This window comes from Candidatus Eremiobacteraceae bacterium, from assembly GCA_035314825.1.
Classification (GTDB): Bacteria; Vulcanimicrobiota; Vulcanimicrobiia; order Eremiobacterales; family Eremiobacteraceae; genus JAFAHD01.
In genome coordinates this window covers 1-57,281 of record DATFYX010000020.1, presented here as the reverse complement: position 1 = coordinate 57,281, position 57,281 = coordinate 1, and the positions used below count along the sequence as shown (strand labels likewise).

Sequence of the window (57,281 nt, the reverse complement as noted above, 5' to 3'; positions counted from 1 at the left end):
CCTGTGGTTCGTGCTGCTGACGACCTTCGTCACTGTGCCGGCCGTGTGGGCGGCGTTCGCATATCGCGATGCCGCGCGGCTGCGCGGCTATCTCTCGCTGCTGCTGCTGTTCGAATGGACGCTGCTGGGCTTGTTCACCGCCGACGACCTGCTGCTGTTCTACATCTACTGGGACCTGATGCTCATCCCGGTGTTCCTCGCGCTGGTCGGGTTCGCGGGCACGCCCCAGGCCCGGCGCGCGGCCTGGACCTATCTCATCTACAATCTTGCCGGCGGCCTCGTGCTGCTGGCCGGCGTCATCGGCTTGGTGCTGCAGACGCACACCTTCGAGGTGCTCGGCCACGGCTATCATCTCTCGCCCGAGTTGGCGCGCTGGCTGTTCGCCGCCTTCGCGCTGGCCTTCTTGATCAAGACGCCCGTCTTCCCGCTGCACGCCTGGATGCCGCCGACCTATACCCAATCGCCCCCGTCGCTCGTCGCGATGGTGTCGGGCGTGCAGAGCAAAGCGGGCCTGTATGCGTTCATCGTTTTCGCGATGCCGCTGTTCCCGGAGGCGGCGCACTACTTCGCCCCCGCGATGCTGGTCATCGCGGTATGCAGCATCCTCTACGGCGCGCTGCTCGCGATCGCGGAGACCAACGCGAAGACGCTGGTCGCATACTCATCGCTGTCGCACCTCGGATTTGTGCTGCTGGCGCTGTTCGCGTTCAACTTCACGTCGCTGCCGGCCAGTATCCTGATGATCGTCAGCCACGGCATCATCGCCGCGGCGCTATTCACGCTGCTCGGATTCATCGAGGACCGCGTCGGCACGAACGATCTCGGTGCGTACGGCGGCTTGGCCGCCGGCGCTCCGCGGCTGGCGGTGTTCATGCTGATCGCGGCGATGGCGGCGCTAGGCCTTCCAGGGCTGTCGGGCTTTGCGGGTGAGTTCTTGATCCTGATCGGCGCGTGGCAGACGCAGCCGGTGTATACGTCGCTGGCGCTCATCGCCGTCGTGCTAGCCGCAGTCTACGCCCTGCGCCTATTCCAAGGCGCGATGCACGGCCCGTTGCGCGAGCCCGCCGGCGTCGGGCCGATCGCCGATCTTCGGCCGCGCGAGTTCTGGCTTGTCGTGCCGCTGCTGGCCGCGATCTTCTTCCTCGGCATCTGGCCCGCGTGGCTCAACGATCGCATCCCGCTGCCGTCGCAAGCGGCAAGTTCACACGCCGCAACGGTCGAGCGCTCATGACGTTCCAAGGCGTCAACTTCGACTTCGCCATCCTCGGCCCGATCCTGGCGCTGGTGGTCGCGGGCCTGCTCGTGCTGCTGGTCGATCTGGTCACGCGCAGCGTCGCGCGCGGCGTGCTCTACGGCATCGGTTTTGCCGGCTGTGCGGCGGCGTTCGCCTGCATGATCCCGCTGTACGGCCGCAGCGTGACGACGGTGAACGGCGCGTTCGCGACCGATCGCTTTTCGTGGGGTTTTTCGGCGATCCTCATCGGCACGCTGGCGGTCACGCTGTTGCTGTCGTCGCTGCGCAACGCCGACGATGGCGGCAGCCCCGGATCGTACGCGGCGCTGCTCATCTTCTGCACGATCGGCGGCTTGATCATGGCGGGCGCCACCACGCTGATCGGCATCTTCTTGGGACTCGAAGAGCTGTCGCTCGCGCTCTACGTGCTGGCCGGCAGCGGCTACCCGCGCCCGGCCTCAGAGGAGGCCGCGCTCAAGTACGTCTTGCTCGGGTCGCTCGCGTCGGGCTTCCTCATCTACGGTTCGGCGCTGCTGTACGGATCCGCGGGCAGCGTCTCGATCGCCGCGCTCGCGGCCTCCGCAGCGAGCCTGACGCCGTTGTTCCTCACCGGTTTCGCGCTGCTGCTCGTCGGGCTGGCCTTCAAGCTTGCGCTGTCGCCGTTCCATCTGTGGACGCCCGACGTCTACGAGGGCTCGCCCATCGCGATCACCGCATTCATGACGGTGGCCGTCAAGGCCGCCACGTTCGCCGTGCTCGCGCGCTTCGTCTATACCGCGTTCGGACACGACAGCGTCGCGCTCGTGCCGTTGTGGATATTGGCGATCGCGTCGATGCTCGTCGGCAGCTTCGGTGCGCTGCGCCAGCGCAACCTCAAGCGGCTGCTGGCCTACTCGAGCATCTCGCAAGCCGGCTTCATGGTCGTGGCGCTCGCGGGCGTGGGCGAGTACGGCCTCTCGTCGCTGTTGTTCTATCTCGTCGCCTACGCGCTCATGAACCTCGGCGCGTTCGCGGTCATCGCGATGTTGGGCGACGGCGATGAGGCCTACGCCGACATCGACGCCTATCGCGCGCTGTTCTATCGCCGCCCATGGGTCGCCGTCGCGTTCACGTTGTTCTTGTTCTCGCTTGCCGGCATTCCGGGCACCGCCGGCTTCTTCGGAAAGGTGCTGCTGCTCGAACAAGGCTTCGGCGCCGGTCCATGGGGCGTGGCGCTGGGCTGCGCGCTCATCGCCGGCTCGATCGTGTCGATCTACGCCTATTTCAAGGTGATCTGGCTGATGTTCGTGCCGCAAGAGGGCGAACAGCCCGTCACCGCCGGCAACTCGCCGCTTTCGTGGATCCCCATCGGACTGGGCGTCGCGGGCGTCATCGCGCTCGGCGTCATTCCGCAGCTCTTCGTCTCGCTCGTCTCCGCCGCGCCCTAGGGCGGGCCCGCCGTCGAGACCGTCAGCCCGTCGGGCCGCAGATACTTGCGCGCCGCGTCCTGGATCTGCGCCGGCGTGATCGCGCCATAGATCTGCGGCAGGCGCGCCGAGTAGTCCAGGCCCAGTCCGAGCAGCTCCTCGCGCAACAGCTCGTCCGCAAGTCCTTGATCGCTGACCTCACCGGTGATGACGGCGTCCGCCGCGAGGCGGCGGAATTGCGCGAGTTCATCCTCGCTCAGCGGTTCGTTCTGCAGCGCGCGCATCTGTACGATCGCCTCCGCGATCGCTTTGTCCACGTCGCGCGGGTCGGCGCCGAAGCTCATGCTCCACGGACCACCGCCGGCCGGACTGTCCGAGAAGCGCGAGCCGATGTCGTACACGTAGCCGTCGACGTCGCGCACTTGATGCAAGAGCTTGGAGACGAACGACCCGCCGCCAAGGACGAAATTCATGAGCTGGGCGGCCGCCAGATCGGGCGCGTTCCGCGCGATGCCCGGCGCTCCCGCGTTGACCTCCACCTGTGACGTGCCGTTGACGATCGTGTTCACGCGCCGCAGTGCCGCCGGCGCCGTCGCTCCAGGCAGCTGCAGGTCGGTCGCCACGACGCGCTGCCACGACCCGAAGAGCCGCTCGACCTGCGCGCGCACGGAGGCGGTGTCGACGTCGCCCGCCACGACGATGACGGTGACGTTCGGCCCGTAGTGCGCGCGGTACGCGTTTTGCACGTCGGACCGCCGCACGGCTGCGAGCCCCTGCGGCGTCCCCGTGCTTGGGCGTGACCAGGGATTGGACGGCGGATACAGCTCGCGATACAAGCGGTCGCGCGCGACGATCGCCGGGTCGTCGCGCGCACTGCGCCGATCGTCGATCAGCTGCGCCTTGGCGTCGGAGAAATCTTGCGGATCGAATCTGGGATGCTGCAGGACGTCGGCCATCAGCTCCATGGTCGCAGGTTCGTCCGACGCCAGGGTCTGAGCCGACAGCCCGGCGCCCGCGAGCGTCATCGAGGTGCTGACCGTTTCACCGAGCGCATCGAACGCGTCTTGCAGCTGGTCGTAGCTCTTGCGCGTCGTGCCGCGCAGCAGCATCTCTTGCGTCAGCGCTGCGAGGCCGCTGTGCGATGGCGGATCGAACGCGCTGCCGGCCTGCGTGAAGGTCTCGATGACGGCGCTCGGGTTGACGTGGTTCTCCGCGACGATGAGCGTGAGCCCGTTGGGCAGCACGAAGCGCGCGGGCGATCGCGTCTGCGGTGCGGTCTGGTCCTCGGCGACGTAGCCATCGAACGCGCCTGCAGCGGTCTGCGAACGGTGCGGCCAGCGCCTTGCAAATGTTTCACGCCCGTGCGGCGGCGCCCACGACGCGTGCGGCGAACGCGCAGTGTACGTGCCGATCGTGACGTTGTCCGGCGTGAGGTAGGCGCGCGCGGCCTGCTCGACCTGCGCTGCGGTCACGGCCTCCGTCCGTGCGACGAAGCGCCCGTCGTTGCGCCAATCGCCGGTCCACGCCTGCCAGCGCGCCAGCCATTGCGCGAGCGCTTCGACGCCGTCGTGCTCGAAGACGTACGATGCGACCACTTGCTTTTTCGCCCGGCGCAGCTCGGCGTCGCCGACCGGGTGCTGCGCGAGCTTGCGCAGTTCGCGCTCGATGACGGCGCGCGCGTCGTCGGGCCCTACGCCCTGCACCAGCGTCGCCGTAATGGTGTAAAGGTATGGATCGTACGCCTGGTTCGGTTCGGTCACGAGGTCGGTGGCGTATCCGTCATCGACCAGCGACTGATACAATCGCGACGATTGTCCCCCGGCGAGCACGGCGTCGAGCACCTGCAGGACGTAGCTCTCGTCGCTGTAGGTCCCCGGCACGTGATAGGCCATCTCGAGCCGGTCCGAGGAACCGACCCCGACGACATTGACGCGCCGCACGCCGTGCTGCGCCGGCTCGACGATCCGCTCCAACTGCGCGACCGGCCGCTGCGCGACGCCGTCAAAGTACGAGTGCACGAGCGCGAGCGCGGCATCCGGATCGACGTCGCCGGCGATGACGAGCACCGCGTTCTGCGGCGCGTAATGGCGCACGTAGAAATCGTACACGAGGTCGCGGTGCGCGGCGAACGAAGCGACGACGTCTTTCCAACCGATCGTCGGCCAATGATACTGATGCGCTTGCATCGCCGCCGCTTCCACTTGTTCGTCGAGCAGCTCCGACGGGTTGTTGTCGGCGTTCTCGAGCTCGGCCAGCACGACGACGTTCTCCGCCGCCAGCTGCTTGGGATCGAACGCGGCGTTGACCATGCGGTCGGCCTCGACCTCGAGCGCGCTCGCCAGCTCGTCCTTGTGGAACGACTCGTAGTAGTAGGTCGAGTCTTGATCCGTGTTCGCGTTGTTGTCGTAGAAGCGCCGGTCGATGTCGCCCGGCTTGAGCAGATCGGTCGTGCCTTTGAACATCATGTGCTCGACTTGATGCGCGACGCCGGTGGTCCACGGCGTCTCGTCGCGCGATCCGGCTTTGTACAGCACGCCCACGGTGACGACCGGCGCGGCGTGGATCGGCGCCACGACGACGGTCAATCCGTCCGCCAGTGTCGTCGTCACCGCATTGATATCGGCGCGCGCCCACGACGGCGATGTCGCGACGAGTAGCGCAGCGCAGACGGCGAGCAAGCGGACGGGCATGGAGCTCTTTTTCAAAGGAAAGCCCGGCGAATCATTGGAACAGCCGGACCGTCCGCCGTAGACGAGTCGCACGGTCCTATGGGTCTGGCCGGGTGGTTGCATTGAAGAGTCATTTCACGAGCGGCATTTTGACGTTGCTGCGCCGCAGCGGCCCGATCGCCGCGATGCTGCTCGCGTCGGCGCTCGCGCCTGCCCTGGCCGCTCCGCCGCCGGTCGGCATCGTGACGCCCAACGCGAGCGTCGCGCTCGCCGGCCAGCCGATCTCCATCACCGTCAACGTCCAAGGCCCCGGCCCCATCAACCAGCCGACCATCCTGGATTTCGGCGACGGCTCTCCGCCGCTGGCCCTGAACCCGCCATATCCCAAAGTGGCCAGCCACGCCTACGCGAACCCGGGCACGTATCAGCTCAAGCTGACGATCATCGGTTTTGTGAACCCGATCGGCACCGCCACCGTGACGATCCTCAATCCGGCCAGCTTCTCGCTGACGGCCACGCCGACGAGCGTCATCGCGGGCCAAGCGGTCAACTTCACGGCAGTCACCGGCGCATCCATCCCCGGCGCGTTCGTCGATTTCGGCGACGGCACATCGGCGCCGGCGCCCGCTCCGTACAACCAGCTCGTCCACCGCTATCAAACGCCCGCGTTCTACACCGCGCGGCTGGGCATCGTCGGCCAGGGCGTGAGCTTCGCGCAGACGCAGGTGTCGGTCAGCGCAAACTCGGTCAACGTGCCGGTCGGCCAAATCTACTCGTCCTTCTTGGTCGGTTCGCCGGTGCTCGCAGGCGCTGACACGGCCATCGCACTGACCTATCGGATCTTCACTCCCTTTGTCATCGGATCGAGCGGGGTGAGCCCGCTGCAGGCGATCGTCGAGCTCACCGACAGCAAGGGCGACGTCATCCAGCGCAGCGACCCGTACGCCCTGCCTTTCACGCAGCAAAACGTCAACGCGCCGCAGACGGTGATGATCCCGTACACCGTTCCTGCGGACGCCGGCGGAGACTACCTCATCCGCGTCTACGTGCGCGTGAATACCGGCGGCACGGTCGCGGTCGCGCGCGCGCAACCGCTGCAGATCATCGGTGGGCCGGATCCGGCCCCGAAGATCACCAATGGTTTTCATGCCAGCGGCGCCGTGTTGAGCAGTTCTGGCACCAACCGCGGCGGGTATGGGGTAAATATGGGCTTGACCACCGCGCTGCAATGGTCGACCGAAGAGCTGCTGCTCACCGGAACGTTCGACCCGGTCTCCAAGAAGATCGATCCTGTGGTCACCTTCGAGTCGGCGACGCCCGCGCCCGTCACGGCGCCGGCTGCGACCTCGGCGCCGGACGCCACGACGTCGCAGGTCGACAGCGGGCACGTGCCCGCGCCGCCGACGAATGGGTCGCCATCCGCGCAGAGCACGCCGTCCGCGCCCTCGCCGGAGCCGGGCAATCAGAAAACGCCGGAGCCGGCCGCGTCGGTACCGCCCAGCCTTCCGACTCCGACGCCGTCGGCGACGCAACCGCCCAAGGCCCAAGAAGCAGACAGCGCCGCCGGCGGTTTTACGAATTCCGCTGCTCCGGCGAGCCCCGTTCCGGCGCCGAGCAGTGCGCCGCCGACCGGGCCGAGCAACTCGACCGGTTCAGCCGCAGAGCAAGCCGGTCCCGCGGTCACGCCAGCGCCTGCCCCGGCGCCCGCTCCAGCGTCGGCACCGGGTGCGGTTGCGCCCGCGTCGCCGACGTTGACCTACAAGGACGTCGTCGGCCGCACCGATGCGGCCATGCCGGCGGTGATCGGCAGCAAGGAGACGTTGCGCGGCATCGACGCCTCGTACGCGCTGCAGTCCGGCTGGACGTTCCACGGCGGCGGCGGTTACTTCCAGCTCCCCAGCAACACCACGACCGAGCGCACGGGCGAGCTGCTCGACGTGATCAGGGCATGGGACTCGGGCGCCGACTCGTTCAGGGTGGCGTTCTCGCGCAATCAGGACGACGTCAACAAGTTCGTGCAGACCGGCACGACCGGGCCGCTGGACGTCACCGCGGGCGTCTTCGAATACGCGCAGCAGCTGACGCCGCATATCAGGGCGCTGCTCACAGGCGGACGCTCGAACACGCAACCCGAGACCGATGGCATGCCCGCCTACGACGACACCGTCGATCAGGCCGACGTCGTGTATAACGTCGGCGCGACGACGTTCGACATGCAGTATCACAATGCGGGCCCGCAGTTCGGCACGTTGAGCGGCGCGTCGGCGCTGTCCGATCGCGCGGGCGGCGGCGCCACGCTCAATCTCACGACTTCGCCGATCTCCACGCTCGCGCTCGTGTACAACAACGACCTGGTCCGATCGGTCTTCTCGCGCACGACCAACACGAACGCGACGTTCAATATCGTTCCGCCCAAGTGGCCGGGTGTCACGGTCGGACTGGAGCGCGACACCGCCCTTGCCCCGGGTTCCGACGCGCTCACCAAGACGCTGAACTTCGGCATATCGAAGACCGGCGTCTCCAGCGTCACGATCTCGGGCATCTTGGCGGCCGTCAGCGATTCGCTCGCGCCCGAGGCCTACTCGACGACGCGCACCGGCGTGGTCACGTACCAGTACGCCAACGGAGCGCACACGTTCGGCGCGGGTCTCAACGCGACCGACACGACGAGCGCAGCTTCGACCGGCACGGTGACCGAGTCGCTCAACTATGGATTTTCGTTCGGAGGGCACGCGCCGCCGAATCCGAACGGCCTGCCGCTACCGCCATCGCGCAGTTTCGAGACCAAGTTCGTGCTCAGCAACGTCAACCTGCGCGCGCTCACCAGCGGCGGGCACACGGCGACGCTCACCGGCCTGCTTTCATGGCATGTCACCCCGCAGCTCGCGCCCGGTGTCGAATTCAACTATCAACGTCATTACGACAACGATCCGATACTCGACTCCGAAACGTCGTTCGCGCGTTTCCGGCTCGACGTCAATATCTAGGCGCACCGCCGCGGCGGCGCGGTTGGTTGCGGTGCTCGCCGCCGCAAGCGTGCTTGGCGTCGCTTGCGCGCATGGCGCACCGCGAAGCATAACGTCGCCGCTGCCGCTCGTGACCGGTGCGTATCCGCAATACGGCCATGCGCCGGACTTCTCGTGGGTCGCCGGCAAGCTCGCGCCGCGGCCCGACGGCTGCGTCTATCTCGAATTCGATCCGCACCATGCGCCGCCATGGGATGGCCGCATCGCGTTGATCGCTCCGCCGGAATTGCTCGCGCGGTTTCCGAGCGGCGATATGGTGGTGGCGCGCGGCAGCCTAAGCGGCGCGCCGCGCGGCGAATGTGCCGGCGCGGCGCTGGATGTCACGGGAATCGGCGAGCACTAGCGGCGCGCGGCCGCATTGCCGGTCAGGTCGAGGTGTGGTGGCGGTGGTGTCTGCCGCTCGGCGTCGCGGTCTCGACAGGCGTCGGCGTCGCAGCAGGCATCGCGTTGGGCTGCGACCCCATGTGCGTGTGTCGCGCGCCGGCCGGGTGATCGCCCTGCGCCACGGCGTCGGCACGGCACATGTACATCCCGTTCTTGCTCTTGCCGTACCACGGATCGCCGGGATCATGGAATGCCTTGGTGTGCATATTCACCCACACGATGTCCGAACTCGCGCACTTCAGCCCTGCAGGGATCTTGGCGGCCACCGCGAGCGGCAATGCATTTTGCTCGCCTTGGATGACGCTGGTCGGCGTCGGAGCCGCAGTGCTCGACGTATTGCTGTTCGACGAGCCGCCCCCGCCGCAGCCGGCCAATACCGCCGCCGCTGCGATCGATGCGACCAAGGTCACGGGCTTCCAGTGCTGCATATCCGGTTCTCCTCATGTCCCGAAGCGCAACCGTGCGAGGGCGCACGCTTGCTTACGCCGAAGATACTAGTGTAACCGACACTTTCCCCTGCGAGTAGCGTTACCCTCGGAGGTCGGGACCCCTATATTGAAACGATCCATCGGCGTCTTCGCCGCGTGTGTTTTCTTCGCTGCCGGCAGCGGCGCGTTGGCGGATGAGACGTCGCTGACGGGCGGCAACACCGCCGCGGCACCGGTCAACGAGCAGGCCGCCATCCACCGCGTCGGCGATGCATTCGACTACACCGTGCGCGGCAGCATGACGCAGGCCATCCTCGCAAACGATGCTGTCGGCAAACTCATCGACCAGCCGGGCATGCCCACCGCCCTCGACGGGCGCGAGCACATCTCGATCAAACAGATCTCCGAGCAAGGGATCACGCTGCATCGCTCGGGCCTCATCGTCGCCGTCGTGTCCAATCGTTCGGAGAAGAGCTCGGGCAAAGGCTGGACGCTGGTGCGCGACGACGGCTCGATCGCCAAAGACACCGGCAACCTCGGCGGCGTCTTCTTGCTGCCGCTGCCGTTCTTGGGCGAGCGGTCGGTCAACGCCGGCTCGGATCTTGCGGTCGGCGCCACGTGGTCGGACAAGCTGGGCACCAAGATGTACGGTATGACGGCGCGGCCGGCGATGGACTTCGAGATCACGGGGCAGCGGCTGCTCCTCGGGATCAGCGTCTACGAGCTTGAAGCGACCGGCACCGCACCGATGAAAGAACCGGTCGTCTCCAACACGGGTGAGGCGCTCGGGTACGCGACCGGTACGGCGCACATCACGGTCCAAGGCGAATACGACCCGATCAACCATCGCATGATCTCGATGGAGGTCGACCTCACCGACACGTTGCGCATCTCCGGCCCCGGCAAGCATAAGGGGACGGTCGACGATCACCAGCACTACGTCGTCGAGCTCGATCCGTCATCGCTCGCCGTCGGTTCCGGGCAGGCGGACGCGACGACTCCGACCGTCGAGGCGCCCCTCACCCACTAGGCTCTACGGTTTCGGCGCCTGCTTGGCCGCGAGCGCTTGCTTGCGCGCCTCTGAATGGCTGTAGCCGTAGACCGCGTAGAACACCAAGCCGACCAGCAGCCAGACGCCGAAGCGCGCCCAGACGATCCAGTCGGTGCCGTAGAAGATCAGGACGAGCGATAGGATCACGCCGATCGCCGGAAACACCGGCACGAACGGCGCGACGAAGCGCCTCGGGCGGTCGGGCTGCGTGTAGCGCAAGATGATCACGCCGATGCACACGCAGATGAATGCCGTCAGCGTTCCGATGTTCACGAAATCGAGCAAGGTGTTCAGGTCGAACATCGCCGCCAGCACGCCGACGACGACGCTCATGATCATGGTCATCAGCGCGGGCGTGCGGAACACCGGGTGGATCTTTGCGACCCCCTTGGGCAGCAGCCCGTCGCGCGCCATCACATAGAAGATGCGCGCCTGGCCGATGAACGCCGTGAGGATGATCGACACCGCGCCGATGATGGCGCCGTACTCCAACACCCAGGCATAGCGTCCCAGACCCACCGACACCCACGCGCTCGAAAGCGGCGTGTTCTCGCTCACCGCCGAGGCCGGCACCATGCCGGTCAGCGCCATCGCGACCGCGACATAGAATAGCGCTCCCAGGCCGAGCGATCCGAGGATCGCCAGCGGCATGTCGCGCTGCGGATCCTTGGCTTCTTCCGCGGTCGTGGTGATCGCGTCGAAGCCGATGAACGCGAAGAACACGATGAACGCGGCGCCGAGGATGCCGTGCACCCCGTGCGGAGCGAACGGGTGCATGTTGGCCGGATGGAAGAACGGGATCGCGGCGAGCACGAACAGCACCAGCACGCCCATCTTCAGCACGACGAGCACCGAGTTGGTGCCCGCCGACTCGCGGATGCCGACCGCCACCAGCGCGCCGACCGCCACGCACGACAAGAACGCGAAGACGTCGAAGAACGTGTGCTGGGACGGCGAATAGAACGCGGTCGCCCAGAGCGGCAGATGGACGTTGTAGCCGGCCAAGAACTGCTGCAGGTTGCCGGACAGGATGTTCGCGTCCGGCGCAGCCGACAGCGCATATTCAAGGATCAGGTTCCAACCGATGATCCATGCGACGATCTCGCCCAGCGTCGCATAGGTATACGTGTACGCGCTGCCCGCGACGGGCACCATCGACGCGATTTCGGCGTACGCGAAGGCGGCGAACATGCACGCCAGGCCGGCCAAGAGGAACGCGATGACGACCGATGGCCCCGCAAAGGAGTGCACGCCGGGACCGATCGACGCGAAGATGCCGCCACCCACCATGCTCCCCAGCCCGAATGCGATGAGCGCCCACGGGCCGAGCGCGCGCCGCAGCCGCGGCCCCTCGATCTCCTCGGTCTCTTTGTTGAGCGCGTCGATCGAACGGGTGACGAACAGGCCCATCACGTGCTCCCTTTGCGCGGCGCGTCCGGATCTTCCGGCGCGCCGAGCGAGAGCCGCATCAGCGCCTTGGCGATGCGGCGCAGGTCGGATGCGGCGATGCGCTTCGGGGGCGGCGAGCCCGCTTCGAGCGCGCTGACGCGCCGCTCGAGATCCACGAGATGCTCGCCCAGCGCAGCGACGAGGTCTGCCAGCCGGTCGCGCGCGTCAGGCATTCGCGTCCTTAGCCGACAGGATCGGCTCGCCGGTCAGCGGCCAACGGATGCCGACCAGCGGGTCCTTCCAGCTGAGCACGCGTTCGTGCGCCGGGTCGAAGTGCGCGGTCATCTTGTAATGCACCACGCTGTCGTCGAGCGCCAAGAAACCGTGCGCGAAGCCGCGCGGCACGTAGAGCTGGTGATGGTTGGTCGCGCTCAGTTCGAAGCCTTGCCAGCGCCGAAAGGTCGGCGACTCCTCGCGCACGTCCACGATGACGTCGAAGATGCGGCCGGCCAGGCATTGGACGAGCTTGGCCATGCGCATGTCGTAGTGCATCCCGCGCAGCACGTGGCGGCGCGATTGCGACACGCTGTCCTGGAGCCACTCGTCGCGCATGCCGAGCGCAGCGTATTTGTCGCGGGCATAGGTCTCTTTGAAGAAGCCCCGATCGTCTTTGAAGACGTCGGGGACGAAGATGCGGGCCTCCGGAAAGTCCGTCTCGATGACCTGTATCATGCATTTCCGAGCGAGCGCGAAGCCGGGGACGCGTCTGTAAACCGCGCCCGTCCCGATGCGAGGTCGCTTCCCCCGGCGTCCCGCAGCATCCTCCGCGTTCTTAACCGGACGATAAGGCGCTTTGCGTATGCTGTGCTCATCAGGAGGCGCTGTGACGCATCATCATTTGTTCGCGCGTGCGCTCGCCATACTCGGCGCTCTCGGGCTGAGCCTCGCGCCGGCCATCGCATTGCCCGCGCAGGGCGGACCTGCGCCGCTGCCAGCCACGAATGCGGCGCGCTTGGCGCTCCTGCGCCAGAAGATCCGTTACGTCTTCGTCATCTATCAAGAGAACCGTTCGTTCGATTCGTATTTTGGCACGTTCCCAGGCGCCGACGGCTTCTACTCGGGACTGCCGCGCGAGATCCCCGGCTTCTCGCAGCCGCTGGTCAATACCGATGGAACGACGTCACAGATCTCGCCCTTCCGCATCGGACCGGCCGAATACGCCGCGGATACCGATGACGTCGACCATTCGCACGCGCGCACGATCGCGAAGATGGATATCGTCGACGGCGTGCCGCGCATGGACCGCTTCGCGTTGACCGAAGAGCTCAAATACACGCCCTCGGGAAACCCGACGCTGCAAGCCAAGCAGTTCGGCGAGCTCGCCATGGCGTACGAGGATTGCGACACGGTTCCGTTCTTGTGGCAGTACGCCAAGCGCTTCGCGCTCTACGATCACATCTTCGAATCGATCAGCGGGCCGTCGACGCCGGGCAACCTCGTGATCATCGCGGGCCAGGCCGGCATCACGCAGTGGCTGCAGCATCCGGAAGAGGGCTTCACCGCCGACGGCAACACCGGTCCGGGCGTGCCGGTTGTCAACGACGCCGACCCGTTCTGGGGATCGCCGTCCGACCATAGCGCGAATCCGATGCCGGTCAACCCCAAGGACTTCCCGGGTTATGAGACCCAGTACAACCTCACGTTTGCCGGCTTGCCGATCACGCTCGCCGGCCGGTCCATCACGAGCGTCGCCGGCGCCGACACGAACGCGGCCGGTGACCTGCGCGATATCGGTGACGACATCACCATGCTCGGCCGGAGCGGCGTTGCGAGCTCGGTGCCGTGGGGCTGGTACGAGGAAGGCTACACGACCGAGCCGTCGGATGACGCCGCCGGTCCGACTGACGCGATGGGCAGGCACGCATCCTACATCACCCACCACAACGGTCCGCAATACTTCGGCTACGTCGCCAACAACAGCCACATGCGCGCGCGCCTTCATGGACTTGACGACTTCTTCGTCGCGCTGCAAAAAAAGTCGCTGCCGCGCGAGGGCGGCGTGTTCTACGTCAAGGGCGGCTATCGCAATATCATGGGGATGCACCCCGCGAATCCGGATCCGGCGGTGCAGAAGAGTTTCCTCGGCGACGACGACCACCCGGCGTATTCGGACGCGCAGATCAGCGAGGCGATGGTCGCCAAAATCGTCAATCTCATCGCGCGCAGCCCGTACTGGAAACAAAGCGCGATCATCATCACTTGGGACGACTCGGAAGGCGACTACGACCACGTGCGGCCGCCGATCCAATACGCGTTGCCCGGCGAAGCGTGGGTGAGCGAAGGTCCGCGCGTGCCGCTCATCTTGATCTCGCCCTACGCGCGCCGGGGCGGCATCGTGCACGAGTTCGGCGATCAGTCCTCGGTCGTCAAGCTGGTGGACGACGTCTTTGGACTCACGCCGCTTTCCTCACTGCCTGATGAGGCTCGAGCGCGTGCGCTCGGGCTGGCCCGCTATGGCCTGGACACGCTTGGCCCTGAGGATGATCCCGGCAACGCGATCACCGACCTGCTCACCGGATTCGACGACGGCCGGCTGTCAGGAAGGACGCCGGCGCTGCCCGCGTCGGATGCGGTGATCCCGGACGATACGGTCAATGCGCTGCCGCAGAACACCGGCTTCGGCTGCAAGGCGCTCGGCATCGTCCCCACCGACGACCAGATGGGTCTGCACAACCCGATTCCGGCCGACTTCAACCCTCGCCCGAAGACCAATCCGACCAAGAATCCTTGAAGTCGTGCGGCGCCCGAGACGGGCTAAGGAGCTTAGCGCTTACCGCTCTGGCGCTGCGCCATGCGCTGGTTGCGCTCTGCCATGACGCCCATGTGTGCTTTTTCCGCGTCGGAGAGGGGCGTGCTGATGATCAGCGCGCCCTTCACGCGTTCAGAGGCCTCGCGCGAGCTGCGATAGAGATACGAACCGAGGAGATAGATGACGACGGTTCCCGCAGCCGCCGGCCATCCGAGATAGCGGTATGCGAGATACGCGACGACGAGAACGACTATCCACTGCAACACGCGTTATGCTCCTGTCAGGGCGATTCTATGCCTCTAATGCCCTCATGCGGTTGGGACTAGTCAAGTGAGGGGTGATAGCTTCCACAGGTTGACAGCGGTCACATTTCGCTTTTCGTGAGAGGAAACCCGGATCATGTTTATCGCCCCCGTAGCTCCCCCGGCGCCGGTGCCCATCTACAGCGGTTTCGACTACGTCACGGTAGACGCGCAGCGCCGGCGCGTGTACGCCGCCCACGAAGGCAGCCAAGCACTGCTCATCGTCAATGCGGACAACGGGCAGGTGCTCGGCCAGGTCAGGGTCGGGCCGCTGCACGGCGTGGCAGTCGATCCTGCGACCGGCCACGTCTTCACCGGTAACGGTACCGACCGCTCGGTTTCGGAGGTCGATCCGGTGGCGATGAAGGTGCTCGACACGGCCGACGTGGATGGCGCTCCGGACGCGATCGCGTACGACCCGGTGCTGCACCGCGTGTACGCGCCTGAAGATGACGGCACGCGGATGTTCGTCGTCGACACGACGACGATGAAACAAACCGCCGTCCTGCCGATACCCGGTCATAAACCCGAGTATCTGGCGATCGACCCGAAGACGCACAAGATCTATCTGAACATCGACGATCTCAACCAGTTCGTCGTCATCGATCCCACCTCGCTCAAAGTAGTGCAGACGGTTTCCACGCCGGGCATCGAGCACAACCATCCGCTTCAGCTCGATGCCGGCCTTGGCCATCTCTACGTCTCCGGCCGCGGCGGCTTGATGCTGACCTACGACCTGAACGGCAAGCTGCTGTGGTCGACCAAGTACGACGGCTATTTCGACCAGTGCGACCTCGATCCGGTCAGACATGATTTGGCGTGCGGCGGCAACGGCGGCGTCACGATCTTCCACGACTCCGGCAGCGATGTCTCGGTGCTCGGCTTCCAGCCGATCGCGAAGGGCGTGCACACCGTCGGGATGGATTCGCAGACGGGCAACTTCTGGACGGTCTGGGCCGCGCCGAACGGCGACTTCGTCCAAGGCTTTAAGGTAGGGCCGTAGCCTCTCGCGCGAGCGGGTTCTCGCATCCGGCCTCCGAATGAAGCGCTCGCGTTCGCTTGAAACGGAGGTCGATGTGATGCGTGGACCGCTGCTCGGATTTGCTGCGTGCGTCGCTGCTGCGGCGTGCATCATCGGCACGACAAGCGCCGGCGCGACGGCGTCTGCTGCGCCGCCGTTCGCGCTGCCCGCGACCTTCTCGGGTCTCGAACCGTGCGCGGACTGCCCCGGCATCCGCGCGACGCTCGCGCTCGCCGCGGACCATTCGTACGTCCTGACATTGCATTACCTAGAGCGCGACGTTCCAGATGTGGTCTACACAGGTCCCTGGTCGTATGACGTGGGCACGTCGAAGGTCAAGCTGAGCTCGCCCTATGGCGCGCCGCAGTATTTCCTCGTCGTCGATCCGCGCACGCTGCGCGTGCTTGACCGCTCAGGCAACGAGCTCTCGACGCGTGCGCCGCAGACGCTCACGCTGGTCTCGCTGGGCTCCAATCCGTGGACGTTGGTCGAGCTGCGCGGACAGCGCGTCTCCTCGAGCGCGACGCAGCAGCCGGTGAGCCTCGATTTCGAGCCCGGCGGTCGCATCAGCGGCTCGACGGGCTGCAACCAGCTGACCGGCTCGTACACCCTAAAGGGGAACGAGCTGCACCTCTCACCGCTCGCGACGACACGCATGATGTGTGCCAGCGGCGCAGACGTCGAAGCGGCGTTTCTCAAAGCGCTCGGTGAGGTGCAGATCTACAATCTCGACAACGGCAGGCTCAATCTATACGGCGGCGGGTTCCCGCTCTTGCGCTTCAAAGCCGCGCCTCTCACTCCGGTCAACGCGATCGAGCATTAACGGATATAACGGATCGGCGGCCCCGGCCGCAGCCCGTGATCGGATCTGACGCCCGGCACGGGCCGTTCGCCGGCTGCGCTGCGCATGCGCAGCGAGCTCAGCGTCAGCACGCCGGGCTTGGGCACGTACATCGCTTCATCGAATGACGGCGAGGGCGCATTGGCGACCGCGAAGATGCCGACCGGATGGCCGGCCGCGAACGCCGTCGCGATGTAGTCGCCGACCATCGGCCCTTGCGACGTCTGCGCCAGCCAAGCCAAGTTCAGCGGTCCGGTGAGGGTGAGCGGTGTCGTCCACGTCGCGCCGCCGTCTTGCGAGCCGACGAAACCGGCGAACAGCTGACACGTCGCCAGCGTGCAGCTCGCGTTCGGGAAATAATAGTATGTCAGGCCGATATGCGCGCCCGCGCCCATGGTCGCCGGATCGATGCCGATGCCTGGGATGAAGTGGTCCACGGCGCTGGTCGCCGCGTCGATCGGCACGCGCACCGGCGCCGTCCAGCTCACGCCGTCGACCGTCGTGCTGACGACGATGTCGTTCGAGCTGCAGCCGGCGCGGAAGCGGCAATCCTGCCACGCGAGATAGAGCTTGCCGCTCGCGTCCATCGCCGCCGACGGCAGCGGGCTGGTGCGCATGTTGCCCGCCACGAGGTGGTCGGTGATGGGCGTGATGACGACATGGGATGACCACGTCGCGCCGCCGTCATGCGAGGTGAACGCGATCATGTTGGCCTGGAAATTGTCGTCCATCGGCACGATCACCGTGCCGCCGGGCTGCACCAGCGGCTGGCCGCCGATGCCCACCGCATTGTCTGCGGTGCTCTTGACCGCCCCCCACGTCGCGCCGCCGTCGGCCGAGGTGCTCATGTGGATCAGACCGTTGGCGTTTGGATCATCCCACTCGACATAGCAGTGGCCGTAGTACGGGCTGCTCGGCGTGTCGTCGCATGTGATCCAATCTTTGTCGCTCGAGATCTGGCCCGGTGCGACGGCGACCGGCAGGTTCCAGTTCATCGCGTCCGTCGAGCTGCTCACGAGCACCGCAGGCGCCGGATTGTTGCTGAAGAGGATCGGCAGCGTCGACATCAGCCAGACGTTGTGCTTCGCGTCGAAGGCGACGCTGGGATCGCTGACGCTGTCGAACAGACCCGGACTCGGCGCCCAGGTCGTCGTGCCGGGCAGTGAGCCGGAGGTCCAGGTCGCGCCGCCGTCTTTCGAGGTCGCAAACCCGACATCGGATGAGCCGGCGTTGAAGAAGCGGCCTTGCTGCAGCGCGGCGACGAGCGTCATGCCGGATGCGACGACGTCCGGCTCGACCTCGGTGGCGTGCTGGCTGCTGGCATTGCTGAACGGGTCGGTGCTGACGCGCATGACGACGGACGGCCCGGGGGGCGCAGTCGCAGGCGGAGGAGTCGGTCTGCCGGGAACGCCTGGTTGCGAACCGCCGCCGCAGCCGGCTAACACGGCGGCAGCGGACGCGAACGCCAAAAGACGAGCCGGCGATATCACCGCCGGCTCGGTTACGCGCGACTGGATGAGGGACCTTGGCGCTATTGGTGGTTCCCGTGCGGAGCGCCCGGCGCCGGAACTCTGGCTGAAGGCTGCGGCATATTCATCGCGTGCGGACTCCAGCCGCCCGATGGCGTCGAGTATCTGTTCGGCGCGTAGGGAGCTTGCCCGGTGTACGGGCGCATCATATCCGGCATGCCCGGAATGTACGACGGACTGTGCACGGCGCTGACGCTGCCGGGACTGAACTGGCTCCACGCACCCACTCCAGCGGGGGCATTCGCCATCGTGTGCACGGCTGCCACGCTCGGCGCGTTGGCTGGCCCGAACCGGCTCCACACGTTTGCCGTTTCGTCGCGGGTGATCGTGTTGCCCGAAGCGTGCTGCGCGCCGTTTTGCGCGGGCGAGTTGATCTGGTTCGGAGCGCTGGCTTGGACCGGCGCGATGTGTGCGGGCGCCTGGTTCTGGCCGCCCGCCGGCCCGAACCGGCTCCATGCGCTTGTCTGGCCCGTTGCGCCCGGCGCGTTCTGCGCCTTGACCGTGCTCGCGGTCGCATGCTCCGCTTGCGAGGTCATCTGATGTGAGATCGCCAGCGCGTTCGCGCGCTGCTGATCGAATGTCAGCTCCGCTTTCGGGGCGAGCATGGCGGCGAAGTGCGGCGATAGCGGTGCGGCCGCGACCCCGCCTTCGGATGTTTGCGTGAAGCGCACGTCGGCCTTGGTCGGCGCGACAGGCAGCCATCCCTTGGCGAGCGTCACGTCTTGCAGATCGCGCTGCTCGACCGGGACGTAATCGTACTTCGATCCGCCCGTGAACGACCCGGCGCGCACCGCCGTCACGCCGCCCGGCCAGCGCGAGTTGCCGTAGGTGTTGCCGATATTGTGCACGCGCGCGACGCGGTTGTAGTAGGGATAGTACGGTTCGTACGGAGCCAGCGGAACCCAGCCGATGTTGCCGAACCCGAAACCGAATCCGCCGCCGCCGAAATTGAAGAACGCCACCAACGCCGGCTGCCAGTAGGATTGATAGTAGCGCGGCCCAGGATACCACGCCCAGCCGAAGGCCGGAGCGTAGAACCAGCGGCCGTAGTGATAGGGCGCCCAGCCCCACGGCTCGTACCCGACCCACGTCCAGCCGCAGTAGTTGACCCACGACCAGCGGCCGTACCGGTATGGCGCCCAGTTGTACTGGCTGTACGGTGACCATACGTAGCCGTAGTTCGATGTCGAGATCCATTGGCCGTAGTTCGAAAGGTCGGCCAGCCCGACGATGTCGGGACTCGCGTACGTCGTCGCCGCGTAGGCGCGCCACGCGAACTTGTCGCGGTCGGAATTCCAAGTGTCGAAATCATCGTACGATATGGTTTGGATCGTGCGGAAGCTCGGATTGGCCGACGATCCGTGGATCGCGACGGTCACGCCTTGGCTGATGGTCTGCGTGCCTTGCGGCGCGATCAGCTCGGCCTGGCCCGCGCGCACGGTGAGCAGCGTATCGCCGTCGGCGGTGACGGTGACGCGGTACGCACCGGCCTCTTGCGGCCGGATGCGGATCGATGGGGTTTCGACCTGCGGTCGGCCGTCGCTGACCTTGAGCAGGCTCAACTCGATGGTACCCGCCGCTAGCTGCAGCGTGTGGTCGGCCGGATCCATGCGCGTGAAGCGCAGTTGCACGTCTTCGCTCGCGCGCACGAAGTTGGCGTCGTCGATCTGGATCTCGGCACGCGATCCGTTGCCGGTCGCGAGGTAATCGCCGACGATCATCGGCGCGTTGATGGCAGCCGCCACGGTATCGCCCGAATCGCCCTGCTTCACGGTCACCGTGCCGTTGAGCGCGCTGATCCGCGCGACGCTCACATATTGATCCTGGTCGGCCCGCGCTGGGAGGCTCGGGACGCACAAGACCAGAGCAAGAGCGAACGCTGCCAGCCCTGGAACCGTCGATCGACCCATGACGACCCCCAATCTATTGTCATCCTATCATAATCAAGTGAAAAAGTGATGGGAAAGTCCCGTGGGCTCGCTTGCTTGCCCGCATCGCCTCATGGGAATTTATGCATCGCCTTGTACACTTTCTAAGGATAGGAGAGTCTTCATCGTGCAAAACATCCAAACGCCCCAATCGACGCGCTTTCTCGCGCTGAGCCCCGCCGGCATGGCGGCGGGTCTGGCCACGCTCGCCTTCTTAAAAGGCATTTTGGCCATCCCGATCTTGTTCGCGCTGCATCTCCACATGGCCGGCATGGCCGGACGCATGCGCGGCGGCATGCCCGGCGGAGGATACCCCGGCGGCGGCATGCCCGGCGGCAGTATGCCCGGCGGCCAAATGCCCGGCGGCAGTATGCCCGGCGGCGGCATGGGCCCGCACCAGTGGAGCCACGTGGGCGCGATGAGCCACATGAGCGCCATGAGTCACCTCGGCGTTTGGCTTCCGCTGTTGTGGCTTGCTGCCATAGTCTTCGCTGCGATCGGCGGCGCGCTTTTCGCCGTCGTCTACAACGCCGTCGCCGCATACGTCAGTCGTCCGCGCACGCAAACGCCGCAGGCAACCGCGTAGCGTCTCATTGTCCGCCTGACAAGACGAGGGACCGCGCATGCGGTCCCTCGCTCGTTTTGGGCCCGTGCGGAGCGTCGTCTATTGAATGCCCATCCATGCCGCGAGCATCCGATTGTAGTACTCCGGCCATTGCGCCTTCGATAGCATCATGGGACCCGTGTGGTACACGACCTGCGATATCGAGCCGGTAAATGCATTCGGCACCGTGTAGTTGGCATCGACCGGCGTCGAGTTATCCATTCCGACATCGAGGCCTTCGAACCAAGGCAACGTCAGTGGCGTTGTGTGGGGGACTCGGTGGCTATCAACGGTCGTGCCGTCGACGCTCAACGTGCCGACCCCACCTTTACCGAAGCCGCCGCCGTCGTACTTAAAGCTGAAGACGACGCTGTGCTGGCCTGGCGAAAGCGCGGATGCGCCCTTCCAACGGAACATCTCCAGTTCGACGAAGTTGTACGAGAACGTCGGCTTTCCGTGATCGAGCCAGAGCGAATAGCCTCCGAAGCGGCCACCGTCGGCGATGATCACACCAGTGGCGCCGCTCGACGGAACCGTGATATCGCCCTCGATGCTGTAGTTCGTGTTAAGAATGTTGGGCGTGTCGGCTTGATTCAACGCCACGATGCCCGGGTGGTACGTGATCACTGCCCGGCCACCCGTCAAACTCGGCCGCGGATCGAAGAAGTTCGGCGCGTTGTTGAGCGGGAACGCGTTGTTCTTCTGCGCCTCTGACACGAAAAGATCTTGCAGTTCTTTGAGCTTGTCCTGATGCGTGCTTTGGACGTCGTTATATTCCGTCCAGTCGTCGTCTGCCGTGACGTGGTAGAGATGCCACTTCTCGGTACCCCAGACATCTTGGATGGGCGTATTGGTCGTCGGCGTCCATGGGATCGCGTGCGGCTCGGCCGCGGCGATCCAGCCATCGTTGTAGATCGCCGGCGCACCGAACATCTCGAAGTACTGCGTGTGATGCGTTGACGGCGCGCTCGCGTTTGCTTTGTCGAACGTATAGGCGAAACTCACGCCCTCGATCGGCTTCTGCGTCACGCCGTCTACCGATGTGGGTTGCGCGATTCCGGCGACGTCCAGAATCGTGGGGTCCACGTCGATGACGTGGTGGAACTGCGCGCGGATGCCGCCCGGATCGCTGATGTGGCCGGGCCACGCGACGATCATGCCGTTGCGCGTGCCGCCGAGGTACGACGCGACTTGTTTGGTCCACTTGAACGGCGTGTCCAGCGCCCAGGCCCACTGCACGGCGTAGTGGGGATCGGTGTACTCGCTACCCCACAACGGGCCGAACTTCGGCCAGAATTTCTCGATCGGTGGCACGATGCCGTTGAAGTCTGTGACTTCGCTGAACGTTCCTTGCAGCGTGCCTTCAGCGCTTGCGCCGTTGTCGCCGTGGATCAGGATGACCATCGTGTTGTTGTAGCGGCCGGTGTCCTTGAAGGCCTGGATGACGCGGCCGATCTCATAATCGGTCTGCGCAAGATATGCTGCGTAGACCTCCATCTGGTGCTCGTATGCGGCTTTTTGATAGGGCGTGAGCGTATTCCAGTGCGGGAGACTGATGTCGCCGTATCCGGCGCCCGCATAATCTTTATCCTCGGGATTGGGCCACGGCGTTAGCTTGGCGTTTTTCGGGATGGTGCCCATCGCTTGCATGCGCTTGAACGCCATCTCGCGATATGCGTCCCAACCCATGTTGAACTTGCCCTTCATCTTCGCGATCCAGTCGGGCGTCGGCTGATGCGGCGCATGTGTGGCGCCTGGAGCGTAATAGAGGAAGACCGGCTGGCTGGGTTTGAGATCGTTGATGCGTTTCAGCCACGCGATCGCCTTGTCCGCGATGTCGACGTTGAGGTTATAGTTCGGATGGCCGACGTCCGGGAAGATCTGGTTCGTGTTCTCGAAGAGCGTCGGATGCCACTGGTCCATGTCGCCGCCGATGAAGCCGTAGAAGTAGTCAAAGCCCATGCCGACGGGCCACTGGTCTTTTGGCCCCGCGTCCGTGGCTTGCCACAGCGGCACGTTGTGGTCTTTTCCGAACCACGCTGTCGCGTATCCGTTGTATTGCAGCAGACGGGCGACCGTCGCGCTATCTTTTCCGATGGTGCCGTTGTATCCGGGGAAGCCGGTCGCCACTTCGGCGACTTGCTCGAATCCGACGTCGCCGTGGTTGCGCCCGGTGATGAGCGCGGCCCGCGTCGGCGAGCACAGCGATGTCGTGTGGAAATTGATGTAGCGCAGGCCTTGTTTGGCGAGCGAATCCGAAACCGGCGTTGGGATCAGGCCGCCGAATGTGCTGTTCGCCGCGAAGCCCTCGTCGTCCATGATGATGAGCAAGACGTTCGGAGAGCCCTTCTTGGGCGCGATCTGCGGCGGATACCATGCGGTCGAGTCATAGACGTTCTTGCTGATCACGCCGCCGAATGTCGGCTCGGGAGCCGGGATGACGGTGCTTTGGCTGACGTCGCGTGTCGCGGTGAGCGACGCCATGTCGGTCTTGACGATGCCGTTCCACTGTTCCGCCGCAAAGGTCGCGGCGCCGAGCGAGAGCAGGACGATTAGGATAAGACCAGTGCGTTTCATCGATGCAGAAACTGCCTTTCAGGATCTTTCTGTTGGGAAAGACACGTTGCCCGGCGTTGAACCCGGCGACGTGAGCCGTATTTCGGGTTTTCATTTTCAGCCCCCTCCGATGATGATGCGCGGGCTCATGGGAGCCCACGTCGGTCGCGTCGAAAAATGCGCAGATGAACTTGGCGATGTCGGGCGGATTCAGAGGTTTCTTGTGCGGGACGAGCGCGCTGCTCATCGCCTTCACCTCGGTTTCTTGCGCGAAACCGACCGCCGCTAACGCGCCGTCCGCGGGGATGTTCGCGTCAGCGGCACCCGACGGGTCGCAGTGCGAGCCAAGCGTTCTCACACCCGATGTCCTACCTGCTACGAGGCATCCGGGTATGATGTGGATCCCGGGCGGCGAGTTCTCGATGGGCTCGAACAATCCGAAGTTCGCCGACGCGCATCCCTGGCATCGCGTGCGCGTGAGCGGCTTCTGGCTTGCGAAGACGACCATCACTAACGCGCAGTTCGCTGCGTTCGTGAACGCGACGCATTATGTGACGGTGGCCGAGCGCAAGCCGCTGCAAAAAGATTTTCCGGACGCGCCGCCCGAGGCTCTCGTCGCCGGCTCGCTCGTCTTCACGCCCCCCGCGCATCCGGTGGAGCTCAACGACGATTCGCAGTGGTGGCGCTACGTGCATGGGGCCGACTGGCGCCATCCGGACGGACCCAAAAGCTCGATCGGGGGCAAAGATGACTATCCCGTCGTGCAGATGGCGTTCGAAGACGCACAAGCGTATGCGCGCTGGGCGCACATGCGTCTTCCGACCGAGGCCGAGTACGAATTCGCCGAGCGCGGCGGCTTGAGCTGCAGACCGTACGCGTGGGGCGATGAGTTCACGCCCAACGGCAAGACGATGGCCAATACATATCACGGCCACTTCCCCGACTCGAGCACGGCGCCGCACAATCATCCGACGACCATGCCGGTCGCATCGTACCATCCCAATGGCTACGGCTTATACGATATGTCCGGCAACGTGTGGGAGTGGACCTCGGACTGGTATCGCGCGGACTACTATCAACAGCTCGCGACAAACGGCGGCGTCGCGGTCGATCCGCACGGGCCGTCGACGAGTTACGACCCTCAGGAACCGGGCGTGAACAAGCGCTCGGTCCGCGGCGGCTCGTTCTTGTGCACCGATCAATTCTGCTCGCGCTACGAAGTCGGCGGGCGCGGCCAGACCGAACCTAGCAGTTCAGCCAATCACATCGGCTTCCGCGTCGCGGACTAGGAGGACCACCCATGCAGCGCATTCGATCGCTTCTTTGCTGCGCATTGGCCGTCGGGACCATCGCGTTGCCAGCTCACACGAAAGCCGACACGCAGAACTCGATGACGGCGGCCTCGTGCGCGCAGTATCAGAAAGCGCAACAACAGCTGGCGCAGGTGTACTCGCAAGTGCGCAAGATGCACGCCGCTGACACCGACTTCATCGCGAGGCTCGAGGCTGCCGAGCAAGCATGGGCCAATTTCAGAGACGCCGAGATCAAGGCGGTCTATCCCTCTCAAGACGCGAGCGAATACGGCTCGTCGCAGCCTATGTGTCAATGCAGCCTGCTCACGCAACTGACGCAGCAGCGCATCCTACAACTCCAAGCCTGGCTGAAGCCGAGTGAGGGCGACGTCTGCGCGGGTAGTCGCACCAAATGATGTCCTGGGAGGCCATCAGCGCGGTCGGCAGCGCCGCCACGGCGGTCGTCATCTTGGTCACTGTGATCGTCGGCTGGCGGCAGCTGGACGAATTGCGACGCGCCACCCAGCTCGAAGGCGCGATGCGCATCTTCGCCGAGCTCGACTCGCCCGAGGTCGACGAGGCGCGGCGCTTCGTCACCTACGAGTTGCCCGACAAGCTCAAAGACGCGCAGTTCGTCAAAGAGGTCGAACTCACGGCGCTGGGCGACCCGCGCGTGCATAAGGAGCTCGTGCTGCTGCGCTTCTTCGACCGCGTCGGCACCTACGTCGAGGAAGGTCTCATCGAAGGCGACATCATCAACAAGGCGGCCTTCGGGCGGATCTTGAGCTCGTGGGAGATGCTGCGCGACGTGATCGAGATCCATCGGCGCGTGGTCGGCGGCGATTTTCTGTGGAAGCGTTTCGAGATGCTCAAGGACAGCGCGGCGCGTTGGGTGACCGTTCAGGGCGTCGATCCGCATAAGGCGCGACAGTTCATCGAGGCGGCGCGCCGAGAAGGCTGACGCCGGGCCTGACGCTTGCCTGCCCACATCGAACTCTCATTTCCATCTCAGCCCATTCCCATCGAGCGGCCATATCATGAGCACGCCCACTCCCACGCTTCTTTAGGAGACTAAATACCACACGTGAAGAACCTAAGACCATTGCTCGTCGCGACGCTGTGCGCACTTTCACTCGCAGCGCCGGCACTCGCGCTCGCACAAGGCAGCGCGATCTCGGATGCGACGCAACCCGTCGCCCCGAGCGCTCAACCGAGCGGCCAACCAGGCGCGCACCACCATCACGGCATGGCCGCCATGCTGCGCAACCTCAACCTCAGCCAACAACAGCAAGACCAGATCAAGACGCTTATCACCAGCTACAAGCAAGCACACCCGCAAGGCAGCCAGCCCGATCAGGCTGCTCGCAAGCAGCTCAAAGAACAGATCCTCGCCGTGCTGACGCCGGACCAGCGCGCCAAGCTCGAAGCCGAAAAGGCGGCTTGGAAAAAGCAGCATGGTACCGTGACCCCGTCGGCGTCGCCGTCTCCTTAAGGCGACCCGGCAGACGAAAAGGCTGCGATCATCTCGATCGCAGCCTTTCTCTTTTCGGCGGGCTCGTGACGAAATCAGGTCACGATGCTTTGCGCGAGCCGTGCGCTCCAACGATACAAGGCGACGATCGTCACGACGAACGCGATCGCGGCGAGCGGCACGGCGAACACCTGGAACGAATCGCCGACCAGCGCGAAGGGCGTCGCATTCCCGGTGCTGACGATGACGCCCGCGAGCAGCACGCCGAACAGGCTCTCGCCGACGATGAGACCCGACGCGACGAGTACGCCCATGCGCCGGGCGATATCCGCGTTGGGCCCTCTCGCGACCCAGCGGTTATAGATCCAGCCGGCGACCGCGCCCACCACTGCCGCCGAGGTCGTCGCCGCCGGCAGATAGATGCCGAGTCCGACCGCGAGCGGCGGGAATTGGTAGCGCGTCTTGGCGCGCAAGAGCTCGTCGATCGCGATGAGGACCACCCCGATCAGCGCGCCGATCCCCAACAGTCCCCAATCGATCTCCCCCTGAATCACGCCTTTCGCCAGCGCGGAGATCAAAGTCGCCTGCGGTGCCGGCAGCGCGTGCGGTCCTGTGAAGCCATACGCTTTGTTCAGCACGTCGAGGATCGGCGGAATGACGATCGAGCCGAATATCACGCCGCCGATGAGCGCCACTTGCTGGCGCCACGGCGTCGCGTCGACGAGCTGGCCGGTCTTGAGGTCTTGCAGGTTGTCGTTGGAGATCGTGGCGACGTTGAGCAACACGGCGGTGACGAAGAGCGCGTAGGCGACGAGCGCCGGGGCTCCTGTGGCTCCGGTGGTCTTGGCGACGAGCAACAAGAGCAGCGAAGCGCCGATCACGGTCAGGATCCCAAGCCCCGACACGGGGCTATTGGAGGCCCCGATCAAACCCGCCATGTAGCCGCAGGCGGCGGCGACGAAAAATCCCGCGATGACGACGTAGATGACGCCTGCGAGAACGAGCGGCACCGTCAGCGTCGCGATGGCGCTGCCCTGGATGAAGACGGCGAGCAAGAATGCGAGCGGGATGAAGCACGCGACGCTGATGAGCGCCACGACGCCGATCGGCAGATCGCGCTCGGTGCGAGGCACCGCGTATTCATCGCCGCCCGCAGCCGCGCGCGTGCGCGCCGCGGCGATCGCCGATGTGATCCCGGTATAGACCGGCCGCATGAGCCGGCCGAGCGTCCACAGCGCCGCGATGCCGATCGTTCCCGCGCCGATGAAGCGCACTTGGTGGCGCCACACCGACACCGCGACATCGGCGGCAGGGCCGGCTGCCGGATGCAGTGCCGTGAGCAGCGGGGTCAAGATGCCCCACGCGATGACCAAGCCGCCGAAGATCGCGAGGCCGACTTGTATTCCGATGAGATGGCCTGCGCCGACGAGCGCCAACGACATCGACATGCCGAACCCGGTCGCGCCCGCGCCGGCCCGGAAATACCCGCTGATCTCGTCGGTGAAGATGCGGGCCGCGGCGAGCGCGGCGTAGCCGGCAGAGGCGAGCGCGCCCATGGACAGCGCCAGCAGGCCTTTCTTGTTCTCTTCGACCGACGCGGCATTCGCATCGCGCGAGCCCACGCCGACCTTCAGCACTTCCGCTGCCGCCACGCCCTCGGGGAATGGCAAGTCGGATTGGACGACGAGCGCGCGGCGCAGCGGCACGCTATACGTCACGCCGAGGATACCGCCGATGGCGCACACCGCGAACGATTCCCAATACGGGAACCCGGTCCACCAGCCGACCATCACGAGACCCGGCAGCACGAAGATGATGGCGGACAGCGTTCCGGCGGCCGACGCGATCGTCTGGACGATGTTGTTCTCCCAGATCGTCGCATTGCGGAAGGCGCGCAGTACGGCCATGGAGATGACCGCCGCGGGGATGGACGTGGCGAACGTCAGTCCGACCTTGAGGCCCAAGTAGATGTTTGCAGCGGTGAACACCAGCGTGATGGCCGCGCCGAGCACGAAGCCCCGCCAGGTGAGCTCGAGGCGCGTATCTCGGGCCATGGGGACGGTCGCTGTGGCCAAAGGTCAAATCCTCCGGGCGCGAACGATCTCGGGCTAGCGCGGGTTCTTCGGGATGGGCGCGAGTTCTTTGTGGGCTAGATGGGCAAGATTCACGTGGGGCGGATTCGAACACGTCGGTCCACTTCTGACGGCATAGGAGCGCACACATGAAAGCACGAGCAGCCAAAGAGGAAAAGAGCTTGACGCGAAAGCGCCTCGCCGAGCTGTTGAACGAGGATCTCTCCCGCGAGTACCAGGCGATCATCGCGTATGTCGTCTACTCGCAAGTGCTCAAGGGCGCCGAGTACATGAACATCGCCGACCAGCTCGAGCTGCACGCCAAGCAAGAGCTCGAGCACGCGCTGATCATCTCGCGCCAGATCGACTACCTCGGCGCGATGCCGACCGTCATGGCAAGGCCCGTGCGCACGTCCGGCAAACCCAAGGACATGCTGCGCTTCGATCTGGCCAACGAGGTCGAGACGATCCGCAACTATCGCGAGCGCGTCCGGCAGTGCGAGCAGCTCGGAGAATTCGCGATGGCGGAGCAGATCCGCGGCATCCTGGTCAACGAGCAGGACCATCAGATCGATTTGGCCACCGCGCTGGGGGTGGACCCGCCGGACGTATCAGGCTAGCTCGCGTTCAACCGCCAGATCGCGAAGTTGAGGATAGCCGCAAAGGCCACCCAGAGCAGGTAGGGCACGAGCAAGAGCGCTGACAGTGCGTCTATGCGCGAGAATGCGAGCGCTGTCGCGGCGATCGCGAGCCAGAAGACGATCACTTCCGCGAACGCCGCTGCTGGATTGCGCATGCCGAAGAACAACGCGGACCACAGCACGTTGAGCGCGAGCTGCACGGCGAACAATGCGAAGGCCCACGAGGCGCCGGCGAAGCCCGCGCGCAGCCAGACGAGCCACACCGACACCGCCATCATGATGAAGAGCAACGTCCACACCGGTGCGAAGAGCCACGAGGGCGGCGTCCACGCAGGCTTGCGGATGTTCGCGTACCAATCGCCGAGGCGCGGCGTCGTGAATATCGATCCGAGCGCGGCGGCACCGAAACATGCGGCGAGGGCGACGATAAGCCCGATCGCCATCACGACGGTGCGGCCTCGAGCGCGCTTCCCGAGGAGCTGCTGACCGCATCACCGAGAGCGGCGCCGCGCTTGACGATTTGATCCGCCAGGCCGGCGAAGATCGCGTCATGGATAGGCGCGACTGCGTACCAATACAGTTGGCCGGCCAACCCGCGCGGCTCGAAGAAGGCCGTGAGCCTCAGCGTCGATCCCGCCTGGTCCGGCACCACGGCGAACTCCAACCAGGCGTTGCCCGGCAGCTTCATCTCGGCACGCAGCCGCAGCAGGCGGTCGGGCTCGAGCGCCTCCACTCGCCACAAGTCGACCGCGTCGCCGATGCGCATCGACGCCGGTGAGCGCCGCCCGCGGCGCATCCCGTTGCCGCCCAGCGCCCAGTCCATCATGCCACGCAACGCCCACAACCAGTCGGCATAGAGCCAACCGCGCGAGCCGCCGAGCGACGTCACGACGGCGAAGACGGCGCTCGGGGATGCACCGGTGCGACGCTCGCGACGGTCCATCAACATGCCCTGGACGATTCCGCGGAACTCGCCGAGCGACTGGCGGCCCTCGTACGCGTCAAACCATGTCGTCGGCCGATCGACACCGCTATAGCGGTCCAAAGCGCGGCGGATCGCTTCTTCGCACCCGATCGGCCGGATGTCGAAGTCCGAAAGCGCGGCCGTATTCTGCACGATCATCTCGCTGCGCAAGCCGTCGATGAGCGGCCGCGCGATGCTCGCAGGCACCGGCGTCACGATGTGTATCCAGTACGATGACAGGCGCGGCGTGAAGAACGGGACCCCCACGATCGTCCGGCGCAGCCCGCGCGCACGCGCGTAGCCGAGCATCAAGTCGCGATAGCTCACGATATCCCGGCCACCGATGTCGTAGGTGCGGCCGATCGTACGCTCGATGGCGAGCGCGCTGACCAAGTACTCGAGCACGTCGCCGACCGCGATCGGCTGGGAGCGCGTCGCGACCCATTTCGGCGCGATCATGACGGGCAGCCGCTCGGTGAGATACCTGATCATCTCGAACGACACGCTGCCCGAGCCGATGACGATCGCGGCTCGGAATTCCGTCACCGGTGGGCCGTGGTCGCGCAAGATGTCGCCGACCTCATGGCGGCTGCGCAAGTGCTCGGACAAGTCGCGCTTCGCATCGCCGAGGCCGCCTAGGTAGATGATTCTCTTCACACCCGCAGCTTTGGCGGCGGTGGCGAAATTGCGAGCCGTCTCACGATCGCGCGTTTGAAAGTCAGCTCCGCCGGCGCCCATCGAATGGATCAAGTAGTATGCGACGTCGATGCCTGCGAATGCCGCCGGCAGATCGAGAGAGTCCCGCACGTCGCCCGGAAAGATCTCCGCCCCGGCGAACCGGCCGGCGAGCCGCTTCGGCGAGCGCGCCAGACAGCGCACGAAATGGCCCGCGGCGATGAGCCGCGGTACGAGCCGGCCTCCGATGTATCCGGTCGCGCCGGTGACAAGAACTCTCATGCCAAGTGTTTCCCGCTCGGTCGCGGTCGAGGCCTGTGCTTCGCGCGCCGTTGTCCAACCTTCGTCCAACGTTTGACCAAGAGAATTTCGTGAATGTAGCGACTTTGGCCTCAGCCGCACGCTGGAAACGTTTGAGGACGCCTGGCACTTACGTGTATGGTGTCGCCAGGCGAGCAATCGCCGAACTCAACGTTCTCGCACGAAGGAGTCACTCACATGCAAACAACCGGTTTAAAGGACATCGTCGACACCGCGGTCGACGCCGGTTCGTTCAACACGCTCGCGGCCGCAGTCGGCGCGGCCGGCCTGGTCGACGCGCTCAAAGGCCCGGGGCCGTACACCGTGTTCGCCCCGACCGATGCCGCGTTCGCCAAGCTGCCCGCCGGCACGGTCGACGCATTGCTCAAGGACATCCCCAAGCTGAAGTCGATCCTGACCTACCACGTCGTCGCCAACAAGTACATGTCGTCCGACGTGAGGGCGAAGACGACGCTGAAGACGCTGCAAGGCCAAAGCATCGTCCTCGAGCCCGTCAGCGGCGGTATCAAGGTCAACGATGCTCACGTCACACAAGCCGACATCGAATGCTCCAACGGCGTCATCCATGTCATCGACGCCGTCATCCTGCCCGCGTAAGCACTCGACCACGCCGATGCGAGGGGGCGCTCTCAAGCGCCCTCTTGAATCATCGCGCGAGATGGCAGACCATCGGATTCTCGGCGCGTCCAAACTCACCGGGCTCACGCCCGATACCATACGGAAGTGGGAGCGGCGTTACGGCGTCGTCGATCCGCGCCGCGACACGCGCGGGATCCGGCGTTACTCGGAAGCCGATATCGCGCGTCTGCGCGAGTTACGGTCCGCGACGGATCTGGGCTTCCCGATCGGCGAAGCCGCGCGGCTCAAGCCCAAAGAGCTGGCGGAGCTCGTGCGGGTCAAGGCGCCGCAGGCTACGGTCTCGCGCCCCAGAACGCGACGCGGGCACGCGGATTCGTTCACGCGCGCGGTGCTCGGCGGACTGCAGCGCTACGATGGCGAGCAGGTCGACCGCATGCTGGCGGCCGCGTCTCATCTATTGACCCCGGCGGAGTTCGTCTTTGACGTGATGTCGCCGCTCTTCGGCGAGATCGGCGAGGCGTGGCGCAAAGGCGCGATGGAGATCGGGCAGGAGCATCTGTTCTCGGCCATCGCCCGGTCGGTGCTGGGCAATCTCATCCGCCGATATGCGGTGGCGCAGGATGCGCCCCGCGTGCTTTTCGCCACGCCCGCCGGCGAGCCGCATGAGTTCGGCATCCTGCTCGCGGCCATGCTCGCAGCGTCCGAGGGCATCCGCGTCCATTATCTCGGCCCGAACATGCCCTCGTCGGAGATCGCACGCAGCGCTGCGGAGGTCGGCGCACGCATCGTCGTGATCGGGGCGGCACGTAGCCGAAGCAAAGCTGGCCTGCGGCGAGCGGTCGCCACGTTGTCGGCGGCATTGCCCGATACGACCGAGCTCTGGCTCGGGGGAAAGGCCGCGACCGGCGTCGTCGGACGCCAGAGCGGGCACCTGCAAAGGGTTCCGACGCTGCGGGAGTTCTACGATCGCTTGCGGCCGCTGCGGAGCTACTCCGCGTAGAAGCCGAACATGTAGATCCCAAGCGCCATCGCGAAGAACGTCCACAGCGTCGCGCCCAAGCGCCCCTTGATCAGTCCGCCGTCGGCGAGCAGTTTCGCGGCAGCAAGTCCGAAACCTAAGAACGAGAAGATGGCGTGTTCGCGCTTGACCGCTTGCATCGAAGCGATCATCTTCTGCATCGCCGGGTTGGACGCCATGCCCGGGTCAGACATGTGCTTCATCATCTGCTGCGTCTCGATGCCGCCATGCGTGTGGAAGAACAGATAGACGGCGCCGAAGACAGCGATCGCCGGCACGGCCCACACCTTCAACAACGGCGGCAAGAGATCAGCAGCGCGCAGCAGTTCGACGATCGCCAGCACGAGCAGGAGAACGACGAAGACCCGGTGCTGCAGTACTGAGGGGTCTTGGAAGCTCATCCAAAATCCGTACGGGCCGCTCGGCCACGCCTTAGGGTCGTTGCGCAAGAACAGAAACTCCACGAGACCCAACAGCACCAGTCCAGGCACGTAGTTCACCCACGTGCGGCGCGGCCACATCAATCCGGCGATCAGCGCGGTGAAGCCCCAGAAGAACAGGAAAAATCCGGCGCCGCGATGGTTGAACACCGACCAGTCGGTGTCGTTCACAGGCGATGCGATGCCCATCTCGGGGTCCTGCATCATCTGACTCGGCATCGGGGTCGCGCTGGGCTGCATGCCACCCATATCCATGTTCATGGGCATCGGAGTTGCCGCGGGCGCCGACGCGGCGGGCGAAGGACTCGGGGCGAAGAATACGCACGCTGCGATAAGAGCCAGCGTGAGAACACCGCGTAGGATCATCAATCGGTCTCCTTTGGTCGAGGCTCAATGCCGCCTTGCAACGTCATGGACCTCTTGTGCAGCTCCTGCAAGCGGAACGCGAGCGGCGGCATCGAGTCCTGAAGGGCGGCCAGTGTCACCCAGAAGCCGCGGACGCCCAGCGCGTGCCGGATGTAGTCATCGGCGTCGAGGTCGGCGAGAAGGCGGCGATTTGCCGCGTACAAGAGCAGCGCGTTCACGCGGCCCCCGCTGAGAACCGCGCCGTAGCGGTCGCGCGAATACGTCCTCGCGTGGCGCAAGGGGTTCCCAAGATAAGGAATCACTTCGATATACTTGAGCAGCAGCTCGTTCCACAGCTGGGTGTGTCCAAGCCTGATCCGTCCAAGCTCGTATCCGATGAAGTATTCGGCGATGTCGTGCGATTGAGCAAGGTCGGTCTCGAGCGCGGCTTCTCCGAGAACGATGTAGTCGTGGTTCCAATCCGAACCGGCCTGCGAAAACGGCGGAGTCACGCGGTCGGTGATAAACAATTCCGGAACGGCCGCCATGCCAAGAGCGCGGCATTGCTCTTCAAGGATCGCGCGCAGCGGCTTGAACTGTTCGTCCGACGCAAGCACGGCGTTGGCGACCATGCGCGCTCTGCGAGCGCTGCGCAGGAACGATATTGCCGGCAGGCCGACCAGTGCGGCGAGGGTCAGGTCGCGCACCAATGCGAGCTGCTTGGCGATGTAAGGATAGCTCTTGAGCCAGTCGGGCTGCAGATACAGCAGGACGATAGCGCCCCCCAGCAAGGCGAAATTGACCACGACCGATGCTACGAAATACGGCATCTCTAATGGATGCCGCAGCGATCTTTCGTCGATGCCCTTTACCGGCACAGGCTCAGCCACTCGTCCGCGTTCGACGCCAGGGGAGCCCTTCCAGCCTTGCCGAGCCACAGGGGTCGCAAGGACGATTTCGAACCCGTGGTGCGCATGGCAGCAGAAGAACGCGTTCCTATACCGGGAACGGAGCGCAAGGTCTGGCCCGGGAGCCACCAGGCCGAGCCGCTCGTCGCCGATCACGACGTCTTGTTGACGGCATGGCTGCGTCCGAGGCGCGGCGGCGAACTTGACGCCGACAGGGCACGGGCGCTCGGGGCCACACCGCCGTCGCGGCGCGCATATATCGATCGAAAAATGCTCGCGGAGCAGACCGGCGCAGACCCCGCAGATGTCGAGGCGCTGCGGCGCTACTGCGAACGTTTCGCGCTTACCATCGCCGAAACGCAGTGGAGATCCGTATCGGTCAGCGGTTCGCTCGAGCGTCTGATCGAAGCCTTCGGTGCGACCGTAGCGATCTTCGAAGACGACAGCCAACGCCGCTTCCGCCATCGCTCGAACGCGCTGCACGTCCCAGCGGACATCGCCGCCATCGTCCACGGCATCTTCGGGCTGCACCAGTGGCCGCGCTCGCGCAAGCTCGGGTCGTTGGCGCGCCACTCGACGCCGCTCCAAGCTCGCGATGTCGCGACGCGGTATCAGTTCCCTGAGGGTGACGGCCGCGGCCAGACCATCGGTGTCGTGCAGCTGCGCGGCTTGTTCAAACAGAGCGATTTCGATCAATGCATGAAGGCGCAGGGCCTCATCGTCGCCGCGCCGATCGTCAAGCGCGTCGACAACGCCGCCGTCGCGCACGAGCTCGCGACGACTAAAGACCTCGAAGCGGCGCTCGACGTCCAGATCATCGGCTCGCTTGCGCCCGGCGCGCGCATCGTCGTGTACGAGGCGCCCGACGACGAACGGGGTTTTCTCGACGCTATCCGCGAGGCGGTCTTCGACACCGAGCACGCGCCGTCGGTGCTGTCGATCAGCTACGGATGGTCCGAACACCTGTGGACGCCCGTCGCGCTGCACATCCTTGACGATCTGCTCGCCGCTGCGGCGCTGGCAGGCATGACCGTCTTCTGCTCGTCCGGAGATAATGGCGCCGAGCTCGACTATGACGGTTCGCCACACGTGTTGGCGCCGGCATCAAGCCCTTTCGCGATCGCATGCGGCGCAACGGTGATCCCTGCAGGCGCGAACGCACAAGAGCAGGCGTGGGAAAAGACCGGCGGCGGATTCAGCGAGCGATTCGACATCCCCACGTGGCAAGACGCCGTGCGAGCGGTCGCTTCGCATCACCGCATGCACGCAGGGCGCGGTGTGCCGGACGTCGCTGCACAGGAGCAGCCCGGCTACTACGTGATCATGGACGGAACCGAGTTGGCGATGGGCGGCACGAGCTCGGTCGCGCCGCTATGGGCAGCGTTGACCGCGCGGATCAACCAACGGCTCGGCGTGCCGATCGGCTTTTTCTCGCCGATCCTCTACCGTCAATCCGCCGAGCCGCTCTTGCACGACATCACCGCGGGCAGCAACGGCCGCTTTCAAGCCGGCGCTGGTTGGGATCCATGCACGGGGCTGGGTATTCCGATCGGAGTTGCGATAGAAAAGACGTTGCGCGCAATGTAGGCCCGGCCTCTTGAGGCCGGGCTTGCCCGCGCTTAAGAGCGCGGGACTACATCCGTGCGTAGTCTAGTTCATGCAGGCGAGCGCGTCGTCGCGGAACTGCTTGTGCGCCGCTTTGAACTTGTCGACGGCCTTTTGAAGCTTTTCCTTGTCGACGCCGACCGCCGCGTCCAATTTCTTGTGAAGCTCGTCGATCTGTTTCGCGTGCGCATCGAGGTGCTGCTGTATCTGTTCCTTCATCGTGCTCGCCATCGTGATATCGCTCCCTATTCGGCGGTGGTCCCCGCCAGCGTGTGGTGATGTGTGTGGCGGCTAATCGCCGCCGCGTGTTCCAACGCCTGCTCGTCCTTTAGCCGAGCCCCAGCGTTCATCCGCTCCCCGAGCTCGTCTTTATCGTAGATCTGCGTCAAAAGACCCATCAGACGTTCGTAACCGTGCTGCTCGGTCCGCTGCCGTTGATCATCGTGGCGGCGGTGCTCGGTGAAGCCGAGCAGGGTCACTGCGCGCTCGTGATCGCCGGCGAGTCCGGCGAGCACGGCGTGATGTTCCAACGCTATAAGCATCCAGCGAGCTCCCGACTGCCTCGAGAGTCTCAGCGCTTCTCGAAGCATCTCCCGAGCCTCCGCAAGGTCGTCGACCGCCATCGCGTACGCTGCGAGATTGCACATGACAAGGCCGAGCGGCGCGGCCGTGAGGCGCTCGAACGCTTCCTTGGCTTGCCGTGCGGCGCCTCGCGCGGCTTCGAAGTTCCCCACGGCGAACTCGAGTTCACCGAGATTGAGCAGCGCGCTGGCATGCGCCTCGCTGCCGGGTCTCTCGCAGCGCGCGACATCGGTGAAGCGCCGGCGGGCGATCTCGTGCTCGCCGCGCTGAAGATCCGTCACCGCCCAATTGCGCAGGACCTCGTTCGCTGCGATCGCGGACAGGGCGTCCGGCGCCGCGTAGGCCTGTACGAACAGCGCGTCGGCTTCATCGAAACGCCCGGCGTCGCGATAGCAGCTGCCGAGATTGGAAAGCGCTCGCGCGATTTCGCTCGGATCCCCGCTCGCCCGCGCGGTCTCGACCGCTCGCTTTGCCATCTTTTCCCGCGCACCGATCGGACGGCCCACCATCCAGTCCAGACGAACGTAGTGGCGCAGCACTCGCGCCTTTGCCAGCGCGTCGTCCGTCATCTCGACCGCCTTTGCGGCCGCGTCGAACCAGCGGATCGCTTCCTGGGGCGTGGTCAGCAGCTCCGGCCACTCGAGCTGCGCGAGCAGACCCAGTCCGAGCTCGATATCGTTGCCGCCCGCGATCGTCCGATCCAATGCTGCTCTGATGTTGTCGATCTCGGGTGCGAGCGCATGCCGCCACTGCACGTCCTCCAACGCCTCCACCAGAGGCGCCAGATCGCGGGCGAAGCCGGCGTAGTAGCGCGCGTGCTTCGCAGCGATTGCGCCGGCCTCGTTCGCCGCGCTCAGCCGCTCGCGACCGTAGTCGCGGATCGAGTTGAGCATGCTGTAGCGCTGATCGTCGCCGTACGATTCCACGGCGATGAGAGATTTTGAGACGAGGGCGGAGAGCAAGTCGAGCACCTGCCATTCGTCCATACCTTCGTCCGGGCAGACCGCCGCTGCGGCCTGCAGCGTCCAGCCTCCGGCGAAGACGGACACGCGCCTGAAGAGCACGCGCTCGGGCTCCTCGAGCAGATCGAAGCTCCAATCGATCAGCGCGCGCAGCGTCTGCTGGCGTGGCAGGCGATTGCTGCCGGTCGCCGACAGGAGACGAAAACGCTCGTCCAGTTTCTCCCCAAGCTGCTTGATGTTCAGGACCGACGTTTTCGCTGCCGCCAGCTCGAGCGCGAGCGGAATGCCGTCCAAACGCCGGCAGATGTGCGTGACGGTCGCGGCGTTCGCGTCGGTCAAGGTGAAGCGATTCGATGCCGCAGTCGCGCGATCCACGAAGAGCTTGACCGCGCTAAAGCCCAGGGCGGCTGTCGCGGTCTCGGTGCCTTCCGGCGGAGCGGCAAGCGTGCTCACGTTGTGAACGCTCTCGCCCACGACGCCGAGCGCTTGTCGCGACGTGACCAGGACGCTGACATTCGGACATGCGTGCACGACTTTGTCGATCAGGGTCTTGGTAGCCGCTAGAACGTGTTCGCAGCCATCAAAGACGAGCAGCATCTGTTGAGCGCGAATGGCGGTGATGATGGACTCGGTGACGCTCTGGTCCGCGCTTGCGCGTGTGGACAAGATCGAAGCTGCTTCGTCTGCCACTGACTCGGCGCTCGTCGTCAGGGACAGATCGATGAACCGCGCGCCGTCGGGGAAGCGGGTCAGCGAATCGGCCGCTAATTGCAGCGCCAACCTCGTCTTTCCGACGCCGCCGGTGCCGACGAGTGTCAGCAGCCGCGTCTTCTCGAGTTGGCCGTGAAGGCGCTTGAGGTCGTCTTGACGGTCGATGAACGGCGTAAGTTGCAGCGGGAGATTATTGGGAAATTCTTCGAGCGAGCGCAGCGGCGGAAACTGCTCGCGCAGATCCGGTGCGAGCAGCTGATAGACGTTCTCTACGCCTTCGAGGTCCTTGAGCCTGTGCTGCCCCAGATATGACAGCTTCGCACCTGCGGGAAGGTCGCCCGACATCAGACTTGCGGCGGCGCCGGAGAGCACGATCTGTCCGCCGTGCGCGACGCCGAGCAGCCGGGCAACTTTATTGAGGGGCCGGCCGAAATAATCGCCATCGCGCTCCTCGACCTGACCGGCGTGGATCGCCATGCGCACGTCGAGTCCGTCGATGGCGCTCCAATCTTCTGCCGCGAGGACCCGCTGCGCGTGGAGCGCCGCCGCGATCGCGTCGGACGCCGTGGAGAACGTCGCGCAGAACTGATCGCCGACCGTCTTGAAGACGCGCCCGCGCGACTGCGTGATCGCGGCGTTTATCAGCTCGTCGTGCCGGCGCACGGCGACGGCCATCGCGGCACGATCTCGTTCCCAGCGCGTGGTGCTGCCCTGGATGTCGGTGAACAGCAAGATGACGGTGGCGGTATCCACTGTGATACGGTTCGTTCGCTTTGCAGGCCGACAAATCCGCGTTGAAAACACAGACGGCCGATGCTGCGGCCGCCCTCCGCTGGTGATCCTGCGGGTATAGCCGCGTGCGTTAGGGAAATGCGCGCAACGGAGGAGACGATGAGACCAACACTGCTGATTGCGACCGCGGTCGCGCTTTCTATGCCGGCGATGTGCCTGGCCAACCCCTCACCGAACGCCGCGCCGGTCGCGGCCCAAGTGAAGGTCTCACGCTGCGACGCCCAATTCAATTACGGACAAGGCGGCGGACCGGCATCGAGCTATGTCGGTTATAGCGACGGCTACTATCCGGACACGCCGTACTACTGGGACGATCCATTCGGGCTTGCGTACTACCAACCGCCGGCAAGTTCGCCGTCGCGGTTGTTCATCGATTTCACGAACGTTTCGCCCAAACCGATGAAGACGGTCGTCTTCGGGCTCGTCGTCGTCGACATCCTCATCGCTGAGGTGCGCGACCAGGGCACCTTTGCCCCCGGGGCTGAGATCAAGCGACTTTACGGCATCCATCCGCCCGCGACTCCGCGAGTGAAGCCGCAGTGCGTCGCCCTGAAGATCGAATACCAGGACGGAACTTTGTGGACGCTTAAGCCGATGCCGACAGCCGAAAACGGCATGTACGTGAAGCACCACTAGGTCTAAGCAGGAATCCGCCGCCAGGCCGGACTGAATAGGTCTGTAACGCGACACCGCGTTCCCCGCATGAGAGCAGCCGTCAACCCCGACGGCTCAGGCGTTTCCCAAACGGCCCCTCGGCGGTGGTCCACTCAACAATGGGAGATACCGTCATGTCCAGGACAACCCCCGACATCTCGACCGCCGACCTTGCGAAAAGCGCGGTCGTCGTCATCGACCTCGCCAACGACTTCGTGTATCCGGGCGGCATGATCGCCGATGCCGGCGGCGCGGACTACCAAAAGCTCGCCCAAGGCATCATCCCCAGACTGTCGCGCCTGCTCGATGCGGCGCGCAGCGCGGGAGCGACCGTGATCTACACGACGGACGCCCACACCCTTGACGACTTCGAGCTGCGCAAATGGCCGCCGCACGCGATGGCCGGCACGAGGCAGGCCGAGATCGTCACGGAACTCGCGCCGAAGCCGGGCGACGTCGTGCTCGGCAAGCGGACGTACAGCCCGTTTTGCAGCAGCTCGATCGACGAGGTGTTGCGCGAGCGCGGAATCACGCGGCTCTACATCACGGGCCTCCACACCGATTGCTGCGCGCGCCATACCTCGGGCGATGCATTCCAGCGCGGCTACGATCTCGTGTGGGTCACCGACGTGCTGACGGCGTTCACCGGCGAAGCGCATGCCGCGGGCCTCGAATATTTCAAGGCGTGGTACGCGAGCGATCCGGAGCGGCAATTTCGGACCGTGGACGACATCATCGCTGATTGGAGCGCTACACGAGAGCCGGCGACGGCTGGACCGAGGTAGATCCTCTGCGCTAGGCGGAGCGGCCCCTCCGCCCAGCGAATCACGCTGCCCCATACACGCAACCCACATGAGAAAGAACGTGACGCGATGGCAACGGCGAGCAAGATCGGAATCCGGGGCGTCGATACGACCTCGTACCTCGTGAAAGACGTCGACCGGGCGACGAAGTTCTACACCGACCTGTTGGGCTTTGCTCCGACGTTGGAGTACCCGCCTGTCGGCGCGGAGTGGACGTTTCCAACCGGCGAGACGTTCGGTATCGTCAAGCCGCCGAATGCGCCGTGGGAGAAGCTCGGCGGGGTCCACTTCGGCGTCGAGGACATCAACGCAGCGGTCGCGGCATGCAAAGCGAGCGGCATCGCGTTCGAGGACGACGCCAAGGTCTACGAAACGCCCGGCTGTTTTCTGGCGTTCGCGCTGGACAGCGAAGGCAACGAGTTCATCCTCCATCAATTGAAGCCGCGATAGCAGCGCGCTCCTGCACGGAGATGCCGCTGCAAAACAGAGTTACCCCCTTCGGCGAGATCGTCGCGCTCGCCGGACGCGGCTTGATGATGGGCAACCGCGGCATCTTGCACGATGACGCGCGCCGCATCGTCCGCACCTCGCACATGCGCCGCTGGATCGCGTGCAGGCTCGAGTTCAAGGGTCGGCATCGCGTCGTCATGCGGCCGCACTCGTATACGGAGCTCTTCTTCCTCGACGAGGCGACGGCGTTTGCCGCCGGCCACCGGCCGTGCGCCGAATGCCGGCGCACCGACTATCAGCGCTTCCGAGATCTGTGGGCGAGCTGTCACGGCGAGCCGGCGAGCGCGGATCTGATGGATGCGCAATTGCACCGCGAGCGACGGGACGGGCACGCCAAGCGCGTCTATCGAGCAGACGCCGCCAGTCTTCCCGACGGCGCCTATATCGTTTTCGACGACCGGGCGTGGCTGGTCTGGGGCAAGAACCTTCTCGCATGGTCAGCGCTCGGGTACTCGGAACGGCGCGCGAGACCGGCGCATGGCGGCGTCGAGGTGCTGACGCCTCGTTCTGCAGTCGCGGTAATGGCCGCAGGGTATCGAGCAGCAATCCATCCGAGCGCTGAGCGGTTGAACCTGTGATGTGCCAGGGCGCGTAAGTGGACGTCTATATCGGCTTGGGGTTGGGGATCGCGATCGGCTACGTTCTGGCCCGCTGGTTCGTGCGCCGAGATCCGCTACGGCGCGGTGCGCAGATCGAGCGATGGTTCGTCGTCGCGCTTGCCGTGACGACAGTCGTCGTGCTCGTCGTGATGGTTCTGCAGGTGCGGTTGCCGCCCAGCATCCTGCGCACCAGCTTGAAAGGGATCATGATCTTCATGTGCAGCGTGGTCTTCACCGCGGCCGTCAGCAGCTTTCTCATGTATGCGAAGGCCGACGCTTCGCGCGGGCGCTGGAACTAGTACTTCGGCACTAGGGGCAGTTCGGCGAGCGTAGTTCACTCCTCGCACGTAATATCAAGGACCGCTGTGGGTGAATGAAACCGCCCCAACGAACCGCGCCTGACCTAAATCGCAAGGCTAAAGGAAAGGTCGCGATGGCACAGTCAAAACCGAATATCCTCATTCTCTGGGGCGACGATATCGGCATCTGGAACATCAGCCGCTTCAGCCACGGAATGATGGGGTATCGCACGCCTAACATAGACCGCGTGGCGAACGAGGGCGGTCTCTTCACCGATTACTACTCGCAGCAGAGCTGCACCGCGGGCCGCGCTTGCTTCATCACCGGGCAGAACCCGATCCGCACCGGCCTCACCAAGGTCGGAATGCCCGGCGCAACCGTCGGCCTGCAAAAAGAAGACCCGACCATAGCCGAGCTGCTCAAGCCGCTTGGCTATGCCACCGGACAGTTCGGCAAGAACCATCTGGGCGACCGCAATGAGTATCTGCCGACCGTGCACGGGTTTGACGAGTTCTTCGGCAACCTGTATCACCTCAATGCCGAGGAAGAGCCCGAACTGCCTGACTATCCGAAGGATCCCAAGTTCCTTGCCGCGTTCGGGCCGCGGGGCGTTCTCCATTGCCTCGCAACCGACAAGGATGACCCGACCAACGATCCTCGTTGGGGACGGGTCGGCAAGCAAACGATCAAAGATACAGGTCCTCTCACCAAGAAGCGCATGGAGACTATCGACGAAGAGATCACCAGCGCCGCTCTCGGATGGATGGAAAAGCAGGCCAAGGCGAACCAACCGTTCTTCCTGTGGTACAACTCCACGGCCATGCACTTCCGGACCCACGTCGCTGCGAAAAATCTCGGCAAGAGCGGCCAAGATCCTTATGGGGATCGCATGGTCACCCACGATGAGCAGATCGGCATGATGCTGGCCAAAGTCGATGAGCTTGGGATCGCCGACAACACCATCGTCATGTACTCGACCGACAACGGCCCGGAGAACGACACCTGGCCGGACGGCGCAAATACCCCGTTCCGCGGGCAGAAAGACTCGAACTGGGAGGGCGGATGGCGCGTGCCCTGCTTCATCCGCTGGCCCGGCGTCATCAAACCTGGATCAATCTACAACGGCATCGTTTCACACATCGACATGTTCCCGACGCTGCTCGCCGCCGCCGGCAATCCCGACGTGACCAAGCAGCTGCTCGACGGCACCACGGTGGGCGGCCAGAAGTACAACGTCCATCTCGACGGCTACAATATGATCCCATACTTCTCGGGCAAGGTGAAAGAAAGCCCGAGAAACTGGATCATGTACTTCAGCGATGACGGCGACGTCATAGCCGTTCGGGTTGGCGACTGGAAGTTCAACCTGGCCCTCCAGCGCGCCAACACGATGTCGCAGTGGGCTGAGCCGTTCGTGAAGCTTCGGTTGCCGCACATCATGAGCCTGAGGCGCGACCCGTTCGAGCGGGCGGACTTCAACTCGAACACGTATTGGGACTGGCTGGTGGATCACGCGCCTCAGCTGTACCTGATGCAAGCGGTCGTGGCGTCGCAGATCGAGGACTTCAAGAAGTTCCCGCCGCGACAGAAACCCGCTTCGTTCAACCTGGACTCAGTGTTGGCGCAGGTGCAAAAGTCGCCCGACTAGGTCGTAGCGTCAGCTCCGAAGAGCCTTCCTTACCGGGTTAAGCCAACCCGGTATGGAAGGCTCTTCGCGTTTATGATAGATGACGTCGGCGCCTTTTATGAAAGCCATCCATACCCGCCGCCCATCGACGATCTAGACTGGTACCGCCGGTCCTGGGACGACAAGCGCCGGCGCGCCGATTCACATCTCTTCTGGCCGGCCGAACCGTACCGAGATGACCGCAGTATCTTGGTGGCTGGCTGCGGCACCATGCAGGCCGCCCACTACGCGTTGCGCTGGCCTCACGCCAAGGTGACCGGAATCGACGTCAGTGCGAACAGCATCGCGTTCACGCAAGAGTTGAAGCGCAAGCACGGGCTCGCTAATCTCAAGGTGCACCAGCTCGCGGTGGAGCGCGCGGGTGAACTCAGCCAAACCTTTGACTACATCGTCTGCACGGGCGTGCTGCATCACCTGCCCGACCCCGACGCAGGTCTGCGAGCGCTGCACGACCTGCTCGCACCGGCGGGTGCCCTACACTTGATGGTGTACGCGCCCTACGGCCGCGCCGGTGTTTACATGCTTCAGGATTATTGCCGGCGACTCGGCGTCGGCCGAACCGACCATGAGATCCGCGACCTCGCCGCCTCCCTCAAGGCGCTTCCGCCGGACCATCCCCTTGTGCCGCTGCTGCGCAACTCGCCCGACTTTGCCAGCAGTGCCGGGCTTGCCGATGCGCTGCTCCATCCTTTAGACCGATCGTACGCGGTGCCGCAGCTGATGGACTTTCTGCGAGACGCCGATCTCGCGTTCGGACGTTGGGTGCGTCAAGCGCCCTACTTGCCATGGTGTGGCGCTATCGCATCGACGCCTCATCGGCCGAAGCTAGTCGCGCTGCCGATCGCGGACCAATACGCCGAGATGGAACTGTTCCGCGGAACGATGGTGCGCCATAGCGCCATCGCATATCGGAAGAACATGGCGGTACGCGGCGCCGCCGTGGATTTCACCGGCGATGACTGGCTCGACTACCTCCCCATCCGACTGCCCGATACGATTGCGGTGCGCGACCGCCTGCCCTCGGGAGCGGCGGCGGTGCTGATCAATCGCAATCACACATATACGGACCTGTATTTGCCGATCGACGCGCAGCAGGAGCGGCTGTTGAGCGCGGTAGACGGGAAACGTTCCATCGCCGACATCTGCATCGAGCCCGACGATCGCGGCATCGCGCGCGAGTTCTTCGAGCAGCTGTGGCGCTGGGACCAGGTCGTATTCGATACTTCTTCAAACCCTCGCACGGGTCGAGCATGACGCTGGAAGCTTTGAACACGGCCGCCGCGATCGGCACCTTTCTCGTGATCACCGCGTCGGCGATCGCGGCGCTGGTGCAGCTTCGTCATCTACGCACGAGCAACCAGCTCAGCGGTCTCATCACGGTGTTCGGCATGCTGCAGGATCCCAGCGTGCGCGAGCTGGTGAATTTCGTGCGCCACGAGTTGGCGGAGCGCATGAAAGACGACGACTTTCGCGCGAGCTTGCTCGAGATCCCCATAGATAGGCGCAAGCACCCGGAATTCTACTTATGCGACATGTATAACCACATCGGTTCATTCGTGCGCAGCGGCCTTATCGACGAACGCACGTACTTACAGACCGATTGGTTCAACGTCAATCTGTATTGGAATCTGCTCGCGGACGGGATCGCCATCACCAGAACCAATCGACCTCACGTCTTTGAGAACTTCGAGTACTTGGCGGCTCGAGCCAAAGCGTGGGCCGATGAACATCCGGACGGCGATTATCCGAGCAACGAGCGACGAATGCTTTAGTGCGAAAGAGGACCCGTGAGGCGCAGCCCCAACAAAGCATGAAGACATACCGGATAGCGGTGATCCCAGGAGACGGCATCGGCAAAGAAGTCGTGCCCGAGGGCATTCGCGTGCTCGACGCGGCGGCTGCGAAATTCGGATTGCGTCTTGAATGGGAACATCTGCCGTGGAGCTGCGGGGAATACGCCAAGACCGGGAAGATGATGCCCGACGACGGGCTCGACCGCATCCGCAAACACGATGCGATCTACTTGGGCGCCGTCGGTTCACCGGAAGTGCCCGATCACATCTCGCTGTGGGGATTGCTGATCCCGATCCGCCGCCGCTTCCAGCAATACGTCAATCTGCGCCCTGTGCGGCTCATGCCCGGCATCGCTTCACCTTTGGTCGGGCGTAAGCCGGGCGATATCGACTTTTGGATCGTGCGCGAGAACAGCGAAGGCGAGTATTCCTCCATAGGTGGTCGCCTCAACGAGGGAACGGACGCCGAGCTTGTCGTGCAGGAGTCGGTGTTCACGCGGCGCGGCGTCGATCGGATCCTACGGTACGCGTACGAGCTCGCACGAAGCCGGCCGAAAAAGCACCTCACGTCGGCTACGAAATCGAACGGCATCGCCGTCACAATGCCCTACTGGGACGAGCGTGTGCGGGAAATGGCACAACGCTATCCTGACGTGAGAACCGACCAGTATCACATCGACATCTTGACCGCACATTTCGTTCAGCATCCAGATTGGTTCGATGTCGTCGTGGGCTCAAATCTTTTCGGCGATATCCTATCCGATCTTGGGCCGGCGGTCACAGGCACGATCGGCATCGCGCCGTCGGCGAACCTCAATCCGGAGCGCGAGTTCCCCTCGATGTTCGAGCCGGTGCACGGCTCTGCCCCGGACATCGCAGGCCAGCACATCGCAAACCCGATCGGCCAGATATGGTCCGGTGCGATGATGCTAGAGCATCTCGGCCACGCCGATGCCGCCGATGCGGTTATGAAAGCGATCGAAGCGGTGCTGCGCGACGGGCCTCGCACCCGTGACGTCGGCGGACGGGCGAGCACGGACGAGGTCGGCAAGGCGATCGCCGCTGCGCTGTAGCTCTACCCTCTAACGGTGGAGCAGGCGGGTGACCCATGCGACCGCTAGCGCGAGTGCGGCAACGACGAAGCCGATAAGGATGCCTTGCGGCGGCCATGCCGGCGCGACCGCCCCGGGCACGCCTTCTTCCGCATCCTGGCGGTCCAGCGAAGATCGTTGCTCCAGGAGCCACGCGTTGGCCGCCTGCATGCGGTCCGGCGTGACTCGCTCGGAGAGCCACGCGAGGATTTGATCGTCGCTTGGGTGCTCGCTGACGGCGCTGGTGAACCCGCCAGGGCTGATGCCCCAGCGTTGCATCATCGCGCGATCCATTGGACACGGGTAGATGTAGCCGTCCTGCGTCTTGCTCGCTTTCGCGCGCGCCTTGTCAAACACGCGGGCCAGCCACAAAAAACCGCCTAAGGCCTCACGGCCTCGCCGCGGAAACGTCGTACCATCTCGAAAATCGGTCGGCATTCTCAACTCTCGTGCAGCAGCTGCTTGGACGAGGTTGGGCCATTGTGGTGCGCAAAGCCTGCACAATGCCAGGTCGCGGCGAATCAGGCCATACCGAGGAGCAAATCCGCGCGTACACGGTCGGTGAGCTTCAACCGCTGCAAGGTCGCGTCGTCCTTGCGGACTACGACCCGCTTTGGCCGCAATTCTTTCTGACTGAAGCCCAAGCTTTGCAAAACGTTCTCGGCGAGCGCGCGCTCATGATCGAACACGTCGGTTCGACGTCCGTGCCGGGGTTGCCGGCGAAGCCGATCGTCGACATGATGCTGGTCGTCACAAACTCAGCGGACGAACCCGCGTACCTCCCTGATCTCGAACATGCCGGCTACGTGCTGCGCATCCGCGAACCCGATTGGCACGAGCACCGGCTATTCAAGGGTCCGCGGACGAATATCAACCTGCATGTCTTTTCGGTCAACTGCCCGGAGATCGGGCGTATGCTGACCTTCCGGGATTGGCTGCGCGAGAACGACGCCGATCGTGAACGCTACGCGAACGCAAAGCGCGCGCTGGCTCAGCGAGAGTGGAAGTACGTTCAGAACTACGCCGACGCCAAGACCGCCGTCGTCGAGGAGATCATCGCTCGGGCCCACGACGCGAGACAATAGCCTTCGGCGCGGAGCATCGCTCGCGGTCGTTTTTGCCTAGCGATCCACTTGTGCCATCTGGCGCTCGCCGTAGCGCGGCCCCGCCACCTTGTCGGGTGGAAGCGCTGCGTCGAGTGCGGCCATGTCTTCAGCGGTCAGCGCAACGGCCGCCGCTCCGACGTTCTCTTCCAAATAGCTGCGCCGTTTCGTTCCGGGGATCGGCACGATATCCGGGCCCTTGTGCAGCAGCCACGCGAGCGCGATCTGCCCGGGCGTGACGCCTTTTCGCGATGCGAGCTCGCGCACGGCCGATGCGGCCCGCATGTTCGCGTCGAAATTCGCCCCCTGGTAGCGGGGATCGTTGCGGCGGAAGTCGCTCTCCGGATATTCCTCGGCACGCTTCACGGAGCCCGTGAGAAAACCGCGCCCAAGCGGTGCAAAGGGAACGAGCCCGATGCGCAGTTCGCGCAACAGCGGAATGATGCGCGGCTCGAGATTGCGTTCCCAAAGCGAGTATTCGCTCTGCAGTGCGGAGATGGGATGCACGGCTTGGGCACGCCGGATCGTGCGCTCGCCGGCTTCCGATAGGCCGAGGAAACGAACCGTACCCTCGCGCACGAGCTCGGCCATCGCACCGACCGTTTCTTCGATTGGAACCGCCGGGTCCACGCGATGCTGATAGAGGAGGTCGATGCGATCGGTCGCGAGCCGGCGCAACGAGCCCGCCACTGCCTCTCGCACGTGCTCGGGCCGGCTGTCCATGCCGCTAATGCCTCCTTCGCCGAACCTGAAGCCGAATTTCGTCGCGATGATGACCTTGTCTCGGCGGCCCTGCAGTGCGCGAGCGAGCAGCTCCTCGTTCGCATACGGTCCGTATGCTTCGGCAGTGTCGAAGAGCGTCACACCAAGCTCGATCGCTCGGTGAATAGTCGCGATCGATTCGCGCTCGTCGCGCTCCTCAGCACTGCCGTAGGCCTGGCTCATGCCCATCAAGCCGAGACCGATCGCAGAAACGGCGAGACCTTGCGTGCCGAGGTTGCGTGTGCGTAACACAGGTTGCTCCATTTCGGTCATGGGGAAGTCCCATAGTGTTCGTCGCCGACCTTTTCCATCCAGTCAACGGGTTTGCCGTCAAGCTTCTCTTGAATGGCGATATGTGTCAACGCGTTGGCGGGAGCGGCACCATGCCAATGCTTCTCACCGGGCGCGATCAAGACCACATCGCCAGGCCGGATCTCCTCGATCGGCCCGCCCCAGCGCTGCACGCGGCCGCACCCGGCCGTCACGATCAACGTCTGACCGAGCGGATGGGTGTGCCATGCCGTGCGAGCCCCCGGTTCGAACGTCACGCTCGCGCCGCTCACGCGCGCTGGATCACTTCTATCGAAAAGCGGATCGATCCGGACGGCTCCAGTGAAATACTCGACCGACCCCGCACCAGATGGCTGTGAACCAACGCGCTTGATATCCATCGGCTCGCTCCTATGAGACTGTGAGCAACACTTTGATGGCGCGGCGCTCGTCCATCGCCGCGTATCCATCCGCAACCTTGTCGAGCGGGAGTGTGAGATCGAGGACCGGTGACGGATCGATGCGACCGGCTTCGAGACTTGCGATGAGTTGCGGCAGGTACGCGCGCGCCGGGCAAACCGCGCCGCGGAGTGAGAGATTGCCGAACAGTATCGCCTCAAGCGGCGGGTTCTTGACGTTGTGCGGCACGCCGACAAAGCACACCGTACCGCCCGGTCGCGCCACGCCCACTGCCAGATCCAAACTCTCCTGATTGCCGACCGCTTCGACCACATGGAGCGCTCCGCCGGACGTCAGTTCAAGAATGTCTGCCTGGACGTTGGCGTCGTGCGAATCAAATGTGTCCGTCGCACCGAAACGCTTGGCGATCTCCAGCCGTTTGGGATTATGACCTACCTCGATGATCCGCTCGGCACGCACTTCTCGTGCGGCGGAGAGCACGGCGCATAACCCCACTGCGCCGTCGCCGACGATGACGACCGTTGAGCCCGGCGTCGTTCGCGCACCGACTACCCCGTGATGCCCGGTGGCCATGACATCGCAGAGCGCAACGCTCGCGTTACGTTTCGCGTCGTCATGCGCGATTGCGTCGGGCATTTTGACGAGCGTGCCGTCGGCATACGGCACTCGGACGAACTCGGCCTGGGCGCCGCGTTCGCCCGTGAAGTAGCCGACGTGTACGCACGACGTCTGGAGGCCCTCGCGGCAGAATTCACACGTTCCGTCACTCGAGACAAAGGGTGAGATCACGGGTTCGCCTGGGCGCACGCTTTGCACTTCGCTGCCGACCTCTTGCACGACGCCGATGAATTCGTGACCGGTGCGAGCGCCAGGTGCCAAATCGGAAATGCCGCGATAAAACCACAGGTCCGATCCGCAGATCGCTGCGCGCGTCACGCGAACGATCGCATCTCGCGGATCGAGGATATGCGGATCGGGAACCTCCTGGAGGCGTACGTCGTGCGCGCCGTGGTAGACCGTTGCTTTCATAACCGCCTCGCAGCCGTGGCAGTATCGGGGGGCGCATACCTTCGAAGCCTTTCGCCGCTCGCCTGCGGGTGCAAACTTGCGGGCCCAGCGCTCGGCAGCCCTCGGAGAAGCCTTTTCGGTCGCCTGCGTCTAACCGCTGGGGAACCCTAGCAAGCCGTTGCTGCGTTATCTGGCTAGATGCCCACGTTCGAACGGAGTGCGATCATGCGATTTGTGCGCGCCCTTCAACTAGCCCTTATGTTCTCATCGCTCTTCTTGCTCGGTGGCCCGGTGTTTGCTGACGCGCCGGTTGGCAACGGAGTTCACTCTTCGCCCGTGCGGCCGACGCCGCGACCCACGCCCAAACCCACACCCACGCCGCGCCCGCTACCGATTCCGCCGCCGACCGGGCTGACCAAGACGCGTGATCTCCAGGTGTGCGGCACCCATGCCGGGCTGGTCGCGGCGCTCTTTTGTCAAAGCGCGTACACGAACGGCTTGCTGGTGCTCGTCTTCAATTGGACCGGCGATGCGGCGTACCCGGCTCCGAACGGCTTCAACGTCTACGAAGTCGACAATGGACTTCATAAGATCGTCGATCGCAACACGTCGCAGGCCACCGTTGCTTTCGTCAAACGCCCTTCGAACGGGTTCGGCAATCGCTGCTACGCGGTCACCGCCGTCGTCGGCAAGCGAGAATCGAAACCCAGCAGGTGGGTCTGCCTGGCGCCGGGATCGGTCGGACCCTTCACGGACGTTATCGTGGCCAATCAATCGGCCGTGCGATCGCGGTCGCACGAATACGTGAGTGGCCCCAACCCGATCACGATCGGGCCAGGATTCCCCTGTACGAATACGACCCCGTGTGTCGGCGGGCTTTACCTCTATGAAACGTGTTGTCCCCTCTCCACTACCAAAACCGTGACCGAGACAATTGCGAACTACTACCGCGCGTACTTCCATTTCAAGCTCCCGGACCTGAAAAATCTGTACATCATCAAGGCCACCCTATCCGTCAAGACCACGAAATCAGCCCCTGGGTCCACCGAGGACTATTGCCTCTACGAGATGGGACCTGCAGCGACAGACTGGATGAGCGAGCCTGCGGGCTCAACGGACCTCGTCGGAGGCTCGCTCAGTCGGGTCGACGCTCCATATTTGAGCTATGGCCTCGATGTCGCCTCGACCGTTCATTCGTGGATCAACGGCTCCAGGCCGAACAACGGATTCGTCCTGCGTGGGAGGCTCGAAGCGTCGAACTACGCCAGCTCACCCGCGATCTATTGCGTGTGGCAGCTCGACAAGAACGCGAAGCTCACGATCGTGCACTCGTGAAATAGCTCCCTCGTTCGAGGTGCCCTGGCTAGCCGGGTTGGTACCCGCCGCAGTGCATCGGAACTTCCCATGGCGGGGATTCACGGATGACGTTGTAGTCGAAGCAATCTGAATTCGTGGGGTCCTGATACGGAGCCATCGGCATGGCGCCAACCGGTGGTTGTGGCGGCAGCGGAGTGTACGGGGAAAGCATTTTCTTGAACATCGCCGGAGTCACGCGGTAACTTTGCGCGATCTGCTCGACAATGGGCCGGTCCTGCGCCGCGAGGTTGGATGGCACTTGCGCGAGGAACACGAGGTTCTTATATAAGCCGAGATAATCGGGCTGAAGAGAACACAGGACTCCCTCAAATTTCCAGGACTTTGCACCAGCAGTCCAGCCTCCGAGGAGTTGAGAACACATCGGAAGCTTCATTTTCGTCACGCTCGCGATGGTCATTTGGGGTGCCGGGAGCCCTTGCTTCGCGGCGCCCTTCTGCATGATCGTCGTGAATTTGTCGCTCAAACTCGCGCTGAACGGAAGCGCGAAGACGACGTCGCCGCTGACGTCACTCCCTGCGCTGGCATTCTTCGCAACAACGAGAACGCCAAGGTTGACCCGTTCGTCGTTTGGGCCCGTCACATAGACAAAACCGTTCGATCCCTTTTTGAGTGTCCAGCCGCTTGGAACCCCAACCGAAGCTGTCTTGTCATCGGTTGTCACGGTTGTGAGTGCGCTCGTTGAAGCGATGGCAGCGGAGGACTGCGAAATCACAGTACTGAGGAGCGCCACCCACGCGATGGCAAGCACGCGAACAATGGGCCGGTCATAAGACCTCACAATAGGGTTTCCTTTCGGTCCGCACGCTCTCTCGGCGTGTCTCTCAACCGTTCCGCGGGCGGGCCTCAATGCCGCTTTGAGTTCAGATGCTATGTATTACAGTCGCCTTAAGAGAAGCCGCGGACAATGTGGCCTGACGGCGTCGAACGTTCGAATTTAGGTCGTCATGTGTTTGGAGCGGCGGCTTTGGCCTTTGGCCTCATCACGCTGGTCTGGCACGACTACAAAGACTGGGATCAACTGCGTTCCATTTTGAACGCTACCGATGGCCCGGTCTTCGTCTATGCCGTTGCTGCCGCCCAGATCCTCGGCGGCGCCGCGATTCAGTTCCGTCGGACCGCGAAAACGGGCGCGTTCGTCCTCGGCGCGGTGTATCTTGTCTTCGCCTTGCTGTGCGTGCCAGGCATCGTCCGCGCACCGCAGATCTACAATAGCTGGGGTAACTTCTTCGAGCAGTTCTCGCTCGTGACCGGCGCAGCGATCGTGTACGCGCGCACGTCGTCGGCATGGGCGCCGGAGACGCTTGATCGGATGGGCCGCATTCTCTTTGGCGTCTGCGTCGCGTCTTTCACCCTGGAACAGTCATTTTATCTTGACAACACCGCGAGTCTTGTTCCGAAGTGGCTTCCGCCAAGTCAGATGTTTTGGGCGATAACGACGACGGTTGCGTTCGCACTCGCGGCCGTGGCTCTTCTTACGAATCGGATGGCGCTTCTCGCGGCCCGCCTACTCACGATCATGCTTTTGGTTTTCGGGCTGCTCGTGTGGATCCCGTTGCTTCTTTCGAATCCTCGCAGTCTCTCGAATTGGAGCGAAACCGTCGAGACCTTCGCGATTGCCGGAGTCGCTTGGATTCTCGCCGATCTCCTCAGTGCTGACACCCGACCAGATCTTGCCACCCGATGAACTCCTGGGTCGAGCGCACGTTCGAGCAATGGAACGGAGGTTCCAAGAGCCAAAGGATTTCCGCTTGATAGTCATAGAGGGCCAGGAAATGAACTCCACTCACGAACCGCTCAACTGGGAATACGCAATAGACGACAGCGCACTGCTAGAGGGTCGCATGGCGGCGGCCTATCCGCAGGGAGTGAACGTCGTCTTGGCGCGCGTCGGCGGCACGGTCTACGCGGTCTCAGGAGCGTGCGCGCACATGGCGTGTCCGCTGTTCATGGGGAGGTTGGAAGGATACTCGATCGTCTGCCCATGCCATGACTGGCGTTTCGATGTTCGAACGGGCAAGTTCTTAAACGCGCCGGAGCTCGGTCTCACAGCGTACGCCACGAAGCTTGAGGCGGGCAAACTGTTCGTTAGACTCGATTGAAAAGGAGATGGCATGAAGAACGTCACTCTGTACACTCTCTCAACCTGCCCCTGGTGCCACAAAGCGAAGCAATTCTTCACGGATCGACACATCCCGTATACCGACATCGATTACGATCTGGCCGACGAGGCGACGCAAGCAAAGATTCTAAAGGAACTCGATGCCGCCGGCGCCACTGGCTTTCCGTACGCTAAGATCGGCGACCAAGTCATCGTGGGCTACCAGCCGGATCGTTACGCGGCCGCGCTGAAATCCTAAGGAGGCGCTGGATGGGAACCGAATCAAGAAAAAAAGCGCTTGAGTATTTCTTTGCTAAGGTCGTCGGGCCGTTGGGCTTTAAGTTCACGCCCGACTTGGAGTTGAAGGATTTTCTGCTCGAGCAGGAGGTGACGCTGGAGAGCAAGCACGGAATTCCGTTTTGCCCCTGTCAGCCGCTGCGCAACGACCGAGCTCGCGACATGCAGATCGTCTGCCCATGCATCCCCTTCCATCGGGAGTATTTCGATTCCATCAAACGTTGTTGGTGCGGCCTCTTCGTCCACAAGGATGTCACCGATCCGAACACTTTGCCTCAACTGTCGCCGACGGACGTGGGCCTTGAGTGACAAATTCATCCCGGCTATGAGCACCGATGAGATCGCGCCGGGCGGGATGAAAGCCGTTGAGCTCGCCGGGCATGATATTGTCATCTGCAATTGCGGCGGAACTTACTATGCCATCGAGCGACGCTGCGGACACATGAACGCGCCACTAGATTTCGGCACGCTCGACGGCACAATCGTCACGTGCGCCATGCACTGCGCCCAGTTCGACGTCAGCACCGGCCAAGCACTGTCTGGGCCGGTTCCGGCCGACATCGGCACTGAGAGCCCTCCGCCCATACTCGCCGCATACCTGCAGCGCATCGACATGCTGATGAAACTGGTCCGCACGGAATCTATCCGCACCTACGAGACGAAAATCGAAGGCGGCTGGGTCCACGTCGCGCCCTGAGTCGCAACTGGTGCGCACACGCGGATATGTCTCACGCCTAGTCGCTTCGTCGTGCCTGTCGCTTCTTTTGGCCCTCGTAACTGCAAACGCTGCCGACGCGGCTAGCGCAGCCAACCTCCCAGCCATCCACCACGTCTTCATCATCATGCTCGAAAACGAGGACAACGACGTCTCCTTCGGGCCTTCATCGCCAGCGCCGTACCTCTCGCAGACGCTTGTCGCGAAGGGCGCCTACCTCCAGAACTACTTCGGTGTCGGGCATGTCAGCCTCGACAATTACATCGCCCTGATCAGCGGTCAGGCGCCGAATCCCACGACACAGCGCGATTGCCAGCAGTATGTCGAGTTCGTGGGCAAAGGCGTCGCTGCAGACGGCCAAGCCGTGGGTCAGGGCTGCGTATACCCGGCGTCGGTCCACAATATCGCCGACGAGCTTGCGTCCAGGGGACTGACGTGGCGATCCTACAGCGAAGACATGGGGAACGATCCGGCCCGCGAGAGCGCGACCTGCGGACACCCGGGCCTCGGTGCTCCGGACAACACGCAAAAGGCCCAAGGACCGTCGGCTGCGGCGCCACAAGGCGATCAATATGCGACGCGCCACAATCCATTCATGTATTTCCATTCGGTGACCGACTCATCGGACTGCGCGGCGCACGTCGTCAATTTCCGCGAGCTACCGCGCGATCTCGCCGCATACGAGACCACAGCGAATCTGACGTTCATCACGCCGAATCTATGCGACGACGGGCATGATTCCCCGTGCGTGACACGCCAACCAGGCGGCTTGGTGTCGGCCAATGCGTGGCTGTCGCTGTGGGTCCCGATGATTCTGGCCTCGCCCGCATATTCGCGCGATGGGTTGTTGTTGGTCCTATTCGATGAGAGCGAGGTTGAGGGGAAGCTCGTCAATGGTCAGCTGGTGCTCACCGGCGACGCGACCGCGTGCTGCGGTGAGCAGAGCGGCCCGAACACCCAGTTTGCTGGGCAGATCGGCCCGGGCGGAGGCCACATCGGGGCAGTCGCATTGTCACCGTTCATCAAAGCAGGCACGGTGTCGCGGGAACCATACAATCACTACTCGACGCTTAAGACGATCGAAGACATCTTCGGGCTTCCCCACCTCGGTTACTCAGGCGCACGCGGACTCGCGGCATTTGGCAATGACGTCTTCAACCAATGACGCCGTGATCACCGAACCGGCGCATAGCTTTGCCCGACTTCTATGATGTAACCGTCGGGATCACGGATGTAGCAGCGCGTCTCGCCATACTTTTCCTTGGGCTCGGTGAGGAATTTCGCTCCTCGACTCTGCCATAGCCGATAGCACGCCTGAATGTCTGCCACGCGAATATTCATGAAGCTGGAGACCTCATCGATGCCGGCGGGCGCGCTGAGCGTCACGGTCGGTTTGTCGGGCGTCGGACCGCCTCCAATGTTGACAATGAGCCACGTGTTCGCGATTTGAATGTACGCCGGCTCGCCTTTGCGCTCGCTTCTGCGCACGATCCGGCCTCCGAAGACGGTTTCGTAGAATAGAGCGGATCGCTCAACGTCGGCTACGGTGAGAAAGTGCGCGACGGTAAACCCCTCGCGCGGTGGCATCTGATAGCCCTTCTCTTCAACCTGTACTTCGTTCATCATGCGTTCCCATTTCGTACCGACGTGAAGCTCGCGCGAACGTCCTCGCAAAAGAGTTGGGGCTGTTCCCAGGCGGCGAAGTGGCCGCCGACATCGTGCTTCTTGTAGTATGCGAGCTTTGGATACGCTTTTTCAGACCAGCTGCGCGGCGCCTGGTAGAGTTCGTACCGGAATGCGCTTACGCCGACCGGTACGGCAACGCCCTTGATGTCGAAGAAATCGAGTTTATTTTCCCAGTAGAGGCGAGCCGACGGGATGCCCGAGTTCGTGAGCCAGTAGAGCGTGACGTTGTCCAGGACATCGTCGCGCGACAGGCCGCCCGGGTGCCCGAAAAACGCGGGCGCAATCATCTCGTAACTGTCTTTGTCGTGGTCGAGCATCCACGCCGCTAGGCCAATCGGCGAATCGCTGAGCCCGTAAAGCGTTTGCGGGCGGTTGGTCATTTCGACCGCGTAGCCGAGATGCTTTGCATAGAAATCGCTCAACTGCTCGAACGCATGGAGTTCATCGCCCGAAAGCGCCACCGGTGACTTGGCGCCAGACTTAGCTGCAGCCAAGATGTCTGCCGGCACGGTGCCCGGCATATTCGTGTGGATCGCGATCACCTTCGTCGGCGCAAGCAATGCTAGCTCTTGTGTGACGTTAGCGCCCCAGTCACCACCCTGCGCGACGAAGCGATCGTACCCCAGCCGTTCCATCAGCACGACCCAGGCCTTTGCGATGCGCACGGGATCCCAGCCCAACGTTGTGGGTTCCGGCGAGAATCCGTGTCCGGGCATCGACGGGATCACGATGTGAAACGCGTCACTCGCGCTCGCCCCATGCGCCGTAGGGTTGGTCAGCGGTTCGATGATCTTGAGCTGCTCGATGATCGATCCCGGCCAGCCGTGCGTCACGATCAGCGGCAATGCGTTGTCGTTCTTCGAGCGTACGTGAATGAACTGGATCTCCTGACCGTCGATCTCGGTCGTGAACTGCGGTATTGCGTTGAGCTTCGCTTCGCATTTGCGCCAGTCATAATCGGTCCCCCAATAGCGCGCGAGTGCCTGTATCATCGCCAACTGAACGCCCTGCGATTGGTCGTTGACCAATTCGCGTGTGGGCCACCTCGTCGCGTTGATGCGCCGGCGAAGCTCGACGAGTTCCGCTTCGGGAACGTTGATCTGAAACGGGCGGATCGCGGTCGCGCCGCTGCCCGTCACTTGCTGAACTTGTGCCACGGGTTGATTCCTTTCTGGAGAGCTCTCAGTCGTGTTCGATCGCGTGCAGCCATACATGGCAAGCTGAGCGCCGGCGATGGTCATGGCGGCAGCGCTGACAAAGTGGCGTCGATTGACGTTGGGCTTTTCTAGCATGCGAACGTCTCATATCAAGTGTGCCTAAGAGCAGGGCGGCCAGCGCATCTCAGCTGGAGACGTTGAGGAGGCACCGCCTTGCACATTTTTAACTTGATTACTGCTAGGTGCCTAACAATATCAGTTAGATAGAATTAAGTATTCTTAACATTTCCACGTATTGGATTTCCACACATTGGATTCTGCGACGCTCGCGAACTCGAAGGACGGCTTTGAAAAAGGTACTTCACCTGATCACGATGCTTGCGGTGTCGTCGCGAG

Annotated in this window: 58 protein-coding genes (1 of these 58 running past the window's edge); 35 read left to right on the top strand and 23 right to left on the bottom strand. The window is 64.0% G+C overall.

From position 1 onward, the window contains the following. Both VKF82_03640 and VKF82_03635 read left to right on the top strand, forming a co-directional pair. Window positions 1-1,231 carry the 3' portion of an NADH-quinone oxidoreductase subunit M gene (locus VKF82_03640; GenBank protein ID HME81153.1) on the top strand. Its footprint begins 230 nt before the window's first position, so only the last 1,231 of its 1,461 coding nucleotides appear in the window; its start codon lies beyond the left edge, outside the window; the stop codon is at window positions 1,229-1,231. Further along, window positions 1,159-2,661 carry an NADH-quinone oxidoreductase subunit N gene (locus VKF82_03635; GenBank protein HME81152.1) on the top strand — a complete coding sequence of 501 codons (1,503 nt, stop codon included), beginning with the start codon at window positions 1,159-1,161 and terminating at the stop codon, window positions 2,659-2,661. Before VKF82_03640 ends, VKF82_03635 begins: the two co-directional genes overlap by 73 nt. Here VKF82_03635 and VKF82_03630 read toward each other — a convergent pair. Then, on the bottom strand, window positions 2,658-5,330 hold the full coding sequence (locus tag VKF82_03630) for a pitrilysin family protein (GenBank protein HME81151.1): 2,673 nt from the start codon (window positions 5,328-5,330) through the stop codon (window positions 2,658-2,660). The two genes, VKF82_03635 and VKF82_03630, sit on opposite strands and share 4 nt — an antisense overlap. 101 nt (window positions 5,331-5,431) lie before the next feature. Between VKF82_03630 and VKF82_03625 the strand changes: the two genes are divergently transcribed. Both VKF82_03625 and VKF82_03620 read left to right on the top strand, forming a co-directional pair. After that, on the top strand, window positions 5,432-8,296 hold the full coding sequence (locus tag VKF82_03625) for a hypothetical protein (protein HME81150.1): 2,865 nt from the start codon (window positions 5,432-5,434) through the stop codon (window positions 8,294-8,296). 31 nt (window positions 8,297-8,327) lie between these two features. Continuing rightward, window positions 8,328-8,678 (top strand): hypothetical protein, encoded by a 351-nt coding sequence (locus VKF82_03620; GenBank protein ID HME81149.1) that lies wholly within the window; start codon window positions 8,328-8,330, stop codon window positions 8,676-8,678. Window positions 8,679-8,700: 22 nt separating this feature from the next. Here VKF82_03620 and VKF82_03615 read toward each other — a convergent pair whose 3' ends face one another. After that, window positions 8,701-9,147, bottom strand: coding sequence for a hypothetical protein (locus VKF82_03615; protein HME81148.1), 447 nt, complete (start codon window positions 9,145-9,147; stop codon window positions 8,701-8,703). Window positions 9,148-9,274: 127 nt separating this feature from the next. Here VKF82_03615 and VKF82_03610 point away from each other — a divergent pair, with 127 nt between their 5' ends. Continuing rightward, window positions 9,275-10,177, top strand: a complete 903-nt coding sequence (locus VKF82_03610; GenBank protein HME81147.1) for a hypothetical protein — start codon at window positions 9,275-9,277, stop codon at window positions 10,175-10,177. 3 nt (window positions 10,178-10,180) lie between these two features. Here the strand turns inward: VKF82_03610 and VKF82_03605 are convergent, their stop codons facing one another. Genes VKF82_03605 through rfbC form a run of 3 tightly spaced genes read right to left on the bottom strand, consistent with a single transcriptional unit; the run spans window position 10,181 to window position 12,319 of the window. Beyond that, complete coding sequence (locus VKF82_03605; GenBank protein ID HME81146.1) at window positions 10,181-11,608, bottom strand: amino acid permease; 1,428 nt, start codon at window positions 11,606-11,608, stop codon at window positions 10,181-10,183. Further along, window positions 11,608-11,820, bottom strand: a complete 213-nt coding sequence (locus tag VKF82_03600; protein HME81145.1) for a hypothetical protein — start codon at window positions 11,818-11,820, stop codon at window positions 11,608-11,610. The genes VKF82_03605 and VKF82_03600 overlap by 1 nt, the downstream gene beginning before the upstream one ends. Next, complete coding sequence (gene rfbC / locus VKF82_03595) at window positions 11,813-12,319, bottom strand: dTDP-4-dehydrorhamnose 3,5-epimerase (protein ID HME81144.1); 507 nt, start codon at window positions 12,317-12,319, stop codon at window positions 11,813-11,815. Before rfbC ends, VKF82_03600 begins: the two co-directional genes overlap by 8 nt. Before the next feature lie 151 nt (window positions 12,320-12,470). On the opposite strand from rfbC, the gene VKF82_03590 reads away from it, so the two are divergent. Next, window positions 12,471-14,378: an alkaline phosphatase family protein gene (locus tag VKF82_03590; GenBank protein ID HME81143.1), complete on the top strand. Its 1,908-nt coding sequence runs from the start codon at window positions 12,471-12,473 to the stop codon at window positions 14,376-14,378. 32 nt (window positions 14,379-14,410) lie between these two features. Here the strand turns inward: VKF82_03590 and VKF82_03585 are convergent, their stop codons facing one another. Further along, window positions 14,411-14,662, bottom strand: coding sequence for a hypothetical protein (locus VKF82_03585; protein HME81142.1), 252 nt, complete (start codon window positions 14,660-14,662; stop codon window positions 14,411-14,413). A 133-nt stretch (window positions 14,663-14,795) separates the two neighbouring features. On the opposite strand from VKF82_03585, the gene VKF82_03580 reads away from it, so the two are divergent. Then, entirely contained in the window at window positions 14,796-15,701 is a 906-nt protein-coding gene (locus VKF82_03580) for a YncE family protein (GenBank protein ID HME81141.1), read from the top strand. A 37-nt stretch (window positions 15,702-15,738) separates the two neighbouring features. Then, complete coding sequence (locus VKF82_03575; protein ID HME81140.1) at window positions 15,739-16,542, top strand: META domain-containing protein; 804 nt, start codon at window positions 15,739-15,741, stop codon at window positions 16,540-16,542. On the opposite strand, the gene VKF82_03570 is transcribed toward VKF82_03575, so the two are convergent. Together VKF82_03570 and VKF82_03565 are read right to left on the bottom strand one after the other, a co-directional pair. After that, a complete protein-coding gene (locus VKF82_03570; GenBank protein HME81139.1) occupies window positions 16,539-17,912 on the bottom strand; it encodes a sialidase family protein in 1,374 nt (457 codons plus the stop codon). The two genes, VKF82_03575 and VKF82_03570, sit on opposite strands and share 4 nt — an antisense overlap. Before the next feature lie 179 nt (window positions 17,913-18,091). Beyond that, window positions 18,092-19,903, bottom strand: a complete 1,812-nt coding sequence (locus VKF82_03565) for a DUF6600 domain-containing protein (GenBank protein ID HME81138.1) — start codon at window positions 19,901-19,903, stop codon at window positions 18,092-18,094. Window positions 19,904-20,144: 241 nt separating this feature from the next. Between VKF82_03565 and VKF82_03560 the strand changes: the two genes are divergently transcribed. Beyond that, on the top strand, window positions 20,145-20,603 hold the full coding sequence (locus VKF82_03560) for a hypothetical protein (GenBank protein ID HME81137.1): 459 nt from the start codon (window positions 20,145-20,147) through the stop codon (window positions 20,601-20,603). A 78-nt stretch (window positions 20,604-20,681) separates the two neighbouring features. Here VKF82_03560 and VKF82_03555 read toward each other — a convergent pair whose 3' ends face one another. Further along, entirely contained in the window at window positions 20,682-23,198 is a 2,517-nt protein-coding gene (locus VKF82_03555) for an arylsulfatase (protein HME81136.1), read from the bottom strand. Here VKF82_03555 and VKF82_03550 point away from each other — a divergent pair. The 5 genes from VKF82_03550 to VKF82_03530 all read left to right on the top strand — a co-directional run bounded on the left by VKF82_03550 (window position 23,188) and on the right by VKF82_03530 (window position 25,961). Then, window positions 23,188-23,466, top strand: a complete 279-nt coding sequence (locus VKF82_03550; protein ID HME81135.1) for a hypothetical protein — start codon at window positions 23,188-23,190, stop codon at window positions 23,464-23,466. The genes VKF82_03555 and VKF82_03550 overlap by 11 nt on opposite strands. Before the next feature lie 103 nt (window positions 23,467-23,569). Further along, the gene (locus VKF82_03545) at window positions 23,570-24,466 is read left to right on the top strand and encodes a formylglycine-generating enzyme family protein (protein ID HME81134.1); all 897 of its coding nucleotides are present in this window, start codon (window positions 23,570-23,572) and stop codon (window positions 24,464-24,466) included. 11 nt (window positions 24,467-24,477) lie between these two features. After that, entirely contained in the window at window positions 24,478-24,885 is a 408-nt protein-coding gene (locus tag VKF82_03540; protein HME81133.1) for a lysozyme inhibitor LprI family protein, read from the top strand. Then, window positions 24,882-25,430 carry a hypothetical protein gene (locus VKF82_03535; protein ID HME81132.1) on the top strand — a complete coding sequence of 183 codons (549 nt, stop codon included), beginning with the start codon at window positions 24,882-24,884 and terminating at the stop codon, window positions 25,428-25,430. The genes VKF82_03540 and VKF82_03535 overlap by 4 nt, the downstream gene beginning before the upstream one ends. Window positions 25,431-25,553: 123 nt before the next feature. After that, on the top strand, window positions 25,554-25,961 hold the full coding sequence (locus tag VKF82_03530) for a hypothetical protein (protein ID HME81131.1): 408 nt from the start codon (window positions 25,554-25,556) through the stop codon (window positions 25,959-25,961). Window positions 25,962-26,035: 74 nt separating this feature from the next. Here the strand turns inward: VKF82_03530 and VKF82_03525 are convergent, their stop codons facing one another. Further along, entirely contained in the window at window positions 26,036-28,015 is a 1,980-nt protein-coding gene (locus VKF82_03525) for an oligopeptide transporter, OPT family (protein ID HME81130.1), read from the bottom strand. A gap of 146 nt (window positions 28,016-28,161) precedes the next feature. On the opposite strand from VKF82_03525, the gene VKF82_03520 reads away from it, so the two are divergent. After that, the gene (locus VKF82_03520) at window positions 28,162-28,632 is read left to right on the top strand and encodes a ferritin-like domain-containing protein (protein HME81129.1); all 471 of its coding nucleotides are present in this window, start codon (window positions 28,162-28,164) and stop codon (window positions 28,630-28,632) included. Here the strand turns inward: VKF82_03520 and VKF82_03515 are convergent. Further along, window positions 28,629-29,096 (bottom strand): TspO/MBR family protein, encoded by a 468-nt coding sequence (locus VKF82_03515; GenBank protein ID HME81128.1) that lies wholly within the window; start codon window positions 29,094-29,096, stop codon window positions 28,629-28,631. The two genes, VKF82_03520 and VKF82_03515, sit on opposite strands and share 4 nt — an antisense overlap. Then, window positions 29,096-30,574 (bottom strand): SDR family oxidoreductase, encoded by a 1,479-nt coding sequence (locus VKF82_03510; GenBank protein HME81127.1) that lies wholly within the window; start codon window positions 30,572-30,574, stop codon window positions 29,096-29,098. Before VKF82_03510 ends, VKF82_03515 begins: the two co-directional genes overlap by 1 nt. A 216-nt stretch (window positions 30,575-30,790) precedes the next feature. Between VKF82_03510 and VKF82_03505 the strand changes: the two genes are divergently transcribed. Together VKF82_03505 and VKF82_03500 are read left to right on the top strand one after the other, a co-directional pair. Then, window positions 30,791-31,210: a fasciclin domain-containing protein gene (locus tag VKF82_03505; protein ID HME81126.1), complete on the top strand. Its 420-nt coding sequence runs from the start codon at window positions 30,791-30,793 to the stop codon at window positions 31,208-31,210. Between the two features lie 61 nt (window positions 31,211-31,271). Then, a complete protein-coding gene (locus tag VKF82_03500; protein HME81125.1) occupies window positions 31,272-32,192 on the top strand; it encodes a MerR family transcriptional regulator in 921 nt (306 codons plus the stop codon). Here the strand turns inward: VKF82_03500 and VKF82_03495 are convergent. Together VKF82_03495 and VKF82_03490 are read right to left on the bottom strand one after the other, a co-directional pair. Beyond that, window positions 32,180-32,905, bottom strand: a complete 726-nt coding sequence (locus tag VKF82_03495; GenBank protein HME81124.1) for a hypothetical protein — start codon at window positions 32,903-32,905, stop codon at window positions 32,180-32,182. The genes VKF82_03500 and VKF82_03495 overlap by 13 nt on opposite strands. A gap of 110 nt (window positions 32,906-33,015) precedes the next feature. Beyond that, entirely contained in the window at window positions 33,016-33,885 is an 870-nt protein-coding gene (locus VKF82_03490; protein HME81123.1) for a hypothetical protein, read from the bottom strand. Window positions 33,886-33,969: 84 nt separating this feature from the next. On the opposite strand from VKF82_03490, the gene VKF82_03485 reads away from it, so the two are divergent. Then, window positions 33,970-35,490: a S53 family peptidase gene (locus tag VKF82_03485; protein ID HME81122.1), complete on the top strand. Its 1,521-nt coding sequence runs from the start codon at window positions 33,970-33,972 to the stop codon at window positions 35,488-35,490. Between the two features lie 63 nt (window positions 35,491-35,553). Here the strand turns inward: VKF82_03485 and VKF82_03480 are convergent, their stop codons facing one another. Further along, entirely contained in the window at window positions 35,554-35,727 is a 174-nt protein-coding gene (locus VKF82_03480) for a hypothetical protein (GenBank protein ID HME81121.1), read from the bottom strand. Between the two features lie 26 nt (window positions 35,728-35,753). Beyond that, window positions 35,754-38,516: a tetratricopeptide repeat protein gene (locus tag VKF82_03475; GenBank protein HME81120.1), complete on the bottom strand. Its 2,763-nt coding sequence runs from the start codon at window positions 38,514-38,516 to the stop codon at window positions 35,754-35,756. 138 nt (window positions 38,517-38,654) lie between these two features. On the opposite strand from VKF82_03475, the gene VKF82_03470 reads away from it, so the two are divergent. The 9 genes from VKF82_03470 to VKF82_03430 all read left to right on the top strand — a co-directional run bounded on the left by VKF82_03470 (window position 38,655) and on the right by VKF82_03430 (window position 45,974). After that, window positions 38,655-39,191, top strand: coding sequence for a hypothetical protein (locus tag VKF82_03470; GenBank protein HME81119.1), 537 nt, complete (start codon window positions 38,655-38,657; stop codon window positions 39,189-39,191). A 152-nt stretch (window positions 39,192-39,343) separates the two neighbouring features. Next, window positions 39,344-39,994 carry an isochorismatase family cysteine hydrolase gene (locus VKF82_03465; protein HME81118.1) on the top strand — a complete coding sequence of 217 codons (651 nt, stop codon included), beginning with the start codon at window positions 39,344-39,346 and terminating at the stop codon, window positions 39,992-39,994. Window positions 39,995-40,081: 87 nt separating this feature from the next. Beyond that, window positions 40,082-40,462: a VOC family protein gene (locus VKF82_03460; GenBank protein HME81117.1), complete on the top strand. Its 381-nt coding sequence runs from the start codon at window positions 40,082-40,084 to the stop codon at window positions 40,460-40,462. Between the two features lie 20 nt (window positions 40,463-40,482). After that, window positions 40,483-41,100 (top strand): hypothetical protein, encoded by a 618-nt coding sequence (locus VKF82_03455; GenBank protein ID HME81116.1) that lies wholly within the window; start codon window positions 40,483-40,485, stop codon window positions 41,098-41,100. Between the two features lie 17 nt (window positions 41,101-41,117). Beyond that, window positions 41,118-41,420: a hypothetical protein gene (locus VKF82_03450; GenBank protein HME81115.1), complete on the top strand. Its 303-nt coding sequence runs from the start codon at window positions 41,118-41,120 to the stop codon at window positions 41,418-41,420. A 134-nt stretch (window positions 41,421-41,554) separates the two neighbouring features. After that, on the top strand, window positions 41,555-43,069 hold the full coding sequence (locus tag VKF82_03445; protein HME81114.1) for an arylsulfatase: 1,515 nt from the start codon (window positions 41,555-41,557) through the stop codon (window positions 43,067-43,069). Window positions 43,070-43,141: 72 nt separating this feature from the next. Continuing rightward, complete coding sequence (locus VKF82_03440) at window positions 43,142-44,362, top strand: class I SAM-dependent methyltransferase (protein HME81113.1); 1,221 nt, start codon at window positions 43,142-43,144, stop codon at window positions 44,360-44,362. Next, a complete protein-coding gene (locus tag VKF82_03435) occupies window positions 44,359-44,880 on the top strand; it encodes a hypothetical protein (GenBank protein HME81112.1) in 522 nt (173 codons plus the stop codon). The genes VKF82_03440 and VKF82_03435 overlap by 4 nt, the downstream gene beginning before the upstream one ends. A 38-nt stretch (window positions 44,881-44,918) precedes the next feature. Then, entirely contained in the window at window positions 44,919-45,974 is a 1,056-nt protein-coding gene (locus tag VKF82_03430) for a tartrate dehydrogenase (GenBank protein ID HME81111.1), read from the top strand. A 9-nt stretch (window positions 45,975-45,983) separates the two neighbouring features. On the opposite strand, the gene VKF82_03425 is transcribed toward VKF82_03430, so the two are convergent. Further along, window positions 45,984-46,430 (bottom strand): DUF5069 domain-containing protein, encoded by a 447-nt coding sequence (locus VKF82_03425; protein ID HME81110.1) that lies wholly within the window; start codon window positions 46,428-46,430, stop codon window positions 45,984-45,986. Between the two features lie 65 nt (window positions 46,431-46,495). Between VKF82_03425 and VKF82_03420 the strand changes: the two genes are divergently transcribed. Then, window positions 46,496-47,077 (top strand): GrpB family protein, encoded by a 582-nt coding sequence (locus VKF82_03420; GenBank protein ID HME81109.1) that lies wholly within the window; start codon window positions 46,496-46,498, stop codon window positions 47,075-47,077. A gap of 36 nt (window positions 47,078-47,113) precedes the next feature. Here the strand turns inward: VKF82_03420 and VKF82_03415 are convergent, their stop codons facing one another. From VKF82_03415 to VKF82_03405, 3 genes are all read right to left on the bottom strand, one after another. Further along, window positions 47,114-48,109 carry an aldo/keto reductase gene (locus VKF82_03415; protein ID HME81108.1) on the bottom strand — a complete coding sequence of 332 codons (996 nt, stop codon included), beginning with the start codon at window positions 48,107-48,109 and terminating at the stop codon, window positions 47,114-47,116. Window positions 48,110-48,126: 17 nt separating this feature from the next. Beyond that, the gene (locus tag VKF82_03410; protein ID HME81107.1) at window positions 48,127-48,420 is read right to left on the bottom strand and encodes a cupin domain-containing protein; all 294 of its coding nucleotides are present in this window, start codon (window positions 48,418-48,420) and stop codon (window positions 48,127-48,129) included. 118 nt (window positions 48,421-48,538) lie between these two features. Beyond that, on the bottom strand, window positions 48,539-49,576 hold the full coding sequence (locus tag VKF82_03405) for an alcohol dehydrogenase catalytic domain-containing protein (GenBank protein ID HME81106.1): 1,038 nt from the start codon (window positions 49,574-49,576) through the stop codon (window positions 48,539-48,541). A gap of 204 nt (window positions 49,577-49,780) precedes the next feature. Between VKF82_03405 and VKF82_03400 the strand changes: the two genes are divergently transcribed. Beyond that, window positions 49,781-50,890, top strand: a complete 1,110-nt coding sequence (locus tag VKF82_03400; protein ID HME81105.1) for a DNRLRE domain-containing protein — start codon at window positions 49,781-49,783, stop codon at window positions 50,888-50,890. Between the two features lie 28 nt (window positions 50,891-50,918). Here the strand turns inward: VKF82_03400 and VKF82_03395 are convergent, their stop codons facing one another. Then, entirely contained in the window at window positions 50,919-51,593 is a 675-nt protein-coding gene (locus VKF82_03395; protein ID HME81104.1) for a hypothetical protein, read from the bottom strand. Window positions 51,594-51,836: 243 nt separating this feature from the next. On the opposite strand from VKF82_03395, the gene VKF82_03390 reads away from it, so the two are divergent. The 6 genes from VKF82_03390 to VKF82_03365 all read left to right on the top strand — a co-directional run bounded on the left by VKF82_03390 (window position 51,837) and on the right by VKF82_03365 (window position 55,207). Beyond that, window positions 51,837-52,616 (top strand): hypothetical protein, encoded by a 780-nt coding sequence (locus VKF82_03390; protein ID HME81103.1) that lies wholly within the window; start codon window positions 51,837-51,839, stop codon window positions 52,614-52,616. A gap of 88 nt (window positions 52,617-52,704) precedes the next feature. Continuing rightward, window positions 52,705-53,031 (top strand): Rieske (2Fe-2S) protein, encoded by a 327-nt coding sequence (locus tag VKF82_03385; GenBank protein HME81102.1) that lies wholly within the window; start codon window positions 52,705-52,707, stop codon window positions 53,029-53,031. Window positions 53,032-53,043: 12 nt separating this feature from the next. Beyond that, a complete protein-coding gene (locus VKF82_03380; GenBank protein HME81101.1) occupies window positions 53,044-53,289 on the top strand; it encodes a glutaredoxin family protein in 246 nt (81 codons plus the stop codon). A gap of 11 nt (window positions 53,290-53,300) precedes the next feature. Continuing rightward, entirely contained in the window at window positions 53,301-53,636 is a 336-nt protein-coding gene (locus VKF82_03375) for a ferredoxin-thioredoxin reductase catalytic domain-containing protein (protein ID HME81100.1), read from the top strand. Further along, window positions 53,629-54,024 carry a Rieske 2Fe-2S domain-containing protein gene (locus tag VKF82_03370; GenBank protein ID HME81099.1) on the top strand — a complete coding sequence of 132 codons (396 nt, stop codon included), beginning with the start codon at window positions 53,629-53,631 and terminating at the stop codon, window positions 54,022-54,024. The genes VKF82_03375 and VKF82_03370 overlap by 8 nt, the downstream gene beginning before the upstream one ends. Window positions 54,025-54,034: 10 nt before the next feature. Continuing rightward, window positions 54,035-55,207 carry an alkaline phosphatase family protein gene (locus VKF82_03365; protein ID HME81098.1) on the top strand — a complete coding sequence of 391 codons (1,173 nt, stop codon included), beginning with the start codon at window positions 54,035-54,037 and terminating at the stop codon, window positions 55,205-55,207. An 8-nt stretch (window positions 55,208-55,215) separates the two neighbouring features. On the opposite strand, the gene VKF82_03360 is transcribed toward VKF82_03365, so the two are convergent. Next, window positions 55,216-55,668 carry a VOC family protein gene (locus VKF82_03360; protein ID HME81097.1) on the bottom strand — a complete coding sequence of 151 codons (453 nt, stop codon included), beginning with the start codon at window positions 55,666-55,668 and terminating at the stop codon, window positions 55,216-55,218. Then, on the bottom strand, window positions 55,665-57,020 hold the full coding sequence (locus tag VKF82_03355; GenBank protein ID HME81096.1) for an epoxide hydrolase: 1,356 nt from the start codon (window positions 57,018-57,020) through the stop codon (window positions 55,665-55,667). The genes VKF82_03360 and VKF82_03355 overlap by 4 nt, the downstream gene beginning before the upstream one ends. Window positions 57,021-57,281: the final 261 nt, after the last annotated feature.

Coding starts and splice junctions, on each gene's coding strand:
- VKF82_03405 (HME81106.1), bottom strand. CDS start 49,576: ATGAAAGCAACGGTCTACCACGGCGCGCACGACGTACGCCTCCAGGAG.
- VKF82_03520 (HME81129.1), top strand. CDS start 28,162: ATGAAAGCACGAGCAGCCAAAGAGGAAAAGAGCTTGACGCGAAAGCGC.
- VKF82_03485 (HME81122.1), top strand. CDS start 33,970: ATGGCAGCAGAAGAACGCGTTCCTATACCGGGAACGGAGCGCAAGGTC.
- VKF82_03495 (HME81124.1), bottom strand. CDS start 32,905: ATGGATATGGGTGGCATGCAGCCCAGCGCGACCCCGATGCCGAGTCAG.
- VKF82_03360 (HME81097.1), bottom strand. CDS start 55,668: ATGATGAACGAAGTACAGGTTGAAGAGAAGGGCTATCAGATGCCACCG.
- VKF82_03545 (HME81134.1), top strand. CDS start 23,570: ATGATGTGGATCCCGGGCGGCGAGTTCTCGATGGGCTCGAACAATCCG.
- VKF82_03580 (HME81141.1), top strand. CDS start 14,796: ATGTTTATCGCCCCCGTAGCTCCCCCGGCGCCGGTGCCCATCTACAGC.
- VKF82_03510 (HME81127.1), bottom strand. CDS start 30,574: ATGAGAGTTCTTGTCACCGGCGCGACCGGATACATCGGAGGCCGGCTC.
- VKF82_03540 (HME81133.1), top strand. CDS start 24,478: ATGCAGCGCATTCGATCGCTTCTTTGCTGCGCATTGGCCGTCGGGACC.
- rfbC (HME81144.1), bottom strand. CDS start 12,319: ATGATACAGGTCATCGAGACGGACTTTCCGGAGGCCCGCATCTTCGTC.
- VKF82_03470 (HME81119.1), top strand. CDS start 38,655: ATGAGACCAACACTGCTGATTGCGACCGCGGTCGCGCTTTCTATGCCG.
- VKF82_03535 (HME81132.1), top strand. CDS start 24,882: ATGATGTCCTGGGAGGCCATCAGCGCGGTCGGCAGCGCCGCCACGGCG.
- VKF82_03500 (HME81125.1), top strand. CDS start 31,272: ATGGCAGACCATCGGATTCTCGGCGCGTCCAAACTCACCGGGCTCACG.
- VKF82_03400 (HME81105.1), top strand. CDS start 49,781: ATGCGATTTGTGCGCGCCCTTCAACTAGCCCTTATGTTCTCATCGCTC.
- VKF82_03445 (HME81114.1), top strand. CDS start 41,555: ATGGCACAGTCAAAACCGAATATCCTCATTCTCTGGGGCGACGATATC.
- VKF82_03555 (HME81136.1), bottom strand. CDS start 23,198: ATGAAACGCACTGGTCTTATCCTAATCGTCCTGCTCTCGCTCGGCGCC.
- VKF82_03455 (HME81116.1), top strand. CDS start 40,483: ATGCCGCTGCAAAACAGAGTTACCCCCTTCGGCGAGATCGTCGCGCTC.
- VKF82_03355 (HME81096.1), bottom strand. CDS start 57,020: ATGCTAGAAAAGCCCAACGTCAATCGACGCCACTTTGTCAGCGCTGCC.
- VKF82_03615 (HME81148.1), bottom strand. CDS start 9,147: ATGCAGCACTGGAAGCCCGTGACCTTGGTCGCATCGATCGCAGCGGCG.
- VKF82_03480 (HME81121.1), bottom strand. CDS start 35,727: ATGAAGGAACAGATACAGCAGCACCTCGATGCGCACGCGAAACAGATC.
- VKF82_03430 (HME81111.1), top strand. CDS start 44,919: ATGAAGACATACCGGATAGCGGTGATCCCAGGAGACGGCATCGGCAAA.
- VKF82_03465 (HME81118.1), top strand. CDS start 39,344: ATGTCCAGGACAACCCCCGACATCTCGACCGCCGACCTTGCGAAAAGC.
- VKF82_03425 (HME81110.1), bottom strand. CDS start 46,430: ATGCCGACCGATTTTCGAGATGGTACGACGTTTCCGCGGCGAGGCCGT.
- VKF82_03435 (HME81112.1), top strand. CDS start 44,359: ATGACGCTGGAAGCTTTGAACACGGCCGCCGCGATCGGCACCTTTCTC.
- VKF82_03600 (HME81145.1), bottom strand. CDS start 11,820: ATGCCTGACGCGCGCGACCGGCTGGCAGACCTCGTCGCTGCGCTGGGC.
- VKF82_03575 (HME81140.1), top strand. CDS start 15,739: ATGAAGCGCTCGCGTTCGCTTGAAACGGAGGTCGATGTGATGCGTGGA.
- VKF82_03440 (HME81113.1), top strand. CDS start 43,142: ATGATAGATGACGTCGGCGCCTTTTATGAAAGCCATCCATACCCGCCG.
- VKF82_03570 (HME81139.1), bottom strand. CDS start 17,912: ATGCGCGTCAGCACCGACCCGTTCAGCAATGCCAGCAGCCAGCACGCC.
- VKF82_03460 (HME81117.1), top strand. CDS start 40,082: ATGGCAACGGCGAGCAAGATCGGAATCCGGGGCGTCGATACGACCTCG.
- VKF82_03375 (HME81100.1), top strand. CDS start 53,301: ATGGGAACCGAATCAAGAAAAAAAGCGCTTGAGTATTTCTTTGCTAAG.
- VKF82_03505 (HME81126.1), top strand. CDS start 30,791: ATGCAAACAACCGGTTTAAAGGACATCGTCGACACCGCGGTCGACGCC.
- VKF82_03630 (HME81151.1), bottom strand. CDS start 5,330: ATGCCCGTCCGCTTGCTCGCCGTCTGCGCTGCGCTACTCGTCGCGACA.
- VKF82_03605 (HME81146.1), bottom strand. CDS start 11,608: ATGGGCCTGTTCGTCACCCGTTCGATCGACGCGCTCAACAAAGAGACC.
- VKF82_03385 (HME81102.1), top strand. CDS start 52,705: ATGAACTCCACTCACGAACCGCTCAACTGGGAATACGCAATAGACGAC.
- VKF82_03390 (HME81103.1), top strand. CDS start 51,837: ATGTGGCCTGACGGCGTCGAACGTTCGAATTTAGGTCGTCATGTGTTT.
- VKF82_03515 (HME81128.1), bottom strand. CDS start 29,096: ATGGCGATCGGGCTTATCGTCGCCCTCGCCGCATGTTTCGGTGCCGCC.
- VKF82_03420 (HME81109.1), top strand. CDS start 46,496: ATGCCAGGTCGCGGCGAATCAGGCCATACCGAGGAGCAAATCCGCGCG.
- VKF82_03380 (HME81101.1), top strand. CDS start 53,044: ATGAAGAACGTCACTCTGTACACTCTCTCAACCTGCCCCTGGTGCCAC.